Annotated in this window: 44 protein-coding genes, 1 tRNA gene, 2 pseudogenes and 1 other annotated feature (1 of these 48 cut by a window edge); of the genes and pseudogenes, 11 read left to right on the top strand and 36 right to left on the bottom strand. The window is 50.8% G+C overall.

Annotated elements, in window-relative coordinates; all coding sequences use genetic code 11:
- Positions 1–128: 128 nt before the first annotated feature.
- The 11 genes and pseudogenes from DWX59_RS19620 to DWX59_RS28815 form a co-directional block, all read right to left on the bottom strand.
- Positions 129–386 (bottom strand): HPr family phosphocarrier protein, encoded by a 258-nt coding sequence (locus tag DWX59_RS19620; protein ID WP_008716573.1) that lies wholly within the window; start codon positions 384–386, stop codon positions 129–131.
- A 114-nt stretch (positions 387–500) separates the two neighbouring features.
- On the bottom strand, positions 501–1,460 hold the full coding sequence (gene whiA / locus DWX59_RS19615) for a DNA-binding protein WhiA (protein ID WP_117560884.1): 960 nt from the start codon (positions 1,458–1,460) through the stop codon (positions 501–503).
- A gap of 6 nt (positions 1,461–1,466) precedes the next feature.
- Positions 1,467–2,336, bottom strand: a complete 870-nt coding sequence (gene rapZ / locus DWX59_RS19610) for an RNase adapter RapZ (protein WP_117560883.1) — start codon at positions 2,334–2,336, stop codon at positions 1,467–1,469.
- A gap of 104 nt (positions 2,337–2,440) precedes the next feature.
- Complete coding sequence (gene murB / locus DWX59_RS19605; RefSeq protein WP_117560902.1) at positions 2,441–3,349, bottom strand: UDP-N-acetylmuramate dehydrogenase; 909 nt, start codon at positions 3,347–3,349, stop codon at positions 2,441–2,443.
- 29 nt (positions 3,350–3,378) lie between these two features.
- Complete coding sequence (gene hprK, locus DWX59_RS19600; protein ID WP_117560882.1) at positions 3,379–4,311, bottom strand: HPr(Ser) kinase/phosphatase; 933 nt, start codon at positions 4,309–4,311, stop codon at positions 3,379–3,381.
- Between the two features lie 115 nt (positions 4,312–4,426).
- Positions 4,427–6,355: an excinuclease ABC subunit UvrC gene (gene uvrC, locus DWX59_RS19595; RefSeq protein ID WP_117560901.1), complete on the bottom strand. Its 1,929-nt coding sequence runs from the start codon at positions 6,353–6,355 to the stop codon at positions 4,427–4,429.
- A gap of 11 nt (positions 6,356–6,366) precedes the next feature.
- Positions 6,367–6,600 (bottom strand): annotated as a pseudogene (locus DWX59_RS19590) (DUF1653 domain-containing protein); the annotation flags it as partial.
- An 88-nt stretch (positions 6,601–6,688) separates the two neighbouring features.
- Positions 6,689–7,990 (bottom strand): putative glycoside hydrolase, encoded by a 1,302-nt coding sequence (locus DWX59_RS19585; protein WP_117560880.1) that lies wholly within the window; start codon positions 7,988–7,990, stop codon positions 6,689–6,691.
- A gap of 287 nt (positions 7,991–8,277) precedes the next feature.
- Complete coding sequence (locus DWX59_RS19580; RefSeq protein ID WP_117560879.1) at positions 8,278–8,478, bottom strand: hypothetical protein; 201 nt, start codon at positions 8,476–8,478, stop codon at positions 8,278–8,280.
- A gap of 6 nt (positions 8,479–8,484) precedes the next feature.
- Complete coding sequence (locus DWX59_RS19575; protein ID WP_117560878.1) at positions 8,485–10,104, bottom strand: mannitol dehydrogenase family protein; 1,620 nt, start codon at positions 10,102–10,104, stop codon at positions 8,485–8,487.
- Positions 10,105–10,403: 299 nt separating this feature from the next.
- Entirely contained in the window at positions 10,404–10,547 is a 144-nt protein-coding gene (locus DWX59_RS28815; RefSeq protein ID WP_165642389.1) for a hypothetical protein, read from the bottom strand.
- A gap of 379 nt (positions 10,548–10,926) precedes the next feature.
- On the opposite strand from DWX59_RS28815, the gene DWX59_RS19570 reads away from it, so the two are divergent.
- Positions 10,927–11,145: a helix-turn-helix domain-containing protein gene (locus DWX59_RS19570; RefSeq protein WP_117560877.1), complete on the top strand. Its 219-nt coding sequence runs from the start codon at positions 10,927–10,929 to the stop codon at positions 11,143–11,145.
- A gap of 127 nt (positions 11,146–11,272) precedes the next feature.
- Here DWX59_RS19570 and DWX59_RS19565 read toward each other — a convergent pair whose 3' ends face one another.
- The 13 genes from DWX59_RS19565 to DWX59_RS19505 all read right to left on the bottom strand — a co-directional run bounded on the left by DWX59_RS19565 (position 11,273) and on the right by DWX59_RS19505 (position 27,187).
- Positions 11,273–11,989 (bottom strand): hypothetical protein, encoded by a 717-nt coding sequence (locus DWX59_RS19565; protein WP_117560876.1) that lies wholly within the window; start codon positions 11,987–11,989, stop codon positions 11,273–11,275.
- Between the two features lie 142 nt (positions 11,990–12,131).
- Positions 12,132–13,589 (bottom strand): glycoside hydrolase family 32 protein, encoded by a 1,458-nt coding sequence (locus tag DWX59_RS19560; RefSeq protein WP_117560875.1) that lies wholly within the window; start codon positions 13,587–13,589, stop codon positions 12,132–12,134.
- Positions 13,590–13,613: 24 nt separating this feature from the next.
- Entirely contained in the window at positions 13,614–15,563 is a 1,950-nt protein-coding gene (locus DWX59_RS19555; RefSeq protein ID WP_117560874.1) for a sucrose-specific PTS transporter subunit IIBC, read from the bottom strand.
- 184 nt (positions 15,564–15,747) lie between these two features.
- Positions 15,748–16,731, bottom strand: a complete 984-nt coding sequence (locus DWX59_RS19550) for a LacI family DNA-binding transcriptional regulator (protein WP_117560873.1) — start codon at positions 16,729–16,731, stop codon at positions 15,748–15,750.
- A 143-nt stretch (positions 16,732–16,874) separates the two neighbouring features.
- Positions 16,875–17,234, bottom strand: coding sequence for a YccF domain-containing protein (locus DWX59_RS19545; RefSeq protein ID WP_117560872.1), 360 nt, complete (start codon positions 17,232–17,234; stop codon positions 16,875–16,877).
- The gene (locus tag DWX59_RS19540) at positions 17,234–17,689 is read right to left on the bottom strand and encodes a hypothetical protein (RefSeq protein ID WP_117560871.1); all 456 of its coding nucleotides are present in this window, start codon (positions 17,687–17,689) and stop codon (positions 17,234–17,236) included. Before DWX59_RS19540 ends, DWX59_RS19545 begins: the two co-directional genes overlap by 1 nt.
- Positions 17,690–17,979: 290 nt before the next feature.
- Positions 17,980–18,975, bottom strand: coding sequence for an SPL family radical SAM protein (locus DWX59_RS19535; protein WP_117560870.1), 996 nt, complete (start codon positions 18,973–18,975; stop codon positions 17,980–17,982).
- Positions 18,976–19,163: 188 nt separating this feature from the next.
- Positions 19,164–19,236: transfer RNA gene (locus DWX59_RS19530), tRNA-Ala, on the bottom strand.
- 196 nt (positions 19,237–19,432) lie between these two features.
- The gene (locus DWX59_RS19525; RefSeq protein ID WP_117560869.1) at positions 19,433–19,654 is read right to left on the bottom strand and encodes a YdbC family protein; all 222 of its coding nucleotides are present in this window, start codon (positions 19,652–19,654) and stop codon (positions 19,433–19,435) included.
- 41 nt (positions 19,655–19,695) lie between these two features.
- A complete protein-coding gene (locus DWX59_RS19520) occupies positions 19,696–20,022 on the bottom strand; it encodes an MmcQ/YjbR family DNA-binding protein (RefSeq protein WP_117560868.1) in 327 nt (108 codons plus the stop codon).
- A 132-nt stretch (positions 20,023–20,154) separates the two neighbouring features.
- On the bottom strand, positions 20,155–21,318 hold the full coding sequence (locus DWX59_RS19515; protein WP_330668246.1) for a cyclopropane-fatty-acyl-phospholipid synthase family protein: 1,164 nt from the start codon (positions 21,316–21,318) through the stop codon (positions 20,155–20,157).
- 222 nt (positions 21,319–21,540) lie between these two features.
- The gene (gene nifJ / locus DWX59_RS19510; protein ID WP_117560866.1) at positions 21,541–25,077 is read right to left on the bottom strand and encodes a pyruvate:ferredoxin (flavodoxin) oxidoreductase; all 3,537 of its coding nucleotides are present in this window, start codon (positions 25,075–25,077) and stop codon (positions 21,541–21,543) included.
- A gap of 271 nt (positions 25,078–25,348) precedes the next feature.
- Positions 25,349–27,187: a VanW family protein gene (locus DWX59_RS19505; protein WP_117560865.1), complete on the bottom strand. Its 1,839-nt coding sequence runs from the start codon at positions 27,185–27,187 to the stop codon at positions 25,349–25,351.
- A gap of 185 nt (positions 27,188–27,372) precedes the next feature.
- Here DWX59_RS19505 and DWX59_RS19500 point away from each other — a divergent pair, with 185 nt between their 5' ends.
- Entirely contained in the window at positions 27,373–28,212 is an 840-nt protein-coding gene (locus DWX59_RS19500; protein WP_117560864.1) for a PHP domain-containing protein, read from the top strand.
- Positions 28,213–28,336: 124 nt separating this feature from the next.
- Complete coding sequence (locus DWX59_RS19495; protein WP_007858574.1) at positions 28,337–28,573, top strand: hypothetical protein; 237 nt, start codon at positions 28,337–28,339, stop codon at positions 28,571–28,573.
- A gap of 290 nt (positions 28,574–28,863) precedes the next feature.
- On the opposite strand, the pseudogene DWX59_RS19490 reads toward DWX59_RS19495, so the two are convergent.
- Both DWX59_RS19490 and DWX59_RS19485 read right to left on the bottom strand, forming a co-directional pair.
- A pseudogene (locus tag DWX59_RS19490) lies at positions 28,864–29,976 on the bottom strand (AI-2E family transporter); the annotation flags it as partial.
- Between the two features lie 11 nt (positions 29,977–29,987).
- The gene (locus tag DWX59_RS19485; RefSeq protein ID WP_117560900.1) at positions 29,988–31,160 is read right to left on the bottom strand and encodes an alanyl-tRNA editing protein; all 1,173 of its coding nucleotides are present in this window, start codon (positions 31,158–31,160) and stop codon (positions 29,988–29,990) included.
- A 162-nt stretch (positions 31,161–31,322) separates the two neighbouring features.
- On the opposite strand from DWX59_RS19485, the gene DWX59_RS19480 reads away from it, so the two are divergent.
- The 3 genes from DWX59_RS19480 (at position 31,323) to DWX59_RS19470 (ending at position 32,661) form a co-directional block, all read left to right on the top strand.
- On the top strand, positions 31,323–31,571 hold the full coding sequence (locus tag DWX59_RS19480) for a hypothetical protein (RefSeq protein WP_117560862.1): 249 nt from the start codon (positions 31,323–31,325) through the stop codon (positions 31,569–31,571).
- Between the two features lie 360 nt (positions 31,572–31,931).
- Positions 31,932–32,348, top strand: a complete 417-nt coding sequence (locus tag DWX59_RS19475; RefSeq protein ID WP_117560899.1) for a hypothetical protein — start codon at positions 31,932–31,934, stop codon at positions 32,346–32,348.
- A 31-nt stretch (positions 32,349–32,379) separates the two neighbouring features.
- Complete coding sequence (locus DWX59_RS19470; protein WP_117560861.1) at positions 32,380–32,661, top strand: hypothetical protein; 282 nt, start codon at positions 32,380–32,382, stop codon at positions 32,659–32,661.
- 41 nt (positions 32,662–32,702) lie between these two features.
- Here the strand turns inward: DWX59_RS19470 and DWX59_RS19465 are convergent, their stop codons facing one another.
- Complete coding sequence (locus tag DWX59_RS19465) at positions 32,703–33,476, bottom strand: L,D-transpeptidase family protein (RefSeq protein ID WP_117560860.1); 774 nt, start codon at positions 33,474–33,476, stop codon at positions 32,703–32,705.
- A 207-nt stretch (positions 33,477–33,683) separates the two neighbouring features.
- Here DWX59_RS19465 and DWX59_RS19460 point away from each other — a divergent pair, with 207 nt between their 5' ends.
- Positions 33,684–34,004: a cyclic-di-AMP receptor gene (locus DWX59_RS19460; protein WP_117560859.1), complete on the top strand. Its 321-nt coding sequence runs from the start codon at positions 33,684–33,686 to the stop codon at positions 34,002–34,004.
- A gap of 91 nt (positions 34,005–34,095) precedes the next feature.
- On the opposite strand, the gene leuS is transcribed toward DWX59_RS19460, so the two are convergent.
- Complete coding sequence (gene leuS, locus DWX59_RS19455) at positions 34,096–36,510, bottom strand: leucine--tRNA ligase (RefSeq protein WP_117560858.1); 2,415 nt, start codon at positions 36,508–36,510, stop codon at positions 34,096–34,098.
- A gap of 64 nt (positions 36,511–36,574) precedes the next feature.
- Positions 36,575–36,829, bottom strand: a binding site (T-box leader).
- A gap of 222 nt (positions 36,830–37,051) precedes the next feature.
- On the opposite strand from leuS, the gene DWX59_RS19450 reads away from it, so the two are divergent.
- Complete coding sequence (locus DWX59_RS19450; RefSeq protein ID WP_117560857.1) at positions 37,052–38,587, top strand: DUF1538 domain-containing protein; 1,536 nt, start codon at positions 37,052–37,054, stop codon at positions 38,585–38,587.
- Positions 38,577–39,272, top strand: a complete 696-nt coding sequence (locus DWX59_RS19445; RefSeq protein WP_117560856.1) for a hypothetical protein — start codon at positions 38,577–38,579, stop codon at positions 39,270–39,272. Before DWX59_RS19450 ends, DWX59_RS19445 begins: the two co-directional genes overlap by 11 nt.
- A gap of 44 nt (positions 39,273–39,316) precedes the next feature.
- On the opposite strand, the gene DWX59_RS19440 is transcribed toward DWX59_RS19445, so the two are convergent.
- Positions 39,317–40,873 carry a GGDEF domain-containing protein gene (locus DWX59_RS19440; protein ID WP_117560855.1) on the bottom strand — a complete coding sequence of 519 codons (1,557 nt, stop codon included), beginning with the start codon at positions 40,871–40,873 and terminating at the stop codon, positions 39,317–39,319.
- 265 nt (positions 40,874–41,138) lie between these two features.
- Between DWX59_RS19440 and DWX59_RS19435 the strand changes: the two genes are divergently transcribed.
- Positions 41,139–44,417 carry a UvrD-helicase domain-containing protein gene (locus DWX59_RS19435; RefSeq protein WP_117560854.1) on the top strand — a complete coding sequence of 1,093 codons (3,279 nt, stop codon included), beginning with the start codon at positions 41,139–41,141 and terminating at the stop codon, positions 44,415–44,417.
- Between the two features lie 122 nt (positions 44,418–44,539).
- Here DWX59_RS19435 and DWX59_RS19430 read toward each other — a convergent pair whose 3' ends face one another.
- The 3 genes from DWX59_RS19430 to DWX59_RS19420 all read right to left on the bottom strand — a co-directional run bounded on the left by DWX59_RS19430 (position 44,540) and on the right by DWX59_RS19420 (position 49,507).
- A complete protein-coding gene (locus tag DWX59_RS19430) occupies positions 44,540–45,880 on the bottom strand; it encodes a citrate synthase (RefSeq protein ID WP_117560853.1) in 1,341 nt (446 codons plus the stop codon).
- 69 nt (positions 45,881–45,949) lie between these two features.
- A complete protein-coding gene (locus DWX59_RS19425) occupies positions 45,950–48,259 on the bottom strand; it encodes a hydratase (RefSeq protein WP_117560852.1) in 2,310 nt (769 codons plus the stop codon).
- Between the two features lie 222 nt (positions 48,260–48,481).
- Positions 48,482–49,507, bottom strand: coding sequence for a CPBP family intramembrane glutamic endopeptidase (locus tag DWX59_RS19420; protein ID WP_227115700.1), 1,026 nt, complete (start codon positions 49,505–49,507; stop codon positions 48,482–48,484).
- Between the two features lie 130 nt (positions 49,508–49,637).
- Here DWX59_RS19420 and DWX59_RS19415 point away from each other — a divergent pair, with 130 nt between their 5' ends.
- Positions 49,638–50,288, top strand: a complete 651-nt coding sequence (locus DWX59_RS19415; protein ID WP_117560850.1) for a Crp/Fnr family transcriptional regulator — start codon at positions 49,638–49,640, stop codon at positions 50,286–50,288.
- Here DWX59_RS19415 and DWX59_RS19410 read toward each other — a convergent pair.
- The 4 genes from DWX59_RS19410 to DWX59_RS19395 all read right to left on the bottom strand — a co-directional run.
- Positions 50,277–52,844, bottom strand: coding sequence for a bifunctional diguanylate cyclase/phosphodiesterase (locus tag DWX59_RS19410; RefSeq protein WP_117560849.1), 2,568 nt, complete (start codon positions 52,842–52,844; stop codon positions 50,277–50,279). The genes DWX59_RS19415 and DWX59_RS19410 overlap by 12 nt on opposite strands.
- Positions 52,845–52,991: 147 nt before the next feature.
- Positions 52,992–53,156 carry a rubredoxin gene (rd, locus tag DWX59_RS19405; protein ID WP_008716663.1) on the bottom strand — a complete coding sequence of 55 codons (165 nt, stop codon included), beginning with the start codon at positions 53,154–53,156 and terminating at the stop codon, positions 52,992–52,994.
- A 258-nt stretch (positions 53,157–53,414) separates the two neighbouring features.
- Positions 53,415–55,511, bottom strand: coding sequence for an elongation factor G (locus tag DWX59_RS19400; protein ID WP_117560848.1), 2,097 nt, complete (start codon positions 55,509–55,511; stop codon positions 53,415–53,417).
- Between the two features lie 248 nt (positions 55,512–55,759).
- Positions 55,760–55,890: the 3' portion of an alanine/glycine:cation symporter family protein gene (locus DWX59_RS19395; protein ID WP_117560847.1), read on the bottom strand. It continues 1,219 nt past the right edge of the window; the window shows 131 of its 1,350 coding nt (coding positions 1,220–1,350); its start codon lies beyond the right edge, outside the window — the gene reads right to left on this strand; the stop codon is at positions 55,760–55,762.

The raw sequence follows: 55,890 nt of genomic DNA, 5'->3' as shown, positions 1-55,890 counted from the left end.
CCTTTTCATAGAATTGGGGCGGGATTTTAACAAATCCCACCCCAACTATTGACAAAGAGCCCTAAAAGAACCAGGTTAGAGAGCCCCCGGTCCTTAAATCTATGATTATACTCTGTATTAGGCGGTTGTTATTCCTGGTTCTTCAGATACTTCTCAATCTCAGAGACTGCCTGTTCCTCATCATCACCTTCAGCCACCACTGTAATGGCCTCTCCGGCAGTAAGACACAGGGTCATCATTCCCATGATGCTCTTGGCATTCACGCGTTTAGCCTCAGCTTCCAGATAAATCTTGCTTTCGTACTGGCTTGCCACCTGTACAAGCATAGCTGCCGGCCTGGCTTCCAGCCCTGATGACAATTCAACTGTGATCAATTTCTTTACCATAATTATCCTCCTCATTCCTTTGAATGGTACGCAGCCATGCCCGCTGCCTAAACAGCCCTGCCATGGCTTCCATTCCGGTGCCCATACTGAATTGTACTTAATGAAACAATACTTCTAACTGTCCGGCAACTGCTGCCGCAGGTCATCCGCCATCTGGCCCAATTTCCTCAGACGGTGGTTTACACCTGATTTGCCCACAGGCGGTTCTAAAGCCTGGCCAAGCTCCTTTAAGGTTGCCTCAGGCCGTTCCAGCCTTAAGCGGGCCATGTCCTGAAGGCTTTCCGGAAGCCCGTCAAGTCCTATGGTCTCCTGGATAAAACGGATATCCTCCATCTGTTTTACCGCCGCAGACACGGTCTTGTTGATATTGGCTGTTTCACAGTTCACCTGACGGTTCACATTCCCCCGCATCCCTCTCAGTATCCGGATGTTCTCCAGCTCCATAAGGGCCACGGGTGCCTCCATCACGTTAAGGATGTCCACAATCTGGTCCCCTTCTTTGATATAGACCACATAGTGCTTTTTCCTCGGCACGATTTTGGGTTCCATATCAAACGCGGCTATGATGCCTTTAAGCTGCTCAGCCTTTGCCATGGAAGGACATACGATTTCAAAATGGTAGAATTTCTCCGGGTCACTGATTGAACCCGCAGCGAGAAACGCCCCTCTGATAAAAGCCCTTCTGCAACAGGCATTCTGAACCATCACATTGCGTACCAGCGACAGATTCTCCCGTATCTCCCCCTGGGCGTCAATGAGCTTGGCCGCCTGAAGTACCTTAAGTGCATCATCATGTTCCCTGACTGCTACAATATATGTCCGGTTCCGCGAAACATTCCCGCCTCTGCGAATTGAAACATCAGTACTTATATTAAATGTTTTTTTCAATAATGTAAAGTACTTTCTTGCAACTGCTACATTTTCTGTGTGCATTTCAATGGAAAAATGGTCGGACGCCGATATTTTCACACGGCCGCAAAGGCTTAAAACAGCAGACATCTCCGCTATCCGGCAATGTCTCGCAGCGGAAACCTGCCTGGAAAGTTCATCTTTTACCCTGGAAGAAAATGACATTTTATGCTACTTCCTTTTATTATCTTTATCAATATCCCTGTGCTCAATCTTTATGCCGTAGGTCTTGTGGCAGGCCAGATGTCCGAAAAGCGCATTGGCCATGGCCACGGAACGGTGTTTGCCTCCGGTGCACCCCACAGCGACCACCAGCTGGTTCTTTCCCTCACGGATGTAATTGGGGAGAAGGAAATCAATCAGGTCATACAGTTTATCCAGAAAAGCCTGTCCGGTCCCGCCCTGCATCACAAAGTCGCGGATGACCGGGTCTTCCCCTGTCAGCGGCCGCAGTTCCTCCACATAATAGGGATTGGGCAGGAAGCGCACATCAAAGACAAGGTCCGCGTCCTCGGGAATCCCATATTTGAAACCAAAGGAAAGGATGGTGATGAACATGTTATTGAAATCCTGGTCCTTCAGGAAAATCTTCTCCAGCTCCTGTCTCAGTTCCCTGGTCAGCAGCTGGCTTGTATCAATGATGAAATCAGCATCCTTTTTAAGGAATGCCAGCTTCATGCGCTCCTTCTCAATCCCCTTGTCCAGGCGGCCGGTCCCGGCAAGGGGATGGCTGCGCCGTGTTTCCTTATATCTCTTAATAAGGGTGCCGTCGTTGGCATCCAGGAACAGGACCTGGAAATCCAGGCCCGTGTCCTTCCATCCCTGAAGGATGGCTTCCAGCTGGTTTAATTCCTCGCCGCTCCTTATGTCAATCCCAAGGGCTGCCTGCTTAATTTCACCGCCTCCTGCCGCCAGCTGTGAGAATTTGTCCACCAGGGAAATGGGAAGGTTATCCACGCAGTAAAAGCCCAAATCCTCCAGCATCTTGAGCGCTATCGTCTTGCCTGCCCCGGACATTCCGGTTACAATCACAAGCTTCATCCATCCACCTCTGTCCCGTCTGATAATATGTCTGTATCACTGGGTCGTGTTTGAAAATCCATTCCCGCCATCTGCACGCCCTGGCAAATCCGCCATCCGGCTTGTCAGAACCGGCCCCAGCGTTTCACTTCCATCTCCAGTTTAACGCCGGATGTTTCCATGACCCTTTTCCTGACATGGTCGCAAAGCGCCATCACATCCGACGCCGTGGCGCCGTTGCTGTTGATTACAAACCCGCAGTGCTTTTCAGACACCTGGGCGCCTCCAAGCTGATATCCGCGAAGTCCGGCGTCCTCAATCAGTTTGCCTGCAAAATACCCCTGGGGGCGTTTAAAGGTGCTGCCGGCGCTGGGATATTCAAGGGGCTGCTTCTCCCTGCGCCTGGCCGACAGTTCCTTCATCCTGGCTTCAATTGCAGACCTGTCGCCAGGTTTCAGACCAAATACGGCTTCCAATACAATATACCCCTTAGATGGGATACAGCTGGTACGGTAACCCAGCTCAAGGGCGCCCGCATCCAGCACAAGGACTTCGCCTTCCGGGGTCATGACCCTGGCTTCCCTGAGGATATCCTTCATCTCTGACCCATAGGCGCCCGCATTCATGACCAATGCGCCGCCTGCGCTGCCCGGAATCCCTGCCGCAAATTCCATGCCTGTAAGGGAATGCTCCAGTGCCAGATGGGCGGCCCGGCCCAGCAGCTGTCCGCCTCCCACACGCAGGATGCTGTGGCAGGCCTCCATATAGCTGATCCCCTCCATGGCAATCACCGCGCCTTCGCAGCCGCTGTCACTGACCAGGAGGTTGCTGCCATTCCCAAGAATCCTCCAGGGCACATGGTAAGTGCCCAACACACGCAGCACGGCCGCCAGCTCCTCTTCACCGGAGGGACTTATGAAGATTTCCGCGGGGCCGCCGATCCGGAAGGACGTATGCCTGCTCATGGGCTCCATGAACCTGCATCCGGGCAGTTCTGTTTCAAGGATATCTTTTAATGTGTGTTCCAAATTCAACTTGCAGTCCTCACTCAATATTCATTTTCTTAATCATCGCTGGCTTTCCCTAGGTTGGCCTGCACTCTGTTGTACAGTTCCTGGGCAGCATTATAACCCATCTTCTTCTGACGGTAATTGACCGCGGCTGATTCCACGATAATAGCCAGGTTACGGCCGGGACGTATGGGGATGGTATGGCATACCACCTGGTTGCCCAGGAATTCCGTGTAGCTGTCTTCCAGGCCAAGCCTGTCGTATTCCTTATCCCTGCTCCAGTCCTCCAGCTTAATGACCATGTCGATGTTCTGGGTATCTTTCACGCTTTCCACGCCGTACAGGGTCTTGACATCAATGATGCCGATTCCCCGCAGTTCAATAAAGTGCTTGGTGATATCCGGCGCGCTGCCCACCAGGGTGTCATCGCTGACCTTGCGGATTTCCACCACATCATCGGTGATAAGGCGGTGTCCTCTCTTAATCAGCTCAAGGGCGGCCTCACTTTTGCCGATCCCGCTCTCGCCCATGATCAGAACTCCCTCGCCGAATACATCAATGAGCACCCCATGGATACTTATGCATGGTGCCAGCTTTACATTCAGCCAGCGGATTACTTCCGCCATAAGGGCAGACGTGGTCTTATCGGACACAAGGCAGGGCACCCCGTAATAATTACAGAACTCCAGAAGGTCCTCATCCGGTTCCTGGCTGCGGCTGAATACAAGGCAGGGGATCTGGCTGGATGTGAGTTTATCATACATCAGGCGCTTGCGTTCCTGGTCCATGGTATTAATATATGCCTGCTCAACGTATCCGATGATCTGAACCCGTTCCCTGTCAAAATGGTCGAAAAACCCGGTGAGCTGCAGGGCAGGACGGTTTACGTCCGGGTGCGTCAGCACGATCTTGTCCGTATCAATATCCGGAGTGGTGTTGCGAAGCTTCATTTTCTGAATCAATTCCGATATGGTTACTCCATGCATGGTAATACCCCCTTAAGCTGGTTATGCTTCTATTTTAACTCTTATCATACTATCATACTTTAAACTTCTTGTCATGTGTTTTCTCTTAAGTCATTTTCCATAATCTGGAACCCATTCATTGGCCGGACGGTGCGCCATCCTGGGTATTGGCCGGTGCGCCGTCCTTGCTGCCCTCCTGCCTGTCCTCATGGAAAAACCCATATACCGCGAGGGCTGCCCGCTTATTCATCTGGGGCGCCTGCTCCAGTTCCTCCACCGAAGCCGCGCGCACCGATTCAATGTCCTTAAAGTGGCGCATCAGTGCTTTCCTCCTGGCCGGTCCGATACCCGGTATATCGTCCAGGATGGATTTTACCTGTCCTTTTCCCCTGAGGCTTCTGTGGTACTCGATTGCAAACCGGTGTGCCTCGTCCTGTATCCTTGTAATCAGCCGGAACCCCTCGCTGTGCCTGTCAATGGGCACTTCTATATTATTGTAATACAGCCCCCTTGTCCTGTGGCTGTCATCCTTGACCATGCCGCACACGGGAATGGTAAGTCCCAGCTTTGAAAGGACCTCCAGGGCAATGTTCACCTGTCCCCTTCCGCCGTCCATCATGATCAGGTCAGGGAAGCGGGTAAAGCTTCCCAGGTTCAAATCCCCGCCCTTTTCCTCCAGTTCCTTTACCTCGCGCATGCCATGGGAAAAACGTCTTGTGAGCACCTCCTCCATGGACGCATAGTCATTGGGACCCTGGACTGTCTTTATCTTGAATTTCCTGTAATCGCTGCGTTTGGGCTTGCCGTCCTCGTACACCACCATGGATCCCACGGATTCAATACCGCTGGTATTGGATATATCATATGCCTCCATCCTGCGGATGCCGCCAATGCCAATCAGTTCCCCAATCTGGTTCATGGCTCCGATGGTGCGCAGTTCTTCTTTCTTTATGCGCTCCTTGTCCTGGGACAGGACCAGGGCAGCGTTCCTGGCAGCCAGTTCCACCAGGCGTTCCTTCTCCCCTTTTTTCGGCACCACGATACGCACCTTCTGGCCCCGCTTCGCGGTCAGCCATTGGCTGATGACATCCTCGTCCGCCAATGGATGCTGGAGCCACAGTTCCCTGGGGATAAAAGGCGTGCCCGCATAAAACTGCTTCACAAAGCTGTCCAGGATTTCGCCTTCATTCTCAGCCGTTGCAGCCGACACATGGAAATGGTCCCTGCCGATCAGCTTGCCTTCGCGGATGAAGAACACCTGTACCACCGCATCCTTCTCATCCCTTGCCATGGCCACAATGTCCCTGTCCTCCATGCTGCTGCTGGTAATCTTCTGCTTCTGGGCCACCTGCTTCACGCTGTTTAACAGTTCCCTGTACTCAATGGCCCGTTCAAAATCCAGTTTTTCCGAAGCATCCTCCATTTTTTCCTGCAGCGTCTTTAAAAGCGGGTCATATTTTCCATTCAGGAAATCCAGGGCCTGGCTGAAATTAGCCTGGTACTCCTGCGCCGTGATATACCCCTGGCAGGGGGCATCACACTGCTTGATGTGATAGTTAAGACAGGGCCTGTTTTTGCCAATGTCCTTTGGAAGGCTTCTGCTGCAGGTGCGGATACGGTACAGCTTATGGATCAGGTCCAGCGTGTCCTTAACCGCGCCCGCACTTGTATAAGGCCCGAAGTATCGGCTCCTCCCGTCCTTTTTCATATCACGCGCAAACAGCAGCCTGGGAAAATCCTCTCCCATGGTGGCCTTAATGTAAGGATAGCTTTTATCATCCTTCAGCATGGTGTTATAGCGGGGCCTGTGCTCCTTAATCAGGTTGCACTCCAACACAAGGGCCTCCAGTTCCGAATCCGTAAGTATATACTCAAACCATGCAATATGGGAAACCATCTGTTCAATCTTGGCTGTCTTGTTGCGGCTGCTTTGAAAATACTGGCGCACCCTGTTCTTTAAGCTGATGGCCTTGCCAATATAGATAATCTCATCCCTGCTGTTATGCATAAGATAAACTCCCGGGCTGGCCGGGAGTTTTTTCAGTTCTTCCTCTAAATCAAACAATGCTGTCATTCCTCCATATCAATCCGTTCAAACCGCCAGCGCTGTCCCGCATCCGGATACTTCTCACGGTCCACCTGGCTCACAAACATACTGAGGGGCCGCACATAAGTCTTATAGTCCCCATAAAGCGCCTGGTAAACCACCATCTTCTCACCTGTCTCAGAATGTATGGCCACTGTCACGATCTGATACAGCTTATTTTTAAAGTGCCTGTAAAATTCACCAGGCTTTGGCGTCCTGTCCATCTGTCCATGCCTCCTGTTGCAGCAATGCCTTATTCCTGTTCCAATCCCTTTCCCTGATGCGGATCATGTCCCCGGCTCCTGGTCCATCTCAGGTCTCCGGCACGTCCCCGGCCCCCGGTGTGGTTTCCATCTCCGGCCCGGCCTCTGATTCCGGCGGCAGTGCAGCCCTGGACTCAGCAATCTCCTGTTCCTGCGCAGCAGCCTCCTCCGGTGTCAGGAGCCCGCCATAATGATAGGATACCCCGGCATCCCACAATATCCATTCATCGTATCCCGAATCATAGACAGCCTGGATCTGCTGGCGCACCTGCTCATCCCCATAATCAATATAATCCTTGAGATAGGAGGCCGTAAAATCCTGCAGCCACGGACGCACAACCGCCTGGGTCCTGTCTTCCTTTTTGGAAGCTTTCAGCAATGTCATGGAATCCTTCAAGGCATGCCTGATAGTATCATACGGCTGCGCGTCCGGATTTGCAATACCAAAATTACCCGGACCATAATGAGAAGGGTAAATCATTGGACAGATATAGTCAAGATGCTCCGCCATATCCTCATATTCCTGGCCCACGGCCGCCGCGTCCTCCTTACTTCCCATAATGGTCCCGAACACATCCGCCGACACAAATAACCCTTCCTTGGCCAGTTCATCATACGCATAGCTGATGAATTCCGTAATGGCCTGGGTCTTGTCACGTCCCCCTGTATCAGCCTCATCAAACACCACATCCTTCATGGTCTTATCCACAGCAAAACGGATATAATCAAACTGGATTTCCTTAAAGCCCATCTCGCCGGCCTTTTTGGACACCTCTATCAGATAATCCCATACTTCCTTCTTATATGGGTTTACCCAGGCCAGACCCTTATTATCCCGGTAAATGCTGCCATCCGCCACGTGCAGGCTCCACTCCGGCTTCTGCTCTGCCAGATACGGGTCCCGGAACGCCACCACCCTGGCAATGGGATAAATCCCATGTTCATCCAGCTTTTGTATCAGCCCCGGCAGATCCCCGATAAATGGCTGGCACGCCCCGATTTTATTCACAGTAGGCGAATCCATATGAAACGTAATACGGCCCTGGTCATCCTTCACGTCAATGACCACCGCATTCAGTTCTGTCCGGTCTATTTCCTCAATGATTTTGTCCATCATGTCACCGGTTCCCGCCACATACGCAGACACATAGATTCCCTTTACCTTCACCCGGGCCCTGGGCGGATACTTGGAAATAGTGATGACCTCTGCCGGCTCCGCCGCCTCCTGGGCCTGGCCTGTCTCCGGTTCGGTTTGGCTTTCCTTGGCCACTGTCATCTCCTCAGAGGGCTCATACCGGGTACATCCGGTTAAAATCAATGCAATGATACCTGCTGCTATCCACCTTTTCATACGTAACCTCTGTCTTCCTCATTCTTATGCCCATCTATCATCAAAAGGCAAATGCCTGTAAGTCCGGTGAATCCGGTAATTTCTTCCATTCGTTCCCACTATAATAGCATAATCCTGTGGATTTGTACATAAAATATGACAATTTTGTTACAATTTCATTAATTTCTCCCACTTTTTGTAAAAAGTCAATCGCATACATTGTTAAGGAGGCCGCAGTTTCTTAAGCCCGGACAGCATGAAAGACGGAGGTGGGTTCCGGCGACATAGCCAGGCTCCACCCCCGTCTTTTATATTGTCAGGGCATTAAAAGCCGCCCCTCTGGACCCCTTAATCCTGTCCATGGCCGTCCGTCCACGGCCGCCTGTCCATAGCCGCCTGTCCACGGCTGTCTGTCCATAGCCGCCTGTCCATAGCCGCCTGTCCGCGGCTGTCTGTCCATAGCTGCCTGCCCCGGCCCGCTTCACAGACTCAGTTCCCGCGTCCCCCATCCGCCCTCAGGCTTCCTGCAGATGTTTCCTAAGCGCTGCCCGGACAGCGCCCTTCCCCGCAATCAGTTCAGCAAAAATATCTTCCGTATATGCGCCCAGCCCTGCTTCATACAGGTCCACGCCAAATATGGCGGCATTCCCCAAAATCGGCCGGAGCACGGCATGGACATCGCAGGGTTCCCCTACCTTCACATCCTTCAGCTGTTCTGCCAGCTCCCCATACATCGGGTCAGGGCTGACTGTAAATGAATTGCCTTCATCATCCACGCCCAGAAGATAACGGCACCATCCGGCCTGCACCATGGGGATGAACCTGAGGGACTGAACATCCAGCTCAGGCCTTGCAAGGTACTCCTTGATGGTTTCCCCAAAGCGTATGGACAGCTTCTGGGACGTATCACAGGCAATCCTCTGCGGCGTATCCGGCATAAATGGATTGGGGATACGGATCTTAAGCACCTCATCAATGAATTTCCTGGGTGATAATATGCCCGGGTCGGTCACTACCGGCAGTCCTTCCCTATACCCGATCAGCTCCACCAGCCTTACCAGATCCCTATCCTTCATCTCTTCACTGATTTTCGTGTATCCAAACAGGCAGCCGTACACGGCCAGCGTGGTATGGAGGGGATTCAGGCAGGTGCAGACCTTCATGCGCTCCACCTTCTCCACCGTATCCCTGGTCGTAAACATGACGCCTGTCTTTTCCAGCCCAGGGCGCCCATTGGGGAACGCGTCCTCAATCACCAGGTATTCTGCTTCCTCCGCATTGACAAAGGGTGCCACATAGGTGTTCTTGCTTGTTACAATGCTCTCTGTATCCGTGAAGCCTGCATCCTCCAGCATTTTCCTGACACTGTCATCCGGACGCGGGGTGATTTTGTCTATCATGCTCCAAGGGAAGGACACGCAGGCAGGATTCTCAATATATTCAAGGAATCCCCGGGCCGCCTTTCCATTATCCGTCCAGGCTTTTGCATAGGCAGCCACTGCGGCGGACAGTTTATCGCCATTGTGGGAGCAGTTATCCATGCTTACCAGGGCCAGCGGCGCTGCTCCATGGGTATATCTCCAGTGGCACAGGGATACCAGTTTTCCGATATAGCTGTCCGCCATATCCGGACCAGCTTCAAAATCCCGTGCCACATCCGGACGGAAAGAACCGTCCGGGGATGTGATGCAGTATCCTTTCTCCGTGATGGTGAAGCTGGCCATCTGAAGGGTGCTGCTTGCAAAAATAGCCTTCAGGCGGTTCCAGTCAGCCTCATCCTGACGGTCCACGGCCAGTGACTCTGCCAGGCTGCCGATTACTGTTTTCTCAATGGTCCCGTTGGCTTTCAGGGTCACAAGCAGGCTTAAATCATCCTGCGGCCTGTATGCCTTCTTGATGATTTCATAATCATAGCCCTCTGCCACGATAATCCCGGTTTTCTCCGCGCCCTGGTTTAAAAGCTCCTGCTGAAGCGCTGCCGGAAATGCGCGGAAGATATTGCCCGCGCCGAAATGTATCCATTGGGGGCATTCCTTGGTGGCTTGCCTCATGGCTTCCCTGTCAAATCCAGGCAGCCTGATTCCCGCCTTTTCCCACTGCTCCCTGTCCTTCATTTCACTGTCTGATAAATGCATTGCCTTTTCCTCCTGAATGAATGATACTGAACAATATTGCCGTCTGCTGTATCAGGGTGTGTTTGACCCCTGTTAAATACCTCGCCGGCCCGGCGGGGATGATTCCCCGGGCCAGTTCCCATGTTTTTATCTTATCACCCTGAAAAGGAATAAACCATGTCCCTTTTTGCCGACTGCATTGCAAAACTTGCTGTACCGGCCGTCAGGACACACTTGTCAGGACACAGGAGCCTGCCATGGGACGGACAAACAAAAAAAGACCTGGTTTCCCGGTCTTTTCCTGTCATATTGCCTTACTGTCACTGAATCATCGAAGTTGATACCTTGGTATTTTCTTTCTGGTTAAACATACCGTCCGAACTGGCTGCTGTGGCATTAACCATAATCAGCAGCGCTGCAAGCAGGACCCATGCAAAACTGCCCAGTACCTTCCTGATCTTCATCTTACTACGCCTCCTGGATTCGATTCATAAGCATATATTCTACCTTTTGCTGCTTAGTCTAAGTCCGTTATCTTATTATACAAACTTTTCCGAAAAAAGCAAGTCCCATTCCTCTTACACTGTCTTACTTTTTCCTTAACGGAAAATGCATATATTTTTTTCGTGAAAAGGGGAATAAAGGCCCGTCCTTCGTTCTTTAAATAGATGTTTGACCTGCAAAACCAGGCCATGGCCCCAAAATGCTGTTTTTATTCCATCAAGGAAATACCTCTGTGAATAATTTCACCATTTTGGACGGCAAATTCTGCGTTGTTTCAATACGGGGCCTGGTTTTAAGTTAAACTTTAAATAATCATATCACAAGAAAAGAGGAAACACCGTGATTACATATGAACCTTTTTGGAACACCTTAAAACAGTCTGAGGAATCTACCTATACCCTGATTTACAACCACAACCTGTCAAGTTCCACCATTGACCGCCTGCGCAAGAATAAACCCCTGAGCACCACCACCATTAACGACCTCTGCCGGATATTGAACTGTGATATCGATGATATCATCACCTATAGACGTTCCGAAACAGATCAGACGCTGTAATCCCGTCCTTACCCCAGCCATTTCATAGGGAACCACGTTCAAAACAGCCCATGAAAAGAAAAAGGCGGGCTGGCTTGTTTGGGATGCTTCCCGTCAGACAGTTCCGCCTTATTATCTGTTTATCATCCTATCTGCTTCTTCCTGCTATCTCCGCTGCCAGTTTTGCCACTGAATCCACCTGATCCACCGCGTCATCTTCCCACAGCGCAAACAATGTCCCATTGTACTTCCATGTGGCAAGCACTCCGCGTATATCGGAATTTTCTATCGTAACCTCCACCGTGACGGTAATTTCAGTTCCATCCTCCGCCCTGGCTGTCCATGTCACTTTCCTGTTGTCATCAAACAGATAGTAGAATACCGACGGGTCCCCATCCTCTTCCCTGGACGCGCGCAGTATGACGTCTGAATCCGTCATGCCGTCATGGAACATGACCTGTACCACATTCCCTTCCTCCGTACTAAAGACAGGGTCCTTGCACCAGTTTTCGTTTTGCGGAAGTCCAATTATGATTCCGGCCTCTTCCCCGGCCTCAGATGTCCCTAAGTCCTCATGGTCTCTTTTTGTCCCATCCTCCCCGCCGTTAACCTCCATACCGTGATTTCCATCCGTAATTCCTGCTTCTGCCCGGGCCGCAGCCGCACTTCCCTCTTCTGCCCAGGCCGCAGCCGTACTTCCTTCTTCTGCCTGAATCGCTGCCGCACTTCCTGCTTCTGCCTGAATCGCTGCCGCACTGTCCTTTGCAGCGCCGCTGCCCGGACCGCAGGCCGTAACCAGCATGCCGGCCGACAGTGCCACCGGCAGCATCGCCGGAGCCAGGGCTGACCTTATCCAAGATATCATCGGTTCTCCTCCTTCTGTATGATGCACTGCAACCATATGTGTTTTGTTAATGCAGTCCATACAGTATCAGTTTAATGCCTGTACTTTCCGGTGTCAAATAAAAGCAGGCAGCTGATTGGAATCTTTCATGGGTAGCCATGATTCATGGCTGCTGATAGATAAAACCAGACAGGTCATATAATACCGCTGTCCCTGCGCAATCCCCCTCCAGCCGGATTCCGCCCTCAAGGCCATATACCCTGGTGGTAAAGACCTCCCTGCCTTGATTTACAAATATCTCCAGGGAGGATGTGTCAGAGAATACCTGCAGTTCCCGCAGCTTCTCAAGACGGGCACACCGTTTTGTCCTGCCGGACCCTGCGGTTCCCATATCCAGGGTCAGAAGCCCATCCTCAAAGGTCAGGGTAACTCCCCGGCGGAGTGTCAGGCACATGTGTCTGCAGGATTCAAACAGGAAGCATCCCTCGAAAACAATCCCTTCTTCCCCGGCCAGATTCAACTGTCCCAGGGCATATGTCCTCTCATTGCAGCGCATCTGCTGCAGTTCCGGGACCGGCGACTGGACAAGGCGCCCCTCTTTCCAGTGCAGGACGCGGGGAAGGGTCAATGCATGCTGCCATCCGGCCTGTGTGGTCGGGTTCGTATAATCTGCATCCGGTATTCCCATCCACCCAATGAGTATACGTCTTCCGCTTTCGTCCAAAAAGCTTTGGGGCGCATAGAAATCAAATCCCCTGTCAACCATGGCAATGGCATCCGGAGGAATCTCCCGGCCCATATGATTGTCAAAGTCATAATCCAGTGCCATGACCGTACACTGATGTACATTCCAGTAATCCACTCCGCTGGGTTTAACCCCCTGGGGACAGCAGATAAGGCACTGCCGGCCGTCCAGTTCAAACAGATCCGGGCATTCCCACATGTATCCGAACGCTTCCCGGGTGGTAATCCTACTGCAATACTTCCATGTCTTTAAATCCGGGGATTCATATAAAAGCACCAGTCCCTGGCCACGCACATCCCTGGCTCCCAGCGCCATATAATATGCCTGGCCCTTCTTAAATACCTTCGGGTCCCGTATATGGCAGCTCATATCCCCGGGATAATCCTGATTGCCCAGCAGAAGTTTCTTTTCCGTGAACCGGAAGCCGTCCCTGCTGTCAATGCCGATGGTATTGCTTTCCCTTCCGTCCATGATATAGTCATAATCATCCCGGTCAAACCGTTTCACGTTGCCTGTATAAAAATAGTGGATGGTGCCGTCCTCCACAAAAGCGGAACCCGAATACACGCCATGGGCGTCTAAATCCGTATCCGGGAACAGGGCCGGCTCCCCCCTGGTATACCGGACAAAATCCTTTGTGGTATAATGTCCCCACAGTTTAATCTCGCCCGTTGGTTCAAATGGCGTGTATTGATAATAGATATGGTACTGCCCGTCCAGCTGGCACAGGCCATTGGGGTCATTCAGCCAGCCCGTTTCCGGCATCAGATGGAATCTTAGCCGCCTTGGGTCGGACGCCGTCAGTTCCCTGTATTCCTGATTCTCCTGATACCATTCCTCATAATCCTTCCTGAATACCTTATGATACTTCTCCACCTGCCGTCCTCCTGACGTCTTGTTTTATCTGCGCACCGCCATGGCCATGGTGCCTGCATCCGCTCCGGCCAAAGGGTATACCTCTGCCTTCAGTCCCCCGCCCTCCGGCAGGATCATCATGGTCTGGGGATTCAGCCCCTTTTCATTTATCAGCTTTAAATCAGCCAGGATCAGCTTATCCCCGCATTTTACTTTATCTCCCTGGGCCACATATGCCTCAAATCCGGCTCCGTCCAGCTGTACGGTATTGATACCGATATGGATCAGAACCTCGATTCCTGTATCGGATGTTATCCCGACCGCGTGTTTTGTGGGGAACAGAAGGCTTATGGTCCCATCGCAGGGCGCATATACCATTCCATCCTCAGGATTCAGTGCAATCCCATCGCCCAAGGCCCTGGAAGCAAACACCTCATCCATAGACCGGTCCACGGGAAGGATTTCCCCCTTCATGGGAGAATACAGGATAGTGGTGGTATCTGCGCTTTCCATGGTTCCTGCGTTTCCCGCGCTTCCCGCGCTTCCCATAATCCCGGTTCCTGCCTTCACTTCTTTCCGTCCCTGTGTATTCTCCTGCTTTTCCAGGCCGGATTTCTTCCAGAACACAATGGTCAGTATAAAAGACACGCCCATGGAAAGCAGGATGCCGATTGCAAAATCCAGATAATGGTCAGGTTTCATGGAAATGAATCCCGGGAGCCCGGCTGCCCCCAATGCCTGGGCCAGTGTCCTGGTTCCCGCCAGATATGCGCTTCCCACTGCGGATCCTGCCATGGCTGCATAAAATGGATATTTTAATTTAAGCGTGACGCCAAACATGGCTGGTTCGGTAATCCCAAGAAGCGCGGAGATACCGGAAGCAGAACAGATGGATTTAATCTTTTGGTTCTTTGTCATGAGAAGCACGGCCAGGACGGCTGCTCCCTGAGCCACATTGTTCATGCTTGCAGTTGAAAAAATAAAGCTGCCTCCTGTATGGGCGCTGTCAGCCAGAAGCTGTGTCTCAATTGCAATAAAGCTGTGATGCATGCCCGTCATGGTAATGGGCGCATATGCAAAGCCAAACAGGGCGCCGCCCACCGGCCCAAGGGTATTATAAAGCCATGTGATGCCTGTTGCCAGAAGGTTTCCCGCCTCCCTTAAAACAGGACCCACGAATATGAAGGTGAGGAAGGATGTCACCAGGATGGACAGAAGCGGCGTGGTCAGGTTATCCAGCCATGACGGCGTAATCCTGCGGAGCCTCTTCTCAATATTGGCAAGGATCCATGACACGGCCAGAACCGGAAGCACGGTCCCCTGATAACCGATGGCAGCAATCTGGAATCCGAATATATTCCACATGGGCGGGTCTGTTATGCCAATCTGATATGCATTCAGCAGATCCGGGTGGACCATGATCATCCCCATGGCCGCGCCCAGGAACGGATTGCCTCCGAATTTCCTGACAGCGCTGAAGCCAATGAGCACTGGCAGGAATGTAAATGGAGCATTGGCAAAGGTATTCACAGCCGCCGCCAGGCCCTGCCACTGGGGGAACCGTTCAATGACAGCCTGCCCCTGGAACAATGGCGAGGTAAGCAGGTTGTTAAGCCCCATCAGCAGACCGCCTGCGACAATCGCCGGAATGATTGGCACGAAAATGTCACTGAGCATCTTAATGAACCGCTGGATCGGGTTGCCTTTTTCCTCCCCGGCCTCCTTATCCTCCGGCCCTTCCTCCATATTCCCCAGCTGCTTCTGTACTTCGGCGCAGACCAGGTTCACGGTGCCTGATCCAAAGATGATCTGGAACTGGGACTGTGTTAAAAATACCCCCTTCACCCCTTCCAGGTCACTGATTGCCTCCTCATTGCGCAGTTCATTATCCTTTAGCTGAAAGCGCAGTCTTGTCGCACAATGGGCCACTGATTTAATATTGTCTTTTCCACCAACATACTTGATTACCAGACTTGCTGTTTTTGCATAATCCATAACCTTACCTCTTTCTTCTCCTGATTTTTGGTATCGGTTCCATAAGTTAATATTAATACTTTTCACCCTTTATGTCAATATATTTTGGCACCGGTTCCGTCTTTTGAACGTAAAAAAATGCTGTGGTTTTTTATGCATTTTCCACAAAAGCATAAAAAAACCACAGCAGCCAGCACTAATATCCCTATTTTCCCACACTCTCCCCTTCAATCATCTGATAGCCCACAATCTGCTTTTTCGGCACCGGTTCCTCCCTTATCATCTTAATCAGGGTCTCGGCTCCCAGATACCCCAGGCCATAGGAATCGAACTTAAGGGTTGTCAGTTCCGGCTTCAGAAGGGTGCTTTCATCATAACCGCCAAAGCCCGCCACCGACACGTCCTCCGGAATCCTAAGCCCGCGCCCTTCCAATACCCGGTACGCCCCAAAGGCCAGACGGTCCGTTGCACATATGACCGCATCAAGAGGCCCCTGGTCCAGCAGTTCCTGAGCCATACGGATCCCGCTTTCATAGCTGTAATCCCCGGATATCTCCCTGATGCATTCCACGCCGCAGGCCTTCAGCCCTTCAAGCACTCCCTTTTTCCTGGTAATGCCCACTGCCTCGTCGGATTCATCCACCCCCATGTATCCAACCCTGTCAGGATGTCCCCTGCCAACCCAGGTCCCCATGGCCTTTCCCGCCCCATAATCATCGTATACAACACATATCCCATCATCGTAATCCTGGGCAAGCACCACCAGGGGAACCGGGCTGTTCCTGATAATCTCCCTGTGTTCATCCGTAATGTTGATGGCGCTCAGCAGGATTCCGTCCACCTTTAAATTAATCAGTCTCTGTATATTCTTAAGTTCCAAATCAATGCTGTGGTCCGAATCCTTAATAAGGGCCTCATAACCCTGTTCCCGCAGATACCGTCCGATGCTGGTGACCACCCGGCTGGTAATCTTGGAATTCAAGGTAGGCACAACCACGCCCACCACATTGCTCTCCCTTGCCTTCAGCCTTGCAAATGCATTGGGCTCATAGTTGTACTCCCTGGTAATCTCCTGGATCCTCTGCTTTGTGGACTCCTTAACGCTTCCCCCGTTAAAATACCTGGACACCGTACTCTTTGTAACGCCCGCCATGGCGGCAATATCGTCCATTGTTATGTTTCTGGGCATATGCACATCCTTCTTCCTGATATCATATAGGGAACCGGGCAGGCACTGGCACGTTTGCCCGGTTCCGCCTTTTGTTTTAGTATAGCAGAAATCCTTCTGTATGTCCTGCCTTTTTTACCGGCCAAGACAGGATGCAGGACACCCTATCTTATCTCACTGCCAAAGGGCATCAATGCCAGCTTTGCCAGTTTGAACTGCTGCAGCCCAAAGGGGATACCCACGATTGTCATGCAGAGCAGGGCGCCTATGACAACCGATTCAATGGCAAGGGGCAGGCCTGAAACAACAAGCCAGATGATATTTAACAGGAAGGAACCCGCGCCCCCGCCGTATACAACCTCTTTACCAAAGGGGAAAAAGCTCAGGCTTGCAAATTTGAAGCACTGCAGCCCCACGGGAATCCCTATGATCGTGATACACCACAGGCAGCCTGTCAGAAGCCAGCTCAGCCCGCTTATACATCCTCCGAATATAAACCATAAAACATTTCCAAGACAGCCCATTATGCATTTCCTCCTTTTTCCGGCGGCAGTTCCGCCCTTAATTCATACAGGCGGCTTCGGATACGCGTCACACGCTGCTTCGCCTCCTCCACCTGTGCCTCAGCATCCTTAATCCTGGTCTGCACCATCCAGTCAGCAATGATGCCGTCAAAAAAGTAGTCCGCAAATGTAAGGAAGTCCCCCACATCCAGCTTGAACTCGCCGGGAAGCTCCACATCCAGAAGTTCCCGTTTCAGCCTCCTAAGGTGGGACTTGGCTGCTTCCATGGCGCGGCTTGCGTCATCCATCCTGGAATGCTTCATGAACGTACCGAACATACCGCCGCCAAGCAGGTCCCATACCCCCCATCCGGCTGCTTTTGACAGATACATCCCTGCCTCCTCCAGGCTTTGCAGCGCCCTATCCGCCGCAGTAACCGCCTCTGCAATTTCTTTCCTCATGTCCTTTTTCTCCATAACAATCTCCTTTCCGTCATCTGACACTCCTATGGTTAAAGCATGTGCGCGGCAGATGAATGGGGACCGGCTGCGATATTTAAAAAGACTTTTATCGTGGTCGGCATCTGCCACAATAAAAGTCTTGCACATTTCATTTTATACGGGTGCTTATTAAAAAGCACCAAGAAGACGATTTAAAATCCACCGATGGTGGTTCGCTACTCCCTTTTATTGGAATGTATTATATCACTGCCCTGATTCACTGTCAAATAAGAATTGCTAAAGATTATATTAAGATTTCTTTGGTTTTAGCTGATATAAAGCACGGGCACATCCCCTAGTATCCGTTTAATCCCGGCCCTAAGGAAAACTTCTGCTTCTTCCCTGGAATCCGCCCGGTAACAGTACCTGCCTCTTCCCCGTCCCGTCATCTGTTCCTTATCATAAAGGTCCGGCGCAGCCGGAAATGCTTCACTGTTAATCGCCCGGTGAATATAGGAATATGTCATCAGGATGACCTCCAGAAACATCTGCTCCTTCATCTTCCTGGTAAGTCCTGCTTCCAGCTCCTCCAAAAGACCGGTATACATCTCCCTCCATCCTTCCATCAGGATAACCGGCGCAATGAGGAGGCCGCATGGATAACCGGCCTCGCACATCTGGTTCACTGCCTGGATCCTCTGCTTCAGGCTGGAAGTCCCCAGTTCAACCCTGCTGATGATATTCTGTGGATTAACGCTCATGCGGAAGATTACCTTTCCCCTGTGTTCCAGGCCCAATAACGGCTCCACCATATGGAACTTAGTTGGAAATGTAATCTTTCCCACTCCCTCCACTGCAAATCTTGGTATGGTATAAAGCAGGTTATCCGTAATTGTATTCTCCAGCACCAGATCGCTGTTGCTCCCAATCTCAAATGTCAGCGGATTCCCGCTTTCCCTGCCCTTTTTTATGATGCGGTCCAGCATCTGCTCCCTGTTCACAAAAAGCCGCAGATATGCGCACTTGTTGTAATTGCAGACCAGATAGCAGTATAGGCACATGGCCGTACAGCCGGAAGACGTATAGGGAACCAGATAATCGGAAACCTTGTGGTTCTCCACATATTTATGGGTTTTCCGGATACCTATGATCAGGTTCCGCTTCATATGCCCAAATTCCGAATTGGGCTTTTCCTGCATTTCCTTGATGGAATTGTGGCTCTCAATGGGAATCCATGGTATGTCCCCAAAATCTTCCTTAAGTTTCTCTCCCAAGGAATAGGATAGGATTCCCGGTTCATAATATACCGCGTCGAATTTCATGATTCTGCCTTTCACCGTATGAATGGTTTTACATTAGTCTGTACGGTTTTCCAAGGAATCATGCCAAACTTGTTATGAATATTTATCAGGAAATACGGGGATGTATAAAAAACAATCCGGCTCGAGCAGATGGATTCATTAAGAATGGGTGTCAATGTCCCTAAGATTTATTTTTGTGTAATAAAAAATGGAGCATACGGGATTCGAACCCGTGACCTCCACACTGCCAGTGTGGCGCGCTCCCAGCTGCGCTAATGCCCCGACCAGAAGAATATATCATAAATATTCCCAAAAATCAAGTATTTTTTTTATCTATTTACAAGTCTTTACAACTTTTTACATTTTCTCCTGCGTCCTCCCACACAATTCCTCCATATAATCGCGCCTTGCAGCCGTATCCAGCCATGCCTCCTGTATATTGGAACGCCCCCGTTTCACACTCCTACTCCATTAAACACTACTTGGACACCAAGTTTAAGACCTCCTTGAGCCTGCCTGCCTCTTCGGCTGACAGGGTGATTCCTTTCCCCATCTTCTCATGGTCCGGCGCCCAATCCCGGATATCGTACTTGGGAGCCGCTCCATTCCAGCTGATAAGGTTCACTTCCTTGCGCCATCCTTTGGCATTCTCAGACAATACGCCTAATTCTTCTTTTATCTCAAATTTAATATCGCTCATGCCTATCCTCCTTAAATCTTAAACCATCTATGATCTGCTCCTCACTTTGTCAAATCGTAGCTCTCCCCTATCATCCGCTTAACATCCTTATCCGGCACGGTCCCATCCATCACCACGGTATTCCAATGCTTTTTATTCAGATGATAGCCGGGACGCACGCCTTCATATGTTTTGCGCCAGAATTCAATCCATTCAGGGGAACATTTTAAATTAACACATACCTCACCGTTCCTGCTGTATATCCAGGCAAAGACCTTTTTATTGTTCCTGTGCCGTATGACTGCCCACTCATGGTCACGGAACGGATAGTCCTCGTAGACATCCTTATAGGTCAGGCAATATGTAATCAGGTCCTTTTTTGTTTTCATGTATTTCCGTCCCCCTTTTTCACATGGTTTTATCATTATAGCAGATTTTTGCCGATAAAGCCATCCTGGTCCAAAAGAAAGGCATGCCTTCCCCGCTGCTTAACACCGGGCCGGCATGCCTCTGCTTTTCTATTAATACCAACGTACCATGGGCAGTTCATTGTTCACGCCCTTGCTCACCAGGATCTGGTGCAGGTCTATGATCCCATTGTGGAAGGTTGCTGCACAGGAACATAGATACAGGTCCCACATACGGACAAATTCCTGGTCAAACATTTCCCTGACCTCATCCTCGTGTTCCTTGAAATTCTTCTCCCAGCAAAGCAATGTCCTGTTATAATGGTTCCTCAGGTTTTCCACATCCAGCACATGGAAATCATGGTCCGCCATCAGGGATATGATTTCCCTTAGGCTGGGAATGACGCCTCCGGGAAAAATATATTTTTTTATCCAGGGGTCCCCTGCATGTTCCTTCTGGCTGCTGATATAGTGCAGAAGGAATACCCCGCGCGGTTTCAGCACCTTATCCATGCAATCCATGAACCTGCCATAATTCTCCCTGCCCACATGCTCCAGCATGCCCACGCTGACAATACGGTCAAACTTCATGCCGGATTGCGGAAGGTCCCTGTAGTCCATCAGCTTTACGGTAACAAGACCGCCAAGCCCTTCCTCTTCAATCCTCTTTGTAAATCCCTCATACTGCTCACGGCTCAGGGTGATTCCGGTTCCCTTTACCCCATATTCCTTTGCGGCCCTGATTAACAGGAATCCCCAGCCGCAGCCCACATCCAGAAGGTCCATCCCCTTTTCCAGGGCAAGTTTCTTTAATATATAATCCGTCTTATTGACCTGGGCTTCATAAAGGGTGTCTTTATCCGTCTTAAAGTATCCGCAGGAATAATTCATGGTTTCATCCAGCCACAGGCGATAGAAATCATTTCCAATGTCATAATGGGAAGAAACCTCCATCTGCTGGTTCTTCCTGGAATTGGAGGGATGGAGCAGCTTTTTCAGCCTGGTCTGGTTAACGGCAAACCGGTCCATCTGTCCAAGGAAATGGTCCAGCGCCTCATACAGATCCCCCTCCACATCCAGCCTTCCTTTCATGTACGCTTCCCCCAGTGCCAGGGAAGTGCTGTCTGTCAGTTCCTTTACAGGAATGCTGTCCTTTATATTCACTGCAAAAATTGGATTGCCATGCCCAATCCGGTCCTCATGTCCCTCCCATCTTACCAGAAAGGGATAATCCGTAAAGCGATTCAAAAAATGCACCATTGCTTTTTCTTCTAACATACTGGTATCACACATCCTCTCCGCCAGCCCATTTTCCTGCCTGCAGGCAGCCTGGTCCGGCTATCTGTCTTCTTCCAGTATTATCCCCTTTTGGAAACAGATTATACGGGATAGAATCATATGTAACCCCTTTCCCAGACGGTCATGGCCCCTTAATACAGATGCCCCCGGCGGGCATCAAAGCACACCAGGGGCATCCATAAAACAATTCACTATTCAGGATTAGTCATTACCGTATAAAGTAACCAGCTTCTCTAAGTAAGCGTAACGCTCCTTAGCCTCAGCCTCGTTACGTGCGAACAGCTCAGCTGCCCTCTCAGGATTCTTCATGGCCAGGGACATGTAACGTACTTCGCCCTTTAAGAAGTCCTGATAGGTCTCCAGCTTAGGAGCCTTGGAATCCAGGGAGAACTTCTTCTCAGCAGCAGGATTGTAGCGGAAGTTGTTCCAGTAACCGCACTCTACAGCCAGCTTCTCCTCTGTCTGGGCCTTGTCCATACCCTTCTTGATACCATGGTTGATACATGGAGCATAGGCGATGATCAGGGATGGTCCCGGATAAGCCTCTGCCTCGGCGATTGCCTTAACAGTCTGGGCCATATCAGCGCCCATACAGATCTGTGCCACATATACGTAACCATAGCTCATTGCGATACTTGCAAGGTCTTTCTTCTTAACGTCCTTACCACCGGCAGCAAACTGCGCAACAGCACCTGTCTTGGTAGCCTTGGAAGACTGGCCGCCTGTGTTGGAGTAAACCTCGGTATCATAAACCATGATGTTGATATCCTTGCCGGATGCCAGAACATGGTCCACGCCGCCGAAACCGATATCGTAAGCCCATCCGTCACCACCAAATACCCACTGGGACTTCTTGGCCAGGAAATCTTTATTCTTAACAATGTCTCTGCAGATGTCGCAGTCAACACCGTCCAGGACAGCCACCAGCTTATCGGTAGCGGTTCCGTTCAGTGCGCCCACGCCAAATGTATCAAGCCATTCCTTGCAGGCTGCCTTCATCTCTTCAGTAGCCTTCTCGTTGGACATAACGCTCTCAACCTTAGCCTTTAAGCCGTCCCTGATAGCGTTCTGTGCCAGCAGCATACCATAACCGAACTCAGCGTTATCCTCGAACAGGGAGTTGTCCCATGCAGGTCCCTGACCCTTGGCGTTAACGGTATATGGTGTGGATGGTGAGGAGTTGCCCCAGATGGATGAGCATCCGGTTGCGTTGGCAATGTACATCCTGTCACCAAACAGCTGTGTGATCAGTTTTGCGTAAGGTGTCTCGCCGCATCCTGCGCAGGCGCCTGAGAATTCAAGTAGAGGCTGTTTGAACTGGCTGCCCTTAACAGTGGTCTCCTTAAACTTAGCAAGAACCTCTTCCTTAACCGGCAGGGACTGACCGAAGTCAAAGATAGCCTGCTCGCCAAGGTTTTCCTCAAGGCTTTCCATAACAAGAGCCTTGTTGCCCTTCATGCCTGGGCATACATTTGCACAGGAACCGCATCCGGTACAATCCAGGGCGGAAACCGTGATTGCAAACTTGTAGCCTGGCATACCTGTCATATCTTTTACCTTCATGTCTGCAGGCGCCTTAGCAGCCTCGTCAGCCGTCATTGCAGCCGGACGGATAACAGCATGCGGACATACATATGCACAGAAGTTACACTGGATACAGTTGTCAGGATTCCATACAGGAACCTTAACAGCAATACCGCGCTTCTCGTATGCGGATGAACCGGATGGTGTGGAACCATCTACGTAATCAGAGAAAGCAGATACTGGCAGGGAGTTACCTTCCTGAGCGCTTACCTTGGTCTGGATATTGTTAACAAAGTCAACTACATCCTTTCTTCCCTCGGTTACAACAGCATAGTCAAGGCCTTCGTCCTCACAGTTCTTCCAGCTGTCCGGAACCTCTACCTTGTGCATGCCCTTAGCGCCTGCATCGATAGCTGCCCAGTTCTTCATGACAACGTCTTCGCCCTTACGTCCGTAGGTTGCCTTTGCAGCAGCCTTCATCAGCTCATTGGCCTTCTCAGCAGGAATGATGCCGGTCAGTTCAAAGAATGCGGACTGAAGGATGGTATTGATACGTGTCGGGCCCATGCCGGTCTCGATACCAATCTTAACACCGTCAATGGTGTAGAAGTTGATGTTGTGGTCAGCAATGTACTTCTTAACCTGGCCTGGCAGATGCTTCTCAAGTCCTTCCATATCCCATGGGCAGTTCAGAAGGAATGTGCCGCCGTCAACCAGCTCCTGGACCATGTTGTACTTACGCATATATGCAGGATTGTGGCAGGCAACGAAGTTAGCTGTACGGATCAGGTAAGTTGACTTGATTGGGCTGTGTCCGAAACGCAGGTGGGACATGGTAACGCCGCCTGACTTCTTGGAGTCATAATCAAAGTATGCCTGTGCATACATGTCTGTGTTGTCACCAATGATCTTGATAGAGTTCTTGTTGGCACCAACCGTACCGTCAGCGCCAAGACCCCAGAACTTACAGTTGGTTGTGCCCTCCGGTGTGGTAACAAGAGGAGCGCCCACTTCCAGGGACAGGTTGGTAACATCATCCACGATACCTACGGTAAACGGAGACTTTGTTGTGTTCCCGTACACAGCAACAATCTGTGCCGGTGTGGTATCCTTGGAACCAAGGCCGTAACGTCCGGTCAGAACCTTAACCTGGTCAAACTTGCTTCCCTTCAGGGCTGCAACAACATCCAGGTACAGAGGCTCGCCCACGGAACCTGGCTCCTTGGTCCTGTCTAATACGGAGATGACCTTAACGGTATCAGGAATTGCATCGATTAAAGCCTGTGCGCTGAATGGCCTGTACAGACGTACCTTAACAACACCAACCTTCTGGCCCTGTTTTACCATGTAATCCAGGGTCTCCTCGATTGTATCGTTAACAGAACCCATGGCAACGATAACATGCTCAGCATCCGGAGCGCCGTAGTAGTTGAACAGCTTATAGTCAGTACCAATCTTGGCATTAACCTTGTCCATGTACTCCTGGACGATTGCAGGAAGCGCGTCATAATATGGGTTGCAGGCCTCCCTTGCCTGGAAGAAGATGTCTGGGTTCTGGGCAGATCCCCTCTCGCATGGATGGTTTGGATTCAGTGCATTCTTACGGAATGCATCAACCGCGTCCATGTCAACCATTTCCTTCAGGTCATCGTAATCCCAGGTCTCAATCTTCTGAATCTCATGGGAGGTACGGAAACCGTCAAAGAAGTTGATGAACGGAACTTTGCCCTTGATGGATGCCATATGCGCAACAACGGTCAGGTCCATGACTTCCTGGACACTGGACTCACACAGCATGGCGCATCCAGTCTGACGGCATGCGTAAACATCGGAGTGGTCACCGAAAATAGATAATGCGTGGCTTGCAAGTGCACGTGCAGATACGTTGAACACACCTGGCAGCTGCTCACCGGCAATTTTGTAAAGGTTTGGAATCATCAGTAACAGACCCTGTGACGCTGTGTAGGTGGTAGTCAGCGCACCTGCTGCCAGAGAACCGTGAACAGCACCTGCTGCACCTGCCTCAGACTGCATCTCTGTAATCTGCACTTCGCGACCGAAGATATTGGTTCTTCCGTCTGTTGCCCACTCATCCGTGGCTTCAGCCATAGGTGAAGATGGGGTAATCGGATAGATAGCCGCTACATCAGTAAATGCATATGAAGCATGTGCTGCTGCATGGTTACCATCCATGGTTTTCATTTTTCTTGCCATTTTGATTTCCTCCTACAAATAGTGAATATGTATATGTAATGGTATACATGTAAGTCCGCCTCCGGGGCATGATGCCCTATGCAGACTGACCTGTCTACTATTATAGCAATTATTTAACAAATTGCAAATGCTTAATCGCAATTACTCCAAAAAATACAATGTAATTCATTAAAAAAATATAAAGTCTTACAATGCAGGGAGGGACTGTTTTCCACAGTCCCTCCCCCTATGTTTCATGCAGTTTTTCCGATTGTCATCCCATCAATTCCCATCAATTCTGATTCAGCGGTGCAATCACAGGATTACCGCCTCCGGGTCCGTCCGATGTGCCCGGGGCAGTTCCCGGCCCCGGAGCCTGGGTTCCGGGTGTTGAAGGCACGGTGGGCGCTGTTGTGGCGCTTGGCACGGTAGGTGTGATGCCGGGTCCGTTCTCCGGTGCGGAACCGTCCGGTGAGGATATGGTGGGGTCACTGCCGGGAACATAACCGTCCGGCATACCGTCCACGGTCGGGATCGGCGTCTCATCCGGAACAGTGGTCTCCTCCGGCGCCAGGACAACGCCTGATGTGTTGCGCAGGATAACCGGCGCATGGCCTTTGTAGGTGGTTTTGTGGTCCAGTTCCCTGGATACTTCCACGCCGTCCTTATAGATGACCTTGTAGGTCTCCCACCGGCTGCCCTTGGTTCCCGCGCTCTTTTGGACCTCCACTCCCGGCTGGAGCGTCTGGTCTTCCTCATAGGTTGGCGCAGGCGGGTCAAGGTCCTCTATCTTCTTGGATTCCAGGTCCAGCTTCATCCCGTCTTCCATAATCGGAATCCCATAGATGGAAACCGTCATCTTCTGGTCCCCATAGCTGGCCTTGATGCCAATGGATGTGCTGGATGTATTCTTAAAGCGGAAATCCGGCTGTTCCCAGCTCACGGTCGCATCCTGTCCCGGCGTGATATAGTTTGGTTCAAAGGTATGGGAACGCCTGAAGGTGATGCTCTCCTCTCCCAGGCCCGAACGGTATACCGCGTTATAGAGCGTGGTGGATACCTGGCATACGCCGCCGCCGATTTCCTGGACCACTTCCCCGTTATTATACGCGGCAGCGCCCTTATATCCTTTTGCCTCTGTCCTCTGTCCCACTGCCTGGTTAAAGGAGAACTCCTCTCCCGGATGGACCACCGTGCCGTTTAAGGCTTCGGCCGCCAGCCTGATGTTGGTATTGCGGTCCTTGTTGGCAGTTGTCTTAGTGGTAAAGGTACTGATGGTCTTATACTTTTCCTTGGCAGCGGCAGCTGTGATATCCGGAGCGGTCTCGCTTCCCGTTGCCTTAATCTGCGCGTCAAATGTTTTATCTTTCAGGGCCTGTACGATATCCCGGGCAAGCTTATCCTGGTCAATGGCAAAACCATTTTCCTCGCCCTTAAATACAAATGCCCCCTTTTCCTTATCATAAGAATCAATGGATCCGTTCTTTGCCTTTTTATCCCATCTGGAAGCACATGCAGCAGCCTCTTTGGCAGCGGCCTCTTCCATTCCATCCATATTAAGGGTATAGCTTTCTTCCGGATCCCCGCTGTAAATATCGTCTAACAGGGCGTCCACCTTTTCAGCCACAAGGTCGGTTACCGGATAGGAATCATCCCCATATGTAACCGTCATGCTCCAGGAGTACTCTTTTAAGATAGCGTTCCTGGCCTGGTTCTTAGTCATGCCGGTTATGGTAATCCCATCCACCTTAACCTCTTTCACGATCTCTGTTTCCGGGGTTTCCGTGACCTGCGTCCCTTCCGGCTCCCCAAGGCTTCCTTTTGCCTTAATCACAAGGGCAATGCATGTGATGAGCACCAGGAGGATAATCCCGATGACTGCTATTTTCTTATAATCAGGCCCCTTCTTCCTTCTGTGGGTACTGTTGCGCCTTGCGTTATGCGCCGCATTCATCCGGCCGGCCTGTCCGGAACGGTAAGAGGATTGGCTGCGGGAACCCTGGCCCCCCAGACTGCCGCGTCCTGAACTTCTGTTGGAATGGTTTCCACTGCTTCTATTATTGGTAACCTTGCCGCGGCTTCTGCCTGCAGAAGGGTTTCTACGTTCACGGTTATTCTCTAATTGATTCATTTTCTTCACCCATCATTTCATCTAGCATATTATTCACAGATTGTAGTATAACATACTTTATGTAAAATGGAACCGTCTTTTTTGTTTTTTTCCAGCCAATTTTACTTATTATGAAATTCATGTTACTATATATAAAGTAAGTATTAGGAAGTTATTAAAAATTGGTTACATCTGGAGGTTTTACCATGGATTACGTGGATTTACATGTTCACTCAAATGCGTCTGACGGCACCTGTACCCCAACAGAGGTGGTTGGACTTGCTGCCCGGGCAGGCTTAAAGGCCATTGCACTGACCGACCACGATACAACGGCCGGGATTCCCGAAGCCCTTCTGGCCGGAGCTGCCTGCGGCGTGGAGGTCATTCCTGGCATCGAGGTCTCCAGTTCTTACAAGGGCCATGAGATCCATATCCTGGGACTTTTCGTCACGGCCGGAAACCCTGGCCTGGAATCTGTCTTAAAGAAGTTCAGGCAGGGCAGGGACCAAAGGAATGAGGAAATGTTCCGGCGCTTTGCCAAGGACGGCATAATCTTTACCCCGGAAGAACTGCACGGCGGCAATCCGGATACCGTCATAACAAGAGCCCATGTCGCAAGAGCCCTTCTTTCCAAAGGAATGGGCTCCAGCCTGGACCAGATATTCAAACGGTATCTTCAGTATGACGGCCCCTATTGCCCGCCCAAGGCGTACGTGGCAGCGGATGAAGTGCTGGATGCCCTCCTGTCCTGCGGCGCCTTCCCTGCCCTGGCCCACCCCTTCCAATATAAGCTGGGGGATAAGGGGACCATAGAACTGGCCGCTTATCTGGCGTCCCTTGGCATGAAAGGGCTGGAGGTCTACCACTCCTCCAACAACCGTCTGGAAAGCATGAAGCTTCAGGAAATAGCGGCTGCCTGCCGCCTGCTTCCCACGGGCGGCTCTGACTTCCATGGCAGCAATAAACCGGATATTTCCATCGGCCGCGGCCGCGGAGGCCTGAGAGTGTCCTGCCTGCTGTTAGAAGATATAAAAAAAGCATTGTAATCCTTTATTTTTTATTAATAATTGTAATTGTCTTGGTTTGTGAATTTTGATATAATCATATATGTTAAAAGATTAACCAGACTTTTCCATATCTGGAAAAGGACTACTAACAGGAGGAATTGCCATGAAGATTCAGAACATTACTGATGTAGAAAAGTTTTTTGAAGTAGTAGACCAGTGCAAGGGAACGGTTGAGCTGGTATCACCGGAAGGCGACCGCATTAACCTGAAATCCAAGTTGGCCCAGTATCTGTCAATGGCTACCATCTTCTCCAACGGATATATCAAAGAATTAGACCTGATTGCGCACGAAAAAGAAGACATCGAACGTTTAATTAAATACATGTACCAGGGAGAATAAGTGAGATAGGAAACAAAAAACCAGCCCGGACTGCACTCAGTCATGGGCTGGTTTTTTGTTTCCTCTGTCTTTTCTGCCTTCTCTGCCTTTTCTGGTATTTCTGGTATTTCGGCGTTTCCGCCCTGCCTTTTCTGACATCCCTACTATTTACCGGACCGGTCTTCCTGCCGCGCTTCGGCTTCCATTGCAGACGCCTGGGCCGCAGGCCCTGTTTTGACAGCCTTGTCTTTTGGCCGTCTTGTCCGGACCGCCTTATTCCCGTTGGTCCTGCTTCTGCCTGTTGGCTTGGGTCTTTCAAGGCGTCCGTTCACCTCATCCCTTAAAAGGGCATAGAGCACGGAGCAGAGAGGGATGAATATCAGCATGCCGACAATTCCCATCATGCTGCCGCCCAGTGTCACCGCCACCAGTACCCAGATGGAAGGAAGCCCCACGGAATTGCCCACCACATAGGGATAGATCAGGTTCCCTTCAATCTGCTGGAGCACAAAGAAGATGATGGTAAAGATAAGCGCGTCCATGGGTTCCACCATCAGCATAAGGAATACGCCCACTCCCAGCCCGATGAAGGCGCCGAATATGGGAATCAGGGCCGTAAACGCAATGAGCACCCCAATCAGCAGGGCATAAGGAAGACGCCCCAGGGTAAGCACCACAAAGAACATGGTCCCAAGGATGACCGCCTCCACGCACTGGCCTGTAAGGAAATTGGAAAATGTCCGCTCCGTAAGGGAAGCAATCTCCACAATGCGCGCCGTCACAGGCTCTGGAAGGAAGGCCGACAGCAGTTTTTTCATCTGCCGTCCCAATGTCTCCTTCTGAAGCAGGATATAGATGGCAAAGATAAAACCGATCAGGAACGAGGATACCCCGCTGACAATGGATACAGCGGCTGAAAACGTACTGTTAAGCATGGAGCCTGCTCCGGTTTTCAGGAATTCCACCATGTCCTGGAAAATCTGCTGCCAATCCACCTCTATTTGGTTGACGTAATCCGTGATTTGGGGAATGCTGGCAAAGAGCCGTTCCATCTCATCCTGCACCCCTGCAAAAAACAGGGGGACACTGGACTGAAGGGCCATGAACGTCTTGAGCAGTTGGGGCGTGACCACAAACGTGACAAGGAACAGGACGCCGGATACCAGCAGGATCGTGACAACCAGGCTGACCGGCCTCCTTAACCGGCTGTCTTCCCGGAACATGATCAGGTGGCGTTCAATGTTGCGCATGGGCACATTTAAAATAAATGCAATGGCCGCGCCCAGAATAAAGGGCCAGGCCATGTTAAACAAGGCTGCCGCCACGTCCAAAAGCCGTGTGTAATTAATTCCTGCAACCACCACGATGACCGTAAACAGGATAAGTCCCCTGAGTTTTTTAATTGTATCCTGATTCAATTCCATAATACCATCCTTTATGATTTTGTCTCTTCCTGAAATACATCCATGACAGACTGCCGGGATGCCCGGAAGGTTCCCTGGGCCATAAGGCTGCTTCCTCCGCCCCTGCCGTGAAGTTTCCCATTCATGGCCTTACTCAGGGCCCGCATATCCATCAGGCTGCTTCCCAGGGCATACTGATATTCCCCCTGCGCCTCATTGCCTGAGCACACCATCACCACGCTGCCCTTTTCCTGCTCATAAAGCAGGGTGCACAGCTGGCGTATCTGTACCATGTTAAGCCCCTCCTCAAAAAGGGTCAGGGGCCTGTTGCTCTTTGGATACTGCCCGGCCTTCAGGCCAAACAGCTGTCCGTACAGGCGTCCGATGAGCATTTCCCTGTCCTGGCAGTCATTTTTCAGTTTCTCAACCGCCTCAGGCACCAGCTGCAGCCTGGCCGACAGCAGATTGGACAGCCTGATCCCATCCTTCAGCCGGTTCCGGTAATCCAGAAGCGCCCTGCGTCCGCACAGCATGGATATGCGGACCCCTCCTTTATAATGGATCATGCCCCTTATCTTAATGATACCCACTTCTCCGGTATTTTCTACATGCGTCCCGCAGCAGGCGCAGACATCCCCGCCCGGAATCTCTATGATCCTTACCTGGCCGCTCAGTTCCTTCTTGCTCCTGTAATCAATGGATGCAAGTTCTTCTTTGGCCGGGTAAAGCGTATGTACCGGCACATTGTCATAAACAATCTGGTTGGCCGCGTCCTCCAGCCTGTCCAGCCCGTCCGCTGTGATCATACCGTTAAAATCCACGGTCACTTCCTCGGCGCCCATGTGGAATCCCACATTTTCATATCCATAAAACCGGTGCACCAGCCCGGACAGGATATGCTCCCCCGTATGCTGCTGCATATTGTCATAGCGCTTCTGCCAGTCAATGATTCCCTCCGCCAGCGTTCCCGGCTCAAGCGGGGAAGCCAGCTCATGGAGTATTTCCTCCCCCTTTTCATGGACAGATAGTACCGGCACCTGGTTCAGGGTCCCTGTATCAGAGGGCTGCCCTCCTCCCTCGGGATAAAAGCCTGTCTGGTTCAGTACGGCCAGCCAGGTCCCCTTCCCGCTTGCTTCGCAGCGCTCCACCGTACACATGAAAGACTTCACATAAGGAGTCTGGTAATATAATCTGCTCTTGTCCATTTTCCTTCCACGCCTCATTTCTTCAATGCTTCCATGATTATACTATAGAATGGCAGGATGTACCATTTAAAATTTTATAAAAATATTTTCAAAACCAGGAAACATGAGCAAGCAGGGGGTCATATGATAAAGTGTAATTAAACTTTAATTGGAGGAACTAACATGAGTGATGTAGCAGCAACAAACTGCGGTTGTGACTGTGGATGTGGATGTGGAACAGGAGGCAGCGGGTGCAATATCATCTGGCTTATCCTGATTCTGTGCTGCTGTGGCGGAGGCGGCGGATGCTTCGACCACAATAACTGCGGCGGCGGTTGTGGATGTGGATGCGGAGGCGGAAACGGATGTGACTTTATCTGGATTATCCTGCTTCTGTGCTGCTGCGGCGGTGGTGGCGGCTTCTGCTGCTAATTCCCACCTCTGAGAATCCTTCACAAAAGATTTAAAAACAGGGAGTGGTTCTGCCACCCCCTGTTTTTTATTTATTTAACAGGATCAGTACCGGCGGATGGGATGCCAGACGTGCCGCCTCCCCGGTTTTTACCGCCATACCCCTTCCTTCCCTGCCTTCTTCTGGCACACTCTTCATCTATTTCATACACTGCATTCCCTTCAATTACTAAACGGTTATACATGGATTTCACTCTCCTTCCATATTAATAATATATGCAGTGTCCAGGCTTTGGCGCATTCATGCTTAAATATATGGAATTGTTTGCCAATCCCCTGCATAAGCTTAAAGCAAAGAAAGAAAAAGGCCGGTGGAAAGATATGAACCCATCTGATGACTATAAACTTACTGATCTGGATTATCTCATAGGGGACCACCACCTGCAGATGATAAAAGCCGCCCTCCCGTATCTGGGTGTGCCTGCACAGAAAACCATTTCCCTTTTTGTCAAAGCACAGGAGCTGAGGAAGACCGTGGAGCTGTTTGAGACAGAAGAAGTTGCCTCCATGGGCATATGTTCCCTGGAAAGTTCCGAAAAGACCGGGTCTGTCCGTGACCTGCTGCAGGCTGTCCGTCCCTACGGCAACCCCATGGAGCAGGATATGATTGACATGGCCCAGACATTGATGGAAGGCCAGACCCCCATGGAACAGCTGCGCAGGTTCCTTACCCCGGAACAGCAGTCCCGTTTTGAAACCATGGAAATGATAATGACCGCCATGCAGGCCATGTCCTGACACCCCACCCCTTCAGAAAGGATACATAATTATGGATACAAACTGGAAAAATGATCCCAGGCTAAAAGCCATGAGCAAAGAAAAGCTGAATCTGCTCACAGAATTTGCCGAGCGCATTGAACACACAAATAAAAATAACCTGATGGAGGCCTTCATGTCCATCAATATGGAAGCCAGACAAAAAGGAATCCAGTTCAATGATAAGGAAACCGCCCTGCTGGTCACGATTCTAAGTTCCGGCATGGCGCCTGCGGAAAAGAAAAAGCTGGATATGCTGAAAATGATGTCAAAAAAACTGGCAGGGCCGCGCTGACACAGCGCCCCCTGCCTTCCAAAACATGTACCATACCAAAATCATCTGAGACTTTCCATATTTTCTGCAATCACAATCCTTGTCTGTCCGGTTGCCGACTGCACCAGTTCCTTTGCCCTGGCTTCCGGCAGACGGATACAGCCTGCGGAACCATTGTCCGCTGACGCAGTAAAACAGTGGAGGAAAATAGCCGACCCCTTCCCTGGCACACAGTCCTGGTTATAGTCCAGCGCAAGGGCATAGTCATAATACGGCGACGCTGCCGCCAGGTTCTCTGCTGAATTCCATGTCCTGGGGGTTGTGGATGTATTGACCAGCTTATTGTAATAAGGGCTGGCGGAATCATCTACCCAGTAATCCCCTTTCACAATCTTATGATATGGCAGGACGCTGCCCGGGTCGTCCTTCAGGCCAAATGCCATGGTGAATCCATAGGTGCCCGCAGGAGTCCTGCCATCTCCTTCCGCCTTCTCGGAGGTAATGCCTCCGCGTCCCACAATGGAGGCTTCCTTCCACTCCAGGTTCCAGGTGTCATCCCCCTTTTTATAATAGTAGGTATCCGCATTGCAGCCGCCTGTGCCAACCACCACGATCAGCTGGTCCGCATCCTCAGCGCCCGTAAGGTTCTGGGGCTGTATATTGCCGTCAATGACCGCAGGACGGTATTGCGCGTCCCCATGCGCCTCTGTCCTTGCCGTATCCGAAACAGCCCCGGCCCTATGCATGCCCGGCTGCGCCGCCCATCCGGTCACCGCCATGACTGCCATCATACCGGCTGTCAGGGCCGTCATCATCATCCATCTAGATTGTCCCATATGTAATCACCTCTGCTTTTTTTACTCCCATCATTATAACCTGTACCCGCCGTAATTGGTATTTCTTTTTTCTTACAATTGGAACGTTACGGAATCTTAACTTGAAGCCGCGCCGCGGGCGTCATATAATAGACCAAAATACTACAGCCAGCTGCCGGGGCGCCAAAGTGGGCCGGTAAAAAAATCCTGCAGCGGAAGGAGCGTGTTATGGAATTACTGATCATCATTGTCCAGGAAGTGGACTATGGGCGTCTTTCCAGGGAGTTTATTAAACATAAAATCCTGGCCACCAAATTCACCACCGAAGGACTGTACCTGAACAAGAAAAGCATTACATTGATGGTATGTATTGAAAAAGAACGGGAAGAAGAAATCCTGGAATATATTAGGCAGAGCTGTACGGAACGTGTGGAGGAAAAGCTGGTATCCGAATTCAACGGACAGATGTTCGTGGACGTGGTCAAAGGTGTCAAAATCGGAGGGGCAACCGTGTTTACCGCTGATGTGGATAAGATAATGAAGTTTTAAGATACATAAAGAAACGCGCGCAGACCATGGTGCCCTGCTAAAGGGCATCCTATCACCAATGGTCTGCGCGTGTTTCTTTTTTATATGGTAATTATCTGCATACAATGTTGATGATTTTGCCGGGAACGTAAATCTCTTTTACAATATTGCCGGACATCTTGTCCTTAACAGCTTCCCTGCCCGCTGCCAGGGCGTCTTCCTTGGAAATGTCCGCTGCCACGCTGATGACCGCGCGTGTCTTTCCGTTTACCTGTACAGCCACTTCAATCTCATCATCCTTCATGGCCTCCTCATCGCACTCCGGCCACTGGGAATGGAACACGCTGTCCGTGCCGCCTAACTGCTGCCACAGCTCCTCGCCGATATGGGGTGCAAATGGAGCCAGGAGGGTAACAAAGGTCCTTAAGGTCTCCTTATCAATGCCGCCCTCTTTCTTAGCCAGGTCAATCAGCTTATTGTTATATTCCATGAAACCGGAAATAACCGTATTCAGGCTGAACTGGTTAAAGCGGTATTCGATATCATACACCAGTTTATGGCGCAGCTTGATCATTTCCCTGGATGCCTGGATGTCCTTGTCCTTGTTGTCCGTCACAAGGTTCCAGAAACGGTTAAGGAACCTGGAAACACCTTCAATCCCACGGTCATCCCACTCTGCATCCAGTTCCGGCGGTCCCACAAACAACTCGTAGAGACGGAGTGAATCGCATCCGTAATCCCTTACCAGGTCATCCGGGGATACCACATTGCCCTTGGACTTACTCATCTTAATACCGTTCTTACCGGTAATCATGCCCTGGTTAAACAGCTTCTTGAAAGGCTCGTCAAAATCAATCGCCCCGATGTCACACAGGAACTTGGTATAGAAACGTGAATATAAAAGGTGGAGCACCGCATGCTCTACGCCGCCGATATACATGTCAACCGGAAGATATTTGTCCGCCTTTTCCCTGGACACCAGTTCCTGGCTGTTGTGGCTGTCCACATAGCGAAGGAAATACCAGGAGGAACCAGCCCACTGGGGCATGGTGTTGGTCTCACGCTTTGCAGGTGCGCCGCAGACAGGGCACGTGGTATTGACCCACTCCTCAATGCCGGCCAGAGGTGACTCACCGGTTCCTGTGGGCTGGTAGCTCTCCACATCAGGAAGCCTTAAGGGAAGCTCTTCCTCAGGCACCGGAACGCAGCCGCACTTTGGACAATGGATGATCGGTATGGGTTCTCCCCAGTACCTCTGACGGGAGAATACCCAGTCACGGAGCTTATAATTGACCATCTTGTGGCCAAAGCCCTTCTCCTCTATCATGTGGGGCGCTTCCTTCTTAAGCACGGAGGATTCCATGCCGTTCCAGTCGCCGGAATTGATCATGGTACCGCTTGCCTCCGTATAGGCCTCGGTCATATCCTCAATCTCAATGCCGTCCTTTGCAATGACCTGTACAATGGGAAGGCCGAATTTCTTAGCGAACTCAAAATCCCTGTCATCATGTGCAGGCACACACATGATGGCGCCTGTGCCGTAATCAGCCAGTACATAGTCGGACAGCCAGATAGGCGTCTTTTCCCCGTTTAACGGGTTGATGGCATAACTGCCTGTAAATACGCCTGTCTTTTCCTTTGCCTGCATACGGTCAACATTGGAGCGCATGGAAGAATCAAAGATATACTTCTCAACCGCTTCCCTTGTGGCATCCGTGGCAAGGCTCTTTGCCAGCTCATGCTCAGGTGCAAGCACCATGAAGGTTGCGCCGTAAAGGGTGTCAGGCCTGGTGGTGTACACGGTAATCTTCTCATCACGTCCGTCAATGGGGAAATCCACCTCAGCGCCATAGGATTTGCCAATCCAGTCCGTCTGCATTTTCTTAACCTTTTCAGGCCAGTCCAGCTTATCCAGATCGTTTAACAGGCGCTCGGCATAGGCTGTGATTTTTAACATCCACTGGCGCAGGTTCTTCTTGGTCACAGTGGTACCGCAGCGCTCGCAGCAGCCGTTTACCACTTCCTCATTGGCCAGCCCTGTCTTACAGGAAGGACACCAGTTAATGGGGAACTCCTTTTCGTAGGCCAGGCCCTTTTTGAACATCTGGACGAAAATCCACTGGGTCCATTTGTAGAATTCAGGATCCGTGGTATTTACTTCCATGTCCCAGTCATAGATGGCTGCAATCTGCTTGATCTGCTTCTTTATATTAGAAATGTTGGCCTCTGTGGACTTGGCCGGATGGACGCCCATCTTAATCGCATAGTTCTCGGCAGGAAGGCCAAAGGCATCCCATCCCATTGGGTGGATGACATATTTGCCCTTTAACAGCTGGTACCTGCTCCATACATCGGAAATCACATATCCTCTCCAGTGGCCCACATGCAGGCCGCTGCCCGAAGGATATGGGAACATATCCAGACAATAATACTTTTCTTTTTTGCCATCATTCACATTGATGGGCTTCTCTTCCCAGTTCTCCCGCCATTTTTTTTCTATGGCGCTGTGATTGTACTGTGTTGCCATGATTTCATTCCTCCATTGGTTATTCAAGGTTCCTATGAAAAATAAAAAGCCCTGCGCCTCTACTGCTAGAGACGCAAGGCCTGAATATCCTCACGCGGTACCACTCTGGTTCATGCCCATGCATGCACTTATTCCTCTTATAACGGTAAGGTCTCCGGCCCGCCCTACTGACTTTAACCCCTGGCTCATGCGGCCGGCGGTCCTGTGTTGGGGCAAGCTACTCAAGGGCCAGTTCAATAACCTTTTGTCACCGGCTCACACCACCCGCCGGCTCTCTGAATCCGTCCAGTCACCTACTACTCCCTATCAGCGTATTTGCACTAATTCTTAATTTAGCATATTTCCGAAACAGTGTCAACCGTTACCGGTGAAAAAGAAAACGTTGAAAACCAGGTATGATGGAAATCTTAACGCAACTCTAACACTGCCACCTATTGCTTTTCCGTTTGTCCCTATGTTAAGCTTTAATTGACGTATGCCCTTGATACATAAGACATACCGGGCATATCGGACAAAATAACGGACAACAGGAGGTAACTTATTGAATCAGAAATTAAAAGAAAAAATCACAGAATCCTTATCATCTGTGCTGCCCGTTACCTGTATCGTATTGATTCTTGGTATTACGATTGCACCCATCCCGCTGGATCCACTGATGCTGTTCCTGGCCGGCGCGGCGTTCCTGATTATAGGTATGGGATTTTTTACCTTGGGGGTGGATATGGCCATGATGCCCATCGGTGAAAAGGTAGGGGCACAGCTGGCACAGGCCAAGCGCCTCCCGGTCATCATCGTGGCCTGTATCATCATCGGCGCGGTAGTAACGGTTGCGGAACCGGACCTGCAGGTCCTTGCAGGGCAGACCCCCGCCGTACCTGACATGGTGCTTATACTGGCAGTAGCTGCAGGAGTCGGATTTTTCCTGGCGGTTGCGTTCCTCCGCTCCCTCTTCGGCTGGAGCCTTTCCCATATTCTTATGGTCTGCTATATCATCCTGTTTATCATGGCTTTTTACATTCCAGGTGATTTCCTCGCAGTTGCATTTGATTCCGGCGGCGTTACCACCGGCCCTATCACGGTCCCCTTCATCATAGCCCTTGGCATGGGGCTTTCGTCCATTGGCCAGGGCAAAAACCAGGACAGCGACAGCTTCGGTCTGGTGGCCCTGTGTTCCATCGGCCCCATCCTATCCGTGATGATACTGGGACTTGTGTACCAATCCTCCTCCGGTACATACGAACCCATGTCCATCCCTTCCATCAGTAACTCCCAGGACCTGTGGCTGGCGTTCCAGCATGAACTGCCCGAGTATGGCCTGGAAGTATTTACAGCCCTTTTCCCCATCCTTGCATTCTACATCCTGTTTCAGCTTTTCTTTTTGAAAATGCGCCCCAGGCAGGTGGTGAAAATCCTGGTGGGCATGCTGTACTCCTACATCGGCCTGACCCTGTTCCTCACAGGCGTAAACGTGGGCTTCATGCCTGCGGGCAGCTATCTTGGGAAACAGCTGGCCTCCCTTCCTTACCGGTGGATCATTGTTCCTGTGGCAATGCTGATTGGTTACTTCATCGTGAAAGCCGAGCCCGCCGTACAGGTGCTTAACAAGCAGGTGGCGGACATGACCGGAGGCACCATATCAGAGACAGCCATGATGAAAGGCCTTTCCATCGGAATGGCCCTGTCCCTGGGTTTTTCCCTGTTCAGGGTACTTACCGGCCTTCCCCTTTTAAGCATGCTCCTTCCGGGTTACGCCATTGCCCTTTTACTGTCCTTCATCGTCCCTCCGGTCTTCACGTCCATTGCCTTTGACTCAGGCGGTGTTGCCTCCGGCCCCATGACAGCCACTTTCCTTCTGCCCTTTGCCATGGGGGCATGTGAAGCCCTGGGCGGTGACATTTTAAAGGACGCATTCGGTATTGTGGCCATGGTAGCCATGACCCCCCTTATCATCATACAGCTCATAGGCCTGTCCTATGAAGTTAAGACACGAAGGGAAAAAAGAAGCGCCCAGCTGTCCTTTATTGATATGGACAGTGAATTTATCAACTTAGAGAAGGAGGATCCCAATGAATCCTAACCGTGTAAAATGGACGGCTGCCATCGTAGACCGGGGCAAAGGCAACCGCGCCGCTGCCATTTTCCAGGAACATGGCCATTCAATCCTTTTAATTGCCAGAGGCCATGGAACAGCCAGTTCCGCCGTCATGGACTGCCTTGGTCTGGATGAACCGGAAAAAGACCTGGTATTGGGGATTGCATCCGCCCCTGACTCCCATCAACTGATGGACGCCCTGAAACATGAAATGGAATTCCATAAACCAGGCCACGGGATTGCATTTTCCATTCCGCTTTCAGGAATCAGCATTGCGGCTTCCGGCCGCCTGAAGGATTGGGATGCAGGCCAGCATCCACACCACACTGCCAGTTCCAAGGAGGAGATCCATATGTCTGAACATAAAGATTATGAATTGATAGCAACAGTCATCCATACCGACCTGTCCATCCCGGTGATGGAAGCCGCCCGGAAGGCGGGATGCCACGGCGGCACCCTTGTAAAGGCGCGTGAAATCGGCTCTGATGAGGAAAAGAAGATATTCGGGCTGACCCTTTCCCAGGAAAAAGCCATTCTTCTGATTCTCACCCCGTCCCCACAGAAACAGCCTATCTTAAGGGCTATCTGCGAAACCGTGCTGCGGGAAACCGGAGAACATGCGGTTGCATTCTCCCTTCCAGTGGACGCGGTAGAGGGAATCAGCGGATAAAACCCACAAGTCCTTTCCCATCAGGGACATACGCCGCGGGATAGTCATATGACCTTTTCCAGGTCGGAAAAAATCCAGAGTGTTTCTTTTGGGCTGCCGGAATAAGTGCTGCATCGGAATACCCTCAGCCTGAACCGGCACCCATCCTTTGTCTCATATGTAAATTCCGGTGTGTCTTCTCCATCCGGCACGCCTTTTAGGTGCGTGTAATCACAAAACCGTTTAAAATCAGGGATATAGCCGTTTTTTACCATGCGGTCCGCAAAAAGCATAAGGGCTTTGCTGAATCGTCCATCGGCCTCCTCCAGCATTTCCGTAAAATAATCTGGAATAATAACCTGACGCAATCTGTCTGTTTCCAGATTGACAAAATATACCCCTTTCAACACAGGGGCCAGGACCTCCATGAGACGCTCCATATCCCTTTTTTCAGCTATGATCCGCTCCGCCTTCCGGTCCAATGTCCTTTGCCGCCGTTCTCCCCCGATTGAGGAATAGTATTCTTCTTTGTTTTTCTGCATTTCTGCATCTGCTGCCTGGATGATTTCATTGATATCCAGATTGGATTCCCTCCAATCCAGGCCTATGGAAAGTGAGTATCCTGCCTCTCCTGCCTCCCTGCATACATCCTTTGTCCCCTGTACCAGTTCATGGTATGTCATGTTCTTGCAAAGCACCACAAACTCATCCCCGCCAATCCTGAAAACCTCTTCCTGGTTAAAATGCCCCAGCAGGATATGGGCAACTGTTTTGAGCATCACATCGCCTGCCTCATGCCCCTGATGGTTGTTCAGTTCATGGAGGCCATTGGCATCCACGTAAACACAGGCCATGGACGCGGCCTCTGTGTTATCAAAAGCCTGCACCGCCTTTTTGTAGCTGTTCCTGTTCTGGAGTCCGGTCAACGCATCCAATAAGGCTTCCTTACTTAATATCTGATTGGCCGCCTCAATCTGCCGGTACTGCCTGTTAATGGTCATCTCATCCCTTTTTGCCTGAATCCTTGAATTGTACAGGCTGGCGTTGATTACAATGGCTGCCAGGGACAGGAACAGGCTGTTCATAAGATTATTATAAGCATGATCCAGGCCCCCAGGATCCGGGAAATAAGGCAGCAGCAGGTTAAGAAGCAGGAAGTCCCCAAGGAACAGCAGGGCTGTCTTCCACGGCTTCATCATGGACATGATGGCCATAATCAGCATCACATAATTATAAACCGTCAGTCCGTTCCCACCCAGCTGGTCATTGAGGGTAATGGCAAGTCCCCAGAAACTAAAGAACACCATATACCCATACTCTATCCTGAAATAACAGCGGTGGCTGCCCTTTTTCCTGCCAATCCACGCCTGTCCGGCCACCACACAGGCAGTTGCCAGGATAAGGGCCAGGTACAGCAGGAAATAGGCGGTCCGCCTGGGCTTCACAAAGGGGCCTCCCGGTCGCAGGGATATGGAGAAAAGCATAATCAGTTCATATATTATGATAAAAAGATGAAAATAAAGATTCCTGTTCACCACACTGCCGTATAGTGAATCAATGATTTCATCCGAATCCCGGGTCCCGGAACCTATTCCTAAAACGCGTTTTAATCTGTCCCACATAAATATTGTACTCCTTCAGTCATCCATTACAGGGATTATATGTGGATTTCCTGTCATTAAAGTATATCATACTTTATATTCCAATAAAATAAAAATCACATTTTCGGTTTCCGCGGGAATCCTGTTTCACTTAATCTCCTGGTTCAATCTGTATCCTGTTACACTTAAACTCCTGTTACAGGGAACCTGTTTCCACATTCATCCTCTTCCATTTTTCAGGAAATACATTATAATTATTAGTATCAAATGAAAGCAGGTGCAATTAATGTACATAGGAGATTTACACATCCATTCCCATTATTCCAGAGCCACCAGCAAGGACCTGACACCGGAATATCTGGACCTTTGGGCCAGGAAAAAGGGGATTGACATAGTTGGGACAGGCGATTTCACCCATCCGGCCTGGAGGGCCGAACTGGCCGAAAAGCTGGAACCGGCCGAGCCCGGACTCTATATCCTGAAAAAAGAGCGGATGATCCGCCACTCTTGTGCCGCAGGAAGCCCTCAGCCAAGGTTTGTAATCAGCGGGGAAATCAGCTCTATCTACAAGAAAAATGACAAGGTACGGAAGGTACACAGCCTGATCCTTCTTCCCAGCCTGGAGGATGCCGAGATACTTTCCAGACGCCTGGAAGCCATCGGCAACATCCATTCTGACGGGCGTCCCATCCTCGGACTTGACTGTCATGACCTTTTGGCCATTACACTGGATGCCTGCCCGGAAGCAATCTACGTACCTGCCCATATATGGACGCCTCACTTTTCCCTGTTTGGGGCGTTTTCCGGCTTTGACACCATAGAGGAATGCTATGAAGAGCTGACGCCTCAGGTACATGCGCTGGAAACAGGGCTTTCATCCGACCCCTCCATGAACCGGCGGCTTTCAGCCCTGGATTCCTTTCATCTGATTTCCAATTCCGATGCCCACTCGCCGGACAAGCTTGGAAGGGAAGCCAACCTCTTTGACATCCCCATGTCCTATGACGGGCTTTACGGCGCCATCCAAAGAGGCGAAGGACTGGCCGGAACCATTGAGTTCTTCCCGGAAGAAGGCAAGTATCACTTTGACGGCCACCGCAAATGCCACCTCTGCCTGAGCCCCTCCCAGGCCAGACAGTACAACGGAATCTGCCCTGTATGCGGCAAAAAACTGACAACAGGCGTACTCCACCGCATTGAGCAGCTGGCTGACCGCCAGGAAGATTTCATCCTTCCGGGCGGACGTCCATACGAAAACCTGGTTCCCCTGCCAGAGGTAATCGCCGCATGCATGGGCTCCTCTTCTGCCAGTGTCAAGGTGACGCGGCAATATGAGCACATGCTGGAGGAACTGGGCAATGAATTCCACATTCTGCGCAGCGCCGGTCTTGATGATATCAGCCGGATCGGCGGGCAGCTTACCGCCCAGGGCATCCGCCACCTGCGTGAGGGCAAGGTGGACTGGCGCCCTGGATACGATGGGGAATACGGAACCATGAAACTGTTTGCATCATCAGAACTGGACAGTGTGGAGGGCCAGCTGTCATTCATACTGGATGACAATGGAAATGAAAACTGCCCCAGCCTTATTTCCTCCATCCCAGATACCGCATCCATGCCAAATCCCGTTGAGGCACGTCTCCAGGAAATGTCCGCCAGCCGGACTGCTTCCGATGGATGTGCTGCTTGTGCCAGGCAGATGGTTCCGAGCGGACAGACGGCTCCGGACGGGCATATGGGCCCAAACGCCCTTGAGAACCTGAACCAGGGCCAGCGGCAGGCTGTTGAGTCCATAAGCCCTGTGACCGCAGTCATTGCCGGACCAGGCACCGGAAAGACCAAGACACTGGTATCCAGGCTGTCCTATCTGATTGGCGAACGCGGTGTAAAACCCTCGGAAATCACGGCAGTCACCTTCACCAATAAGGCTGCGGAGGAACTCAGGCAGCGTATCCGCTGCCAGCTGCCTGGCAAGCGCAGCTTAAACCAGATGCAGGTAGGCACCTTCCATTCCCTGTGCTACCGCATGCTTCTAAGCCAGGGGATAAGCCTGTCCCTGGCAGATGAAGGACAGCAGCAGGAATGTGCTGCTCAGGTAACCGGACAGTTCAGCCTTCCTGTTTCCCCCGGCCAGTTCCTGTCCCTGGTATCCTTAAAAAAATCCGGCATAGGGACCATATCCGGCCCGGCCGTGTCCTCAGATGGTGAGGAAGGGAAAAAAGCAAGGCTGACAGAAGAGGCATTTTCCAGATACAATGAACTCCTTGCCTCCAGGAACCTGATGGATTTTGACGACCTTCTCCTAAAGGTACTGGAACTTTTAGGATCAGAACAAAAACTGGAACTGCGCAAACAGCACTTCTTCTACCTGCTGGTAGACGAATTCCAGGACATCAGCCCGGTTCAGTACCGTTTGATCAAGGCATGGAACAAAGGCGGAAAAGAATTATTCCTTATCGGGGACCCGGACCAGTCCATCTATGGTTTCCGCGGTTCCCAGAGCAACTGTTTCGACCTGCTGTGCAGTGATTTTAAACAGGCCTGTGTGCTGCGTCTGAGACCCAACTACCGCTCCACCCCCGAAATCCTTTCAGCTGCCCTCCCCCTCATATCCCACAACCAGGGGGAGCCAAGGGAATTAATCCCCATGATGGGCCACGGCTCGCCGGTCCGTGTGGCAGCCGCTGAAAGCAGCCTATCAGAGGCCATTTTCATTGCCAAGGAAATCGGACACATGGTCGGCGGCATTGACATGCTGGACGCGCATACCAACTCATCAGCAATAACCGACACGCCAAAAAGCTTCAGCGACATAGCCATCCTCTACCGGACCAACCACCAGGCCCGTCTTCTGGAGCAATGCCTAAGGAAAGAAGGAATCCCTTACGTGGTAGCCGGACGCGAGGACTACCTGGAGGAAACATCCGTGCAGGGAACCATCTGCTTCTTCCACGCAATCGCGTCCTCCCTGCCGGACAAAGAAGACAGCTGGTCCCTCACCACCAGCCTCTGCCGCAGGCTGCTTGGTCCCGGCCATGACTTTGAGGCCCTGAAAGACCAGTTCACCAAAAGGCTGAAACGCGATAAACCGTGGAAGGTGCTGGAAGACTGGATGAAAGCCCTGAACCTGGCAGGCAACAAATCCATGGATACCTTCCTGTGCATGTCCTATTTCCACAAAACCATGGAGGACATGCTCACCACCCTCACCTTCGGCCAGGGCAATGACGTAACCAGAAGCGGTCAGGACTCCTGCCCCTCCAGCGCAGTAACCCTCATGACCTTCCATGCGTCCAAAGGCCTCGAGTTCCCCACCGTATTCCTTTACGGCCTAAAACAGGGCCTGATGCCCCTAAAATCAGGCAGCGGCCCTGTAAACACGGAGGAAGAACGCCGTCTCCTGTATGTAGCCATGACGCGCGCCAAAGAGGAACTAATCATCACTACCTCCGAAGCCCCATCTCCCTTCCTAAGTGAGATACCACCCGGCACCTGCCGCATGGAACAGGCGCGCACCCCAAACCAAGGAGGCAAACAGCTAAGCCTGTTTGATTTCATGGATTAAACCATTTTCCTCCAACTTCTTAGTCATATGTTCTTAACCCTATGTTCTTAAGTATTTCTTCTTCAATGTCAAAAGGCAGGGGCTGCGTAACTCCGCCCCTGCCTCTGCCTTTTTAATATTCCCTATCTGTCTTCCATGGCCACATAGTCCATATTATCGCCCACATACTTAGTTGCAGGACGCATGATACGGCCATCATACAGCTTATTCTCTATGTTATGGGCAACCCAGCCCACCACACGGCTGCATACAAAAAGAGGCGTATACAGATCCCTTGGAATCCGCAGCATCCCATATGCAAAGCCGCTGTAGAAATCCACATTGGTAGGAAGGGCTTTGCCCTTAACTTCCTCCATGACCTCCTTGGCAATGCGCTCGAACCGCATATAATAATCCAGTTCTTTCATATGGTCCTGCTCCTTGGCAACCTCCATACAGCAGGCCCTTAGGACCTCGGCACGTGGGTCGGACACAGTATAGACCGCATGCCCGAAACCGTATACCAGGCCAGACCTGTCATAAAGGCTGCCTGACATGATTTTCCGCACGGCCTGACGGATTCTTGAGTCGTCTGCCTCATATCCTCCTGTTTCCTCCAGGACCGCATCCATCATCTCAGCCACCTTGATATTGGCTCCGCCGTGACGCGGCCCTTTCAGCGAACCGATGCCGCCGCACACAGTGGAGTAGATATCTGTTCCGGTGGATGCAATCACAACATTGGTAAAGGTGGAGTTATTGCCGCCGCCATGGTCCGCATGAAGCATGAGTATGGTATCGAGAAGGCTTGCTTCTTTTGCTGTGAACTTCTGGTCCTGTCTCAGCAGGCTCAGGAAATTCTCAGCAATGGAGTATTCCGGATTGGCATAATGGATGAACAGGCTCTCCCTGTCATAATAGTGCACCTTGCTCTGGTATGCGTAGCATGCAATGGATGGCAGCTTTGCCAGCAGGTTCACGCCCTTTACCAGGGTCTGGTATACGTCTGTATTATCCGGATCGTCATCATAATTATAAAGGGTCAGGACAGCGTCCATCAGTTTATTCATCAGGTTCTTGCCGGGAAGGCGCAGCAGGTTCATTTCCACGAATTCATCCGGAATGGTATAGCAGCGTCTTACCACGTTGCAGAATTTTTCCAGCTCCGCCTTCTTGGGAAGGTATCCGAACAGCAGGAGGAAACATACCTCCTCATACCCAAAGTGGCTGCCCTTCTTACCGTTTACCAAATCCAGCACATCGATTCCGCGGTAAAGCAGACGGCCTGGAATGGCCTTAATCCCTTCTTCCGTCTCCTCATATCCAACAACATCCGCCACCCTGGTAAGGCCAACGCGGACACCGGTCCCGTCCTCATTGCGAAGGCCCTTTTTTACATTGTATTCCTTATACCATTTGTTGGGGATATCTGTATAATTCTGGGACTTCCCATAAAACTGTGCAAGATAGCTTTCCTTAACCATTGTCATTACTCCTCTCTAAAACCAGTACCGGAACACAGTACTGCCTACGCCTGCCAACCCATTCTTCTGTCAGTGCCTGCCGCGGTTATAATTAATCAGGCATCCTGCCTTTACAATCTCCCGTTCCTCCGCGGTCATATCCGTAATATATAAATCCAATGTCTTTGCCGGGACCTGCGTTTCCCCGTCCCCAAGGACATAAGCCTTGATGTTCTTTAAATCACCGTCCAGGGCAGCCCGGATGCCGGGGACGTAGATGTAATCCCCCACCTCAAACTCAGGATCAGCCTCCATCTGGAAGGGGACCATTCCCCAGTTCATCACATTGGAGCGATAGCGCTTGGTTGCGAATTCCTTACATATATTGGCAAGGCCCCCAATCACCCGCTGACAGCTGGCCGCCTGTTCCCTTGCAGAGCCGTCACCCGGCTTCACTGCATAAATCATGCTGCCAATCTCCGTATCCTTTGCCGTCACCTGTTCATTGCCCTCAATCTGGTTGATGGCCTTAAATATATTCTTAAGCCTTGGCTCCAGCTCCAGTTCCCTGTCAGCGCCTTCCCGGACCCTTGCTTTTTCTAATTGATCCACTTCCTTTGTGCGCCCCACATACCCAGGGTCCCTTCTGGAAAGGGTAAACTCTGCCAGCCCCAGTGGATTGGAGCGGTAGGAGGAGGTCTCGCCGGATGGGATTAGTTCGTCGGTGGTGGTCACCGGGTCCATGATTTTGGAACATACCTTTAACAGGATGTTATCCGCCAGAGGACTCATCTCCGGCCAGTCCTTAATATTGGGACCATAGATAAGGTTCTTATTTGTATCCCCGTTTCCATAGCCCATGTACACACGGTTTTTATAGGAAATGTCATCAAACCCATACTCAGGCACATTGCCCCAGCAGTCCATCTCCCAGGCAGATGTAAGCCTGCCTCCGTTGGCCGCCGTGGCAGCAATGGAACGGGCATCCATAAGCGCCACTGCCGCCATCTGTCCGTTACCCGGCTTGGAACCCTCACGGTTAGGGAAGTTCCTGGTGGTATGGCGGACACTGAGCCCGTTGTTGCAGGGGGTGTCCCCGGCTCCGAAGCATGGGCCGCAGAACGCGGTGCGGATGATGGCTCCTGCATCCATCAGGTCAGACACAGCCCCCTTCTTCACAAGGTCTGCGAACACGGGCTGTGAGGAAGGATAGACTGCCAGTGAAAATTCATCGCATCCGCAGTTCTTACCCTTCAGTGCATGGGCTGCTTCCATCACATTGCTGTAGGTCCCGCCTGCACAGCCTGCAATCACTGCCTGCTGTACCATCAGACCGCCGTCCTTCACTTTGTCAAGAAGGGTGAATCCTGCCTTGCCACCTGATATCCTGGCTGCTTCCTTCTCAACCCCTGCAAGGATATCCTGCATATTGGCCTTCAGCTCCTCAATCTCATATGTATTGCTTGGATGGAAGGGAAGGGCAATCATAGGCTTTACCGTGGACAGGTCCACATAAACGCAGCCATCGTAATATGCCACATCAGCCGGGGATAACTCCTTATAATCCTCTGCCCGGTTGTGTTTTGCAAGATAATCCCTGGTATCCTCATCCGTCTTCCAGATGGAACTTAAACAGGTAGTCTCCGTGGTCATCACATCAACGCCATTGCGGTAATCCGTGGACATGGAAGCAACGCCCGGTCCCACAAACTCCATTACCTTGTTCTTCACATAACCATTCTTAAACACGGCTCCTATGATGGCAAGGGCAATATCCTGAGGTCCTGTGCCCGGCTGGGGCGCCCCGTCAAGATACACGGCAACCACGCCTGGATAGGCCACGTCGTATGTATCCTGAAGCAGCTGCTTTACCAGCTCACCGCCGCCTTCGCCCACTGCCATGGTTCCCAGCGCGCCGTAGCGCGTGTGGCTGTCAGAGCCAAGAATCATCTTCCCGCAGCCTGCCATCATTTCCCTCATATACTGATGGATGACCGCAATGTGGGGAGGTACGTAGATACCGCCATACTTCTTGGCAGCGGAAAGGCCAAACATGTGGTCATCCTCGTTGATGGTGCCGCCCACTGCGCAGAGTGTGTTATGGCAATTGGTCAGTACATAAGGAATGGGAAACCGCTCCATCCCGGATGCCTTGGCTGTCTGCACGATTCCCACAAATGTGATATCGTGGCTGGCCATGCTGTCAAAACGGAGCTTAAGATGTTCCATATTGTCAGATGTGTTGTGTGCCTCAAGAATGGAATATGCAATGGTTCCCTTTCTGGCAGCTTCCTTATCCGCTTCCCTGCCGGTCAGGGCTTTCACTTTCCCGCTTTCTGTTTCCGGAACAATCCCGGTCCCGTTTACCAGGTAAATACCGCCTTCATATAATGATACCATTTCCTTTTACCTCCGGTCTTATATATTTTACAAAAAAGGGCCGCACTGTTCATGGCGCATGCCCCTTTGCCTTCGTTGTTTAATACTATAAAGCAAAATTTTCTATTTGTCCAGCTTTTTTACTGTAGTTCCCACAGCTTTTATGTTGTGGTTCATTTTATTTTTCACATGTCATCCACTGTCATTCATTACAGCTTTACCACTGCAAAGCAACGGCAGGACCTACCAGTTCATGACAAAAAGGCTGATGCACACAAGAAAATAAAGAATCATACCCACATTTAAAACCACGGTTTTGAAACGCGCACCTTTTCTTATGGGCCATGTCCCAGGTTCAATTTGTATCTTTCTCCGATACAGGATCAGCAGCACAATGCCTCCCACGAGACAGGCCACCATGAACACAAAATACCCTGTCATAAGAAATCCTGATACCGCAGCTATGACAGCCCCAAAATCCAATGACAGCATCCGCCCCACTCCCTGGACGAACCAGGAGTTTTCAAAGGCCCCGCTGGCGCCTTTTGTCAGTTCAACTGCAATGGCGCCGCCCAAAAAATTAAAAATCATGTGGAAAGCAATGGTATAACCCACCTTTCCCGTCTTGGCGTACACATAAGCCCACAGCACACCAATCCCAAAGGCATAAAAGAACTGGGAGAAATTCCCGTGTGCCATACCAAACATCAGGCCGGACATAAGGATAGCCGGTCCTTCCCCATATCCCAGAAGACGGTCCATAAGCAGTTTCCTGAAAAACAGCTCCTCCACCACCGGGGCCATGAGCACGGTAAACAGCACCGTCATCCACAGTCCGGAATTCATCAGAAGTTCGTTCAGCTGGCTGTCGTCCCCGACGGACGGCTTAAACCATTCCACAAACTGTCCCAGCAGGTTCCCTGCCAGCCCGATTCCCACCGAAATCACAAGGCAGGCCGCAAACTTACCGATTCCCCAGGGCTGACTCTGTGCGCGGCCGCATCTGGGTATCAGCTGGATCAGGGCCACGGAAACGGGAAATGCCACAAAATACATGGGAATGGCGGACAGAAGAAGGATTCCCGGCCCGCTGAATAAATCAATGATTCCTCCCAGCAGGTAGTTAATGAAACCTGCAAACGAAATCACTGCAATCTGGGCCAGGAATGTGACTATCATAAAAGCGGCAGCCACCAGACCCACATGGGAAAACTGCTTTCTCTGCCTTTTTCCCAGCGCCCTTGCCTCTTCCTCCAATTGCATTGCCATGCGGTCCTCTTCCTGTATCATATGTTGTGTTATTTTCTCCCTGTGAATTTGTCATATTTCTGTTGCAATTGCAACAGAAAAGTATTATGATATTCATTATCATACCATAAATAATAGCAGGGTAAAAGAGATGACAGAATATTTTCAGAAAAACTTATTTAAAGACATATCCATGGAAGAATATAAAAGCCTGCTCACCTGCCTGGACGGAAGGACCAGACAGTTCAGGGCCGGCGATATCATATGTGATTACGACAAAGGCTTTGACGATATCGGCATCATCGGCAAAGGCAGCGCTTCCGTTGTCCGTTATGAATATGGCGGCTCCAGGACCATCCTTGAGCGGCTTGCACCCCAGGATATCTTTGGCTATCTGCTGTCCTGTGACGGAAACGGACACGCGGGAATCAGCGTCATCAGCGACAGCGCCTGTGATGTGCTTTTCATACACTATGCAACCATCAGCTCCCCCTGCACCAAGGCGTGCCGGCACCATCACCAGCTGACCCAGAACCTGCTGGACATGATATCCGGGCGCGCCCTTAATTTAAGCCGCAGGGTGGAGGTTTTATCACAGCGCACCATCCGTGAAAAACTCATGTGTTATTTCCTCCAACTGGCCGGTCAGGCAGATAGTCCCTCCTTTAGCCTCCCCTTTACCATGGTAGACCTGGCGGATTATCTTTCCATTGACCGTAGCGCCATGACCCGGGAGCTGGGCCGCATGAAGAAGGAACATCTGATTGAGATAGATAAACGCAGGGTGCACCTATTCCTTTAGGCACTTAAGCCTTTTTTCAAAAACATCCGGGGGCTCGGGGCGCCCAAAATAAAAGCCCTGTATATATTCCATTCCAAGTTCTTTCACTGCCAGGTATTCCTCTCCTGTCTCCACCCCTTCCAGGCACACCTGTTTGCCCACATCATGGCACATTTCCGTGATGGAACGTATGAAAGTGGCGTTAAACAGGTCCGAGGTAATGCCCTTTACGAATCCGCGGTCAATCTTCACAATGTCCACCGGGATGGTTTTAAGGGAAAACAGGGAGGAATACCCCACGCCAAAATCATCCATGGCAACCCGGATCCCGGCTGCCTTCATATCATCCAGCATCCTGAGCGTCTCCTCATCCGCTGTTGCCAGATAGGTTTCCGTCAGTTCCATGACCACATGGGAGGGCGGCAGCCCCAGTTCCTTAAGGGTATCTTCTATATAGGATATGACATCATCCTCTGACAGCTGCATATAGGACAGGTTGATGCTCATCTGAAAATCAGGCATATACCGGCACCACTCCCTGCACTGTGCAGCTGCATGGCAGAAAATCCACCGCCCCATATTCATGATCATCCCGCTCTGTTCCAAAAGCGGGATGAATTCTCCAGGAGAGATGTCCCCATACTTGCTGCAATGCCACCTGGCCAGCGCTTCCGCGCCCTGAAGGCTCCCGGTCTGCGTGTCCACCTGGGGCTGATAGTGGATGGAAAAACCGGCAAACCCCCTGTCCATGCTTTCACGCAGAAGTTCAACCAGTTCCAGCCGTCGTTCCCTTCGGCAAAGGATGTCCTTGGAGAACACGGTCATACGGTTCTTTCCCATAAGCTTGGAATGTTCCAGGGAGTAGTTGGCGCATTTTAAAAGTTCCAGGTAATTAACCCCATCCTTTGGATAAGTGGTATAACCGGCGGAAATAGTACAATAATACTTCCTTCCGCTGTATTCCTGCTGTTTGTGGAAAACCTGCTGTATTTTGGTGAAGATTTCCCGACCCGCCTCCTCACCGCAGCCCATGCACAGGACCCCGAATTCATCCCCGTCCAGCCGGTAAAGCTTGGCATTGGCGGGAAGAATGGACGACACCTTCTGGGCCGTGATGCGCAGCACCTCATCCCCAAAGGACCTGTCATAAAGGTCGTTGATGTTCTTAAAAGAATCCAGGTCCAGGATCATGATTCCAATGGTATCCACCTCCATGTGGTCCACCAGGTACTTCTTTATATCGCCTTCAAACTCATATTTATTATACAGTCCGGTCATATGGTCAATCCGGTTCCGTTTTCCAAGATTGGTAATCATGCCTGCAAACAGTCCGGGACGTCCATCCTTGCCCCGGATCATCTTGCCCCTGCAGCGGAGCCATATCCATTCGCCCTTTACATTCCTGGCCCTGTATTCAATGTTGTGGTAATCCTCCCTGCCATCCGCTATATCCTGGTTGCTTTCCAAAAAGTATGCCTCATCATGGGGATGGATTAACCCGGCCCAGAATGCGGCTGCATTCTTCACCACCTGGCCCGGCAGTCCGAACTCATCCACCATGGTCTGGGGATAATGGAACACTCCTGTGCCCATATCACCCACAAAAATGTAATCCTCGGTGCTGGCTGAAAGGGCCTGGTAAAATGTCTCGCTGTCATAATCAAAAAGACTGCCTGTCCCGCATTCCTTTCCTTCCTTCAGCGCCTCCCTGGCGCGGCCGATGTGATAATCCCTTTTCTGTATATACATCTGCTCATCCGCCCTGGCGATGATTTCATCAATGGAACTGTTTTCCCCCGGATAAATCTCCGTAAGGCCATAGCTGAAGGGAACCCCATAGTCCACGTCCAGATGCTCCCTGTCCTGACTGGCCCGCATGAGGATACGCTTCATGCTTTCCTCCACCTCTGATTTACTCCGTCCATAGAAAAGCATTACAAACTCATCCCCGCTGAGGCGGAACATGAAATCCATCCTGCCCAGTCCTTCTTTGGTAATGGATGCAACATAACGCAAAAGAGCATCCCCTGCGCTGTGTCCATACTGGTCATTCACACGCTTCAGTTCGTTTATATCATACAGGACAAGGGTAAGGATCTGGTTTTCCCGTTCCGCCTGTTCAATGGTCTGGGCCAGACGTTCGTTGCCGCCTCTCCGGTTTAGCATCTGTGTCAGTTCATCCATGCGTGCAGAATAAAACATCTTGTCATATTCCGTCACATCCACGGAATCCTGAATATGATAGGTCCTTCCGTCCCACCGGAGCAGGCTGTCATAGTTCTGATAACTGCGGCCAGTCAGTGCATTGCTCTCACGCCAGGTACTTTCATTGCCTTCCTCTCCCTTTTTCAGAAGGTCTATATGGCAGAATTCGCACCGCCGGTCCATCCCCTTCTGCAGGACCTTCCAGCAGTGCTTCCCTTCCGGGTCCTCCAGTCCAAAGGCCCTTTTCATGGTTTGATTCATATACAGGATTTCATCTGTCTCTGTATCTGATATATAGATATTGGAGTGCATCTGGTCCAGGATCATGGACAGAAACGTGCCCTTAAACAGTTTTATCTGCTCCTCAGTCATAAAAGTACCCTCTCTACCGTGTAATGAAGTCTACCTTATATTGTAATCGCTTCCCTGTTCATACTCAAGGGGATTTTCACACAAAAACACCTCTTTTCAGTAAACCTGCCTGAAAGAGGTGTTCTGTCTTATCCTTACAAATCCATATTACTCTTCAACCTCAGAGAACATATCCTTACCAACGCCGCAGAGCGGACATACCCAATCATCCGGGATATCCTCAAATGCTGTTCCAGGTGCAATACCGCCATCCGGATCGCCAACCTCAGGGTCATATATCCATCCACATGGATCGCATACATATTTCTTCATTTTAATTTCCTCCTGTATTAAAAATTTATTTAATTTGTTTCCTTTTGATGTGATTAATATATCATATTCATTCCTGTCTTTCTGTGACTTTTGCAACACTTCTTGATTTTTTTATCTTTTATCACAATATCTTTATTATATGCTGTTCCGCCCCGCTGTTTCACAGAAAGCGGAAAAAACACTGCCCGCAAAATCTGCGGGCAGCATGCTATCATCAAGACATTCCATGTATGGACCGCACAGGTCTAGGATTGCTGCTTATTCCCCATCCTTTGCCGCAGCCCTGGCCTCAACCTCACGCTTCTGTACATCACCAGGAGCCTGTTCGTAGCGGCTGAATTCATATGAGAACACGCCGATGCCACCGGTCATGGAACGCAGGTCCGTATTATATCCAAAGAGCTCCGACATAGGAATGTCAGCCTCAATAATCTGTTTGCCGTTGTGGTTGGAGTTCATTCCAAGCACGCGTCCTCTCCTGCGGTTCAGGTCGCCCATGACATCTCCGGTAAACTTATCCGGAACCGTAACCTTAAGGGAAGCAATCGGTTCCAAGAGCACCGGACCAGCGTCCATGAAGCCCTGTTTGAATGCCAGGATGGTTGCCATCTTAAACGCCATCTCAGAGGAATCAACGGGATGGTAGGAACCATCTAACAGGGTTGCCTTCAGGCCCACCACCGGATATCCTGCCAGCGGTCCTTTTAAAACGCATTCCTGCAGCCCTTTTTCAACAGCCGGGAAATAGTTCTTTGGAACGGAACCGCCAAATACCTTTTCCTCAAATACATATGGTGTCTCCAAATCGCCGGACGGTTCAAATTCCATGATGACATCGCCGTACTGTCCGTGTCCGCCGGACTGCTTCTTATGCTTGCCCTGTACCTTGACTTTTTTGCGCAGGGTTTCACGGAATGCAAATTTAGGTTTGGTCAGCGTGATGTCCACCTTATAGCGGCTCTGAAGCTTGCTTACCACCACATCCAGCTGCTGGTCGCCAATACCATACAGCAGCGCCTGGCGGTTCTCCGCGTCATTGACCACTTTAAGGGTCTGGTCTTCTTCCATCATACGTGACAGCGCTGTGGAAACCTTATCGTCCTCGCCCTTGTTCACTGCCTTATATGCCATGTATGTGTACGGAGTGGAAATCTCAGGCTTGTGGTACACAATCGGCGCCGTGCGGACAGCCATGGTATCGCCGGTCTGGGTCACGGTAAGCTTTGCGACCGCGCCGATATCACCGGCCCTTAATTCCTGGACCTCAATCTGGTCCTTGCCGCGCAGTATATATAACTTGCCAATCTTCTCTTCCGTGTCTTTATTCACGTTATATACAACCGTATCGCCCTTTAACGTACCGGTACAGATCTTCATCAGGGAGTATTTGCCGATGAACGGGTCAACAATGGTCTTGAACACCCTTGCGGACAGGGATACGTCATCATTGTACTTGGCTGTAAATCGTTCGCCTGTGGAAACATCCACACCAATACACTCAAAATGGTCCGGTGACGGGAAGTACTTGTCAATGGACTGAAGAAGCACCTTAAAGCCCTGGCAGTTGATACCGGAACCCATCATGACCGGCACGATTTCGCCTTCAATTACATGCTCACGGAGCGCGGTGGAAATCTCCTCCTGTGTAAACTCCTCTCCCAGGAAATATCGTTCCATATATTCTTCATTGGTCTCGGCAACCGCCTCAATCAGGGCGTCCCTGGCAATGGTCAGGTTCTTCTCCACGTATTCAGGAATCTCACACTCAACATAATCGCTTAATTCCGTGAAACGGCGTCCTGCCATCTTAACCACGTTGACGAAACCTACAAATTTTTCATTCTCACGGATTGGCAGCTGGAAGGGGGCAATCTTACGTCCGAAACGCGTCTCCAGCTTTACTACCAATTCACGGTAACTGGCATGGTCATCATCCATATTGGTCACGAAAATCAGCCTGGGCAGCTTGTACTTTTCACACATCTCCCATGCCTTTTCTGTTCCAGGTTCAATACCTGCCTTGCAGTTAACAACTATGATGGCTGCATCAGCAACACTGATGGCCTCCTCTACTTCCCCTACAAAATCAAAAAATCCCGGCGTATCCAGAAGGTTAATCTTAATTGGCCCGCTCTCCCCTTGATATTCCAAAGGAATCAGCGTGGTGGAAATTGAAAACTGTCTCTTGACTTCTTCTTTGTCATAATCGCTGATGGTGTTGCCGTCAGGCACCTTGCCCATACGCTTTGTAACACCGGTCACCAGTGCCAATGCTTCCGCAACTGTCGTCTTACCGGCGCCTCCATGTCCAAGTAATACAACGTTGCGGATTTGTTCAGTACCATATACGTTCATAAATTTCCCTCCTGTATATAAAATTTAAGCCATGCGTATATTTTACTAAATTTTTCTGATTTTTTCAAGCTTTTTATGTCATTTGCACAACATTATTGCAATTTTTTATGGTATGGCCCGGAAAAACAGGTCACGGATGTGTTGAAAAAGCAGGGCCGGCTTAAAACCAGATGCCCCGTCCTGCTTTCATGTCCTCTTCTCCATGTTCCGGCCTGCGGCTTATATTTTATCATCTGTCCAATGGGTATTTATTTTCCCGTATACTCCCTGAACAGTTTTACAAAAGTCTTACTCAGCAGGAGTATTGCAATCATGTTCGGAATCACGATAAACCCAACTGCCATGTCAGCCAGTGACCAGATGGCCTCGATGGGCATGG

The sequence above is a fragment of the Enterocloster aldenensis genome (assembly GCF_003434055.1).
Taxonomy (GTDB): domain Bacteria; phylum Bacillota; class Clostridia; order Lachnospirales; family Lachnospiraceae; genus Enterocloster; species Enterocloster aldenensis.
The sequence above is the reverse complement of the archived record's forward strand: the minus strand, read 5'-3'. Positions and strand labels throughout refer to the sequence as shown.

Excerpts from the sequence above, each read along its gene's own strand:
- DWX59_RS19425 (WP_117560852.1), bottom strand. The coding sequence starts at position 48,259 with ATGGTATCATTATATGAAGGCGGTATTTACCTGGTAAACGGGACCGGG.
- DWX59_RS19485 (WP_117560900.1), bottom strand. The coding sequence starts at position 31,160 with ATGGACAAGAGCAGATTATATTACCAGACTCCTTATGTGAAGTCTTTC.
- DWX59_RS19535 (WP_117560870.1), bottom strand. The coding sequence starts at position 18,975 with ATGAAATTCGACGCGGTATATTATGAACCGGGAATCCTATCCTATTCC.
- DWX59_RS19520 (WP_117560868.1), bottom strand. The coding sequence starts at position 20,022 with ATGAAAACAAAAAAGGACCTGATTACATATTGCCTGACCTATAAGGAT.
- nifJ (WP_117560866.1), bottom strand. The coding sequence starts at position 25,077 with ATGGCAAGAAAAATGAAAACCATGGATGGTAACCATGCAGCAGCACAT.
- DWX59_RS19495 (WP_007858574.1), top strand. The coding sequence starts at position 28,337 with ATGAAGATTCAGAACATTACTGATGTAGAAAAGTTTTTTGAAGTAGTA.
- DWX59_RS19420 (WP_227115700.1), bottom strand. The coding sequence starts at position 49,507 with ATGGCAATGCAATTGGAGGAAGAGGCAAGGGCGCTGGGAAAAAGGCAG.
- DWX59_RS19550 (WP_117560873.1), bottom strand. The coding sequence starts at position 16,731 with ATGCCCAGAAACATAACAATGGACGATATTGCCGCCATGGCGGGCGTT.
- DWX59_RS19515 (WP_330668246.1), bottom strand. The coding sequence starts at position 21,318 with ATGTTAGAAGAAAAAGCAATGGTGCATTTTTTGAATCGCTTTACGGAT.
- DWX59_RS19480 (WP_117560862.1), top strand. The coding sequence starts at position 31,323 with ATGAGTGATGTAGCAGCAACAAACTGCGGTTGTGACTGTGGATGTGGA.
- rapZ (WP_117560883.1), bottom strand. The coding sequence starts at position 2,336 with ATGAAGCTTGTGATTGTAACCGGAATGTCCGGGGCAGGCAAGACGATA.
- DWX59_RS28815 (WP_165642389.1), bottom strand. The coding sequence starts at position 10,547 with ATGAAGATCAGGAAGGTACTGGGCAGTTTTGCATGGGTCCTGCTTGCA.
- DWX59_RS19565 (WP_117560876.1), bottom strand. The coding sequence starts at position 11,989 with ATGATATCTTGGATAAGGTCAGCCCTGGCTCCGGCGATGCTGCCGGTG.
- DWX59_RS19465 (WP_117560860.1), bottom strand. The coding sequence starts at position 33,476 with ATGGGACAATCTAGATGGATGATGATGACGGCCCTGACAGCCGGTATG.
- hprK (WP_117560882.1), bottom strand. The coding sequence starts at position 4,311 with ATGCATGGAGTAACCATATCGGAATTGATTCAGAAAATGAAGCTTCGC.
- DWX59_RS19475 (WP_117560899.1), top strand. The coding sequence starts at position 31,932 with ATGAACCCATCTGATGACTATAAACTTACTGATCTGGATTATCTCATA.
- leuS (WP_117560858.1), bottom strand. The coding sequence starts at position 36,510 with ATGGCAACACAGTACAATCACAGCGCCATAGAAAAAAAATGGCGGGAG.
- DWX59_RS19505 (WP_117560865.1), bottom strand. The coding sequence starts at position 27,187 with ATGAATCAATTAGAGAATAACCGTGAACGTAGAAACCCTTCTGCAGGC.
- DWX59_RS19525 (WP_117560869.1), bottom strand. The coding sequence starts at position 19,654 with ATGAGCGATATTAAATTTGAGATAAAAGAAGAATTAGGCGTATTGTCT.
- DWX59_RS19410 (WP_117560849.1), bottom strand. The coding sequence starts at position 52,844 with ATGACTGAGGAGCAGATAAAACTGTTTAAGGGCACGTTTCTGTCCATG.
- DWX59_RS19440 (WP_117560855.1), bottom strand. The coding sequence starts at position 40,873 with ATGTGGGACAGATTAAAACGCGTTTTAGGAATAGGTTCCGGGACCCGG.
- DWX59_RS19460 (WP_117560859.1), top strand. The coding sequence starts at position 33,684 with ATGGAATTACTGATCATCATTGTCCAGGAAGTGGACTATGGGCGTCTT.
- DWX59_RS19400 (WP_117560848.1), bottom strand. The coding sequence starts at position 55,511 with ATGAACGTATATGGTACTGAACAAATCCGCAACGTTGTATTACTTGGA.
- DWX59_RS19430 (WP_117560853.1), bottom strand. The coding sequence starts at position 45,880 with ATGGTTAAGGAAAGCTATCTTGCACAGTTTTATGGGAAGTCCCAGAAT.
- DWX59_RS19445 (WP_117560856.1), top strand. The coding sequence starts at position 38,577 with ATGAATCCTAACCGTGTAAAATGGACGGCTGCCATCGTAGACCGGGGC.
- DWX59_RS19500 (WP_117560864.1), top strand. The coding sequence starts at position 27,373 with ATGGATTACGTGGATTTACATGTTCACTCAAATGCGTCTGACGGCACC.
- DWX59_RS19470 (WP_117560861.1), top strand. The coding sequence starts at position 32,380 with ATGGATACAAACTGGAAAAATGATCCCAGGCTAAAAGCCATGAGCAAA.
- whiA (WP_117560884.1), bottom strand. The coding sequence starts at position 1,460 with ATGTCATTTTCTTCCAGGGTAAAAGATGAACTTTCCAGGCAGGTTTCC.
- rd (WP_008716663.1), bottom strand. The coding sequence starts at position 53,156 with ATGAAGAAATATGTATGCGATCCATGTGGATGGATATATGACCCTGAG.
- DWX59_RS19555 (WP_117560874.1), bottom strand. The coding sequence starts at position 15,563 with ATGGATTATGCAAAAACAGCAAGTCTGGTAATCAAGTATGTTGGTGGA.
- DWX59_RS19575 (WP_117560878.1), bottom strand. The coding sequence starts at position 10,104 with ATGCATTTATCAGACAGTGAAATGAAGGACAGGGAGCAGTGGGAAAAG.
- DWX59_RS19620 (WP_008716573.1), bottom strand. The coding sequence starts at position 386 with ATGGTAAAGAAATTGATCACAGTTGAATTGTCATCAGGGCTGGAAGCC.
- DWX59_RS19435 (WP_117560854.1), top strand. The coding sequence starts at position 41,139 with ATGTACATAGGAGATTTACACATCCATTCCCATTATTCCAGAGCCACC.
- DWX59_RS19545 (WP_117560872.1), bottom strand. The coding sequence starts at position 17,234 with ATGGGCTGTCTTGGAAATGTTTTATGGTTTATATTCGGAGGATGTATA.
- DWX59_RS19415 (WP_117560850.1), top strand. The coding sequence starts at position 49,638 with ATGACAGAATATTTTCAGAAAAACTTATTTAAAGACATATCCATGGAA.
- DWX59_RS19580 (WP_117560879.1), bottom strand. The coding sequence starts at position 8,478 with ATGGGGGACGCGGGAACTGAGTCTGTGAAGCGGGCCGGGGCAGGCAGC.
- DWX59_RS19540 (WP_117560871.1), bottom strand. The coding sequence starts at position 17,689 with ATGGAGAAAAAGGACATGAGGAAAGAAATTGCAGAGGCGGTTACTGCG.
- DWX59_RS19585 (WP_117560880.1), bottom strand. The coding sequence starts at position 7,990 with ATGAAAAGGTGGATAGCAGCAGGTATCATTGCATTGATTTTAACCGGA.